The organism is Celeribacter halophilus, from assembly GCF_900114135.1.
Classification (GTDB): domain Bacteria; phylum Pseudomonadota; class Alphaproteobacteria; order Rhodobacterales; family Rhodobacteraceae; genus Celeribacter; species Celeribacter halophilus.
Genome location: NZ_FORY01000007.1, coordinates 186286 through 228368, shown reverse-complemented (window position 1 = coordinate 228368; position 42083 = coordinate 186286). Strand labels below are relative to the sequence as shown.

General features: G+C 57.6%; 46 protein-coding genes (1 of these 46 running past the window's edge). 23 read left to right on the top strand and 23 right to left on the bottom strand.

Translation table 11 applies throughout. The features are described 5' to 3' along the window. The coding region (locus BM152_RS09715; protein ID WP_139222490.1) for an integrase core domain-containing protein at nt 1-283 on the top strand (283 nt) is incomplete at its 5' end. A gap of 116 nt (nt 284-399) precedes the next feature. On the opposite strand, the gene BM152_RS09710 is transcribed toward BM152_RS09715, so the two are convergent. The 4 genes from BM152_RS09710 to BM152_RS09695 are packed head-to-tail and all read right to left on the bottom strand — an operon-like array spanning nt 400 to nt 3419. Beyond that, complete coding sequence (locus tag BM152_RS09710) at nt 400-1242, bottom strand: amidohydrolase family protein (protein WP_066604099.1); 843 nt, start codon at nt 1240-1242, stop codon at nt 400-402. Then, complete coding sequence (locus tag BM152_RS09705; protein ID WP_066604102.1) at nt 1239-1670, bottom strand: RbsD/FucU family protein; 432 nt, start codon at nt 1668-1670, stop codon at nt 1239-1241. Before BM152_RS09705 ends, BM152_RS09710 begins: the two co-directional genes overlap by 4 nt. Further along, nucleotides 1660-2709 carry an aldo/keto reductase gene (locus BM152_RS09700; protein WP_066604105.1) on the bottom strand — a complete coding sequence of 350 codons (1050 nt, stop codon included), beginning with the start codon at nt 2707-2709 and terminating at the stop codon, nt 1660-1662. The genes BM152_RS09705 and BM152_RS09700 overlap by 11 nt, the downstream gene beginning before the upstream one ends. 11 nt (nt 2710-2720) lie before the next feature. Next, a complete protein-coding gene (locus tag BM152_RS09695; RefSeq protein WP_066604108.1) occupies nt 2721-3419 on the bottom strand; it encodes a GntR family transcriptional regulator in 699 nt (232 codons plus the stop codon). 98 nt (nt 3420-3517) lie between these two features. Here BM152_RS09695 and BM152_RS09690 point away from each other — a divergent pair, with 98 nt between their 5' ends. From BM152_RS09690 to BM152_RS09665, 6 genes are all read left to right on the top strand, one after another. Next, on the top strand, nt 3518-5041 hold the full coding sequence (locus tag BM152_RS09690; RefSeq protein ID WP_066604110.1) for a UxaA family hydrolase: 1524 nt from the start codon (nt 3518-3520) through the stop codon (nt 5039-5041). 14 nt (nt 5042-5055) lie between these two features. After that, nucleotides 5056-5802 carry an SDR family oxidoreductase gene (locus tag BM152_RS09685; RefSeq protein WP_066604112.1) on the top strand — a complete coding sequence of 249 codons (747 nt, stop codon included), beginning with the start codon at nt 5056-5058 and terminating at the stop codon, nt 5800-5802. Nucleotides 5803-5832: 30 nt separating this feature from the next. Beyond that, a complete protein-coding gene (locus BM152_RS09680) occupies nt 5833-7359 on the top strand; it encodes a sugar ABC transporter ATP-binding protein (RefSeq protein WP_066604114.1) in 1527 nt (508 codons plus the stop codon). Then, complete coding sequence (locus BM152_RS09675; RefSeq protein ID WP_066604122.1) at nt 7356-8363, top strand: ABC transporter permease; 1008 nt, start codon at nt 7356-7358, stop codon at nt 8361-8363. Before BM152_RS09680 ends, BM152_RS09675 begins: the two co-directional genes overlap by 4 nt. A 76-nt stretch (nt 8364-8439) precedes the next feature. Next, nucleotides 8440-9387, top strand: a complete 948-nt coding sequence (locus BM152_RS09670) for an ABC transporter substrate-binding protein (RefSeq protein WP_066604124.1) — start codon at nt 8440-8442, stop codon at nt 9385-9387. 75 nt (nt 9388-9462) lie between these two features. Next, nucleotides 9463-10320, top strand: a complete 858-nt coding sequence (locus BM152_RS09665) for a fumarylacetoacetate hydrolase family protein (RefSeq protein ID WP_066604126.1) — start codon at nt 9463-9465, stop codon at nt 10318-10320. A gap of 152 nt (nt 10321-10472) precedes the next feature. Here the strand turns inward: BM152_RS09665 and BM152_RS09660 are convergent, their stop codons facing one another. After that, nucleotides 10473-11039: a LuxR C-terminal-related transcriptional regulator gene (locus tag BM152_RS09660; RefSeq protein ID WP_066604129.1), complete on the bottom strand. Its 567-nt coding sequence runs from the start codon at nt 11037-11039 to the stop codon at nt 10473-10475. Nucleotides 11040-11154: 115 nt separating this feature from the next. On the opposite strand from BM152_RS09660, the gene BM152_RS09655 reads away from it, so the two are divergent. The 6 genes from BM152_RS09655 (at nt 11155) to BM152_RS09630 (ending at nt 17750) form a co-directional block, all read left to right on the top strand. Continuing rightward, the gene (locus BM152_RS09655) at nt 11155-12330 is read left to right on the top strand and encodes a thiolase domain-containing protein (RefSeq protein WP_066604132.1); all 1176 of its coding nucleotides are present in this window, start codon (nt 11155-11157) and stop codon (nt 12328-12330) included. 28 nt (nt 12331-12358) lie between these two features. Beyond that, the gene (locus BM152_RS09650) at nt 12359-13870 is read left to right on the top strand and encodes a class I adenylate-forming enzyme family protein (protein ID WP_066604139.1); all 1512 of its coding nucleotides are present in this window, start codon (nt 12359-12361) and stop codon (nt 13868-13870) included. Nucleotides 13871-13928: 58 nt separating this feature from the next. Continuing rightward, entirely contained in the window at nt 13929-15014 is a 1086-nt protein-coding gene (locus tag BM152_RS09645; RefSeq protein WP_066604142.1) for a C4-dicarboxylate TRAP transporter substrate-binding protein, read from the top strand. A 3-nt stretch (nt 15015-15017) separates the two neighbouring features. Then, entirely contained in the window at nt 15018-15545 is a 528-nt protein-coding gene (locus BM152_RS09640) for a TRAP transporter small permease (RefSeq protein ID WP_066604146.1), read from the top strand. Nucleotides 15546-15629: 84 nt separating this feature from the next. Next, complete coding sequence (locus BM152_RS09635) at nt 15630-16946, top strand: TRAP transporter large permease (RefSeq protein WP_066604148.1); 1317 nt, start codon at nt 15630-15632, stop codon at nt 16944-16946. Between the two features lie 21 nt (nt 16947-16967). Beyond that, on the top strand, nt 16968-17750 hold the full coding sequence (locus tag BM152_RS09630; RefSeq protein WP_066604151.1) for an SDR family NAD(P)-dependent oxidoreductase: 783 nt from the start codon (nt 16968-16970) through the stop codon (nt 17748-17750). A 59-nt stretch (nt 17751-17809) separates the two neighbouring features. Here BM152_RS09630 and BM152_RS09625 read toward each other — a convergent pair whose 3' ends face one another. From BM152_RS09625 to BM152_RS09590, 8 genes are all read right to left on the bottom strand, one after another. Continuing rightward, complete coding sequence (locus BM152_RS09625) at nt 17810-18325, bottom strand: copper chaperone PCu(A)C (protein WP_066604155.1); 516 nt, start codon at nt 18323-18325, stop codon at nt 17810-17812. Between the two features lie 52 nt (nt 18326-18377). Beyond that, on the bottom strand, nt 18378-19220 hold the full coding sequence (locus tag BM152_RS09620) for a copper uptake system-associated protein (protein WP_066604157.1): 843 nt from the start codon (nt 19218-19220) through the stop codon (nt 18378-18380). Then, the gene (locus tag BM152_RS09615) at nt 19217-20395 is read right to left on the bottom strand and encodes a methanobactin export MATE transporter MbnM (RefSeq protein WP_066604159.1); all 1179 of its coding nucleotides are present in this window, start codon (nt 20393-20395) and stop codon (nt 19217-19219) included. The genes BM152_RS09620 and BM152_RS09615 overlap by 4 nt, the downstream gene beginning before the upstream one ends. Before the next feature lie 3 nt (nt 20396-20398). Beyond that, a complete protein-coding gene (locus BM152_RS09610; protein ID WP_066604162.1) occupies nt 20399-21238 on the bottom strand; it encodes an MbnP family copper-binding protein in 840 nt (279 codons plus the stop codon). A gap of 40 nt (nt 21239-21278) precedes the next feature. Further along, nucleotides 21279-22217 carry a PepSY-associated TM helix domain-containing protein gene (locus BM152_RS09605; protein ID WP_158527948.1) on the bottom strand — a complete coding sequence of 313 codons (939 nt, stop codon included), beginning with the start codon at nt 22215-22217 and terminating at the stop codon, nt 21279-21281. A gap of 253 nt (nt 22218-22470) precedes the next feature. Next, nucleotides 22471-22836, bottom strand: a complete 366-nt coding sequence (locus tag BM152_RS09600) for a hypothetical protein (RefSeq protein ID WP_066604167.1) — start codon at nt 22834-22836, stop codon at nt 22471-22473. 298 nt (nt 22837-23134) lie between these two features. Then, nucleotides 23135-23950, bottom strand: a complete 816-nt coding sequence (locus tag BM152_RS09595; RefSeq protein WP_066604170.1) for a hypothetical protein — start codon at nt 23948-23950, stop codon at nt 23135-23137. Nucleotides 23951-23962: 12 nt separating this feature from the next. Then, nucleotides 23963-24439 (bottom strand): hypothetical protein, encoded by a 477-nt coding sequence (locus tag BM152_RS09590; RefSeq protein ID WP_066604173.1) that lies wholly within the window; start codon nt 24437-24439, stop codon nt 23963-23965. Between the two features lie 266 nt (nt 24440-24705). Here BM152_RS09590 and BM152_RS09585 point away from each other — a divergent pair, with 266 nt between their 5' ends. The 3 genes from BM152_RS09585 (at nt 24706) to BM152_RS09575 (ending at nt 28015) form a co-directional block, all read left to right on the top strand. Further along, nucleotides 24706-25908, top strand: a complete 1203-nt coding sequence (locus tag BM152_RS09585; protein WP_066604175.1) for an acylneuraminate cytidylyltransferase — start codon at nt 24706-24708, stop codon at nt 25906-25908. 92 nt (nt 25909-26000) lie between these two features. Continuing rightward, nucleotides 26001-26735 (top strand): phospholipase D-like domain-containing protein, encoded by a 735-nt coding sequence (locus BM152_RS09580; protein ID WP_158527949.1) that lies wholly within the window; start codon nt 26001-26003, stop codon nt 26733-26735. A gap of 110 nt (nt 26736-26845) precedes the next feature. Continuing rightward, nucleotides 26846-28015 (top strand): AGE family epimerase/isomerase, encoded by a 1170-nt coding sequence (locus BM152_RS09575; protein WP_074914140.1) that lies wholly within the window; start codon nt 26846-26848, stop codon nt 28013-28015. Here the strand turns inward: BM152_RS09575 and BM152_RS09570 are convergent. From BM152_RS09570 to BM152_RS09550, 5 genes are all read right to left on the bottom strand, one after another. Next, nucleotides 27919-28767, bottom strand: coding sequence for a glycosyltransferase family 2 protein (locus BM152_RS09570; RefSeq protein ID WP_066604178.1), 849 nt, complete (start codon nt 28765-28767; stop codon nt 27919-27921). The genes BM152_RS09575 and BM152_RS09570 overlap by 97 nt on opposite strands. Next, nucleotides 28722-29465, bottom strand: a complete 744-nt coding sequence (locus BM152_RS09565; RefSeq protein WP_066604180.1) for a glycosyltransferase family 2 protein — start codon at nt 29463-29465, stop codon at nt 28722-28724. Before BM152_RS09565 ends, BM152_RS09570 begins: the two co-directional genes overlap by 46 nt. A gap of 89 nt (nt 29466-29554) precedes the next feature. Then, on the bottom strand, nt 29555-30460 hold the full coding sequence (gene trhO / locus BM152_RS09560) for an oxygen-dependent tRNA uridine(34) hydroxylase TrhO (RefSeq protein ID WP_066604181.1): 906 nt from the start codon (nt 30458-30460) through the stop codon (nt 29555-29557). Nucleotides 30461-30577: 117 nt separating this feature from the next. Continuing rightward, on the bottom strand, nt 30578-31276 hold the full coding sequence (locus BM152_RS09555) for a winged helix-turn-helix domain-containing protein (RefSeq protein WP_066604182.1): 699 nt from the start codon (nt 31274-31276) through the stop codon (nt 30578-30580). Further along, a complete protein-coding gene (locus BM152_RS09550; protein WP_066604183.1) occupies nt 31248-31535 on the bottom strand; it encodes a hypothetical protein in 288 nt (95 codons plus the stop codon). The genes BM152_RS09555 and BM152_RS09550 overlap by 29 nt, the downstream gene beginning before the upstream one ends. A gap of 171 nt (nt 31536-31706) precedes the next feature. Between BM152_RS09550 and BM152_RS09545 the strand changes: the two genes are divergently transcribed. From BM152_RS09545 to BM152_RS09535, 3 genes are all read left to right on the top strand, one after another. After that, the gene (locus tag BM152_RS09545; protein ID WP_066604185.1) at nt 31707-32144 is read left to right on the top strand and encodes a hypothetical protein; all 438 of its coding nucleotides are present in this window, start codon (nt 31707-31709) and stop codon (nt 32142-32144) included. Between the two features lie 130 nt (nt 32145-32274). Continuing rightward, complete coding sequence (locus BM152_RS09540; RefSeq protein ID WP_066604695.1) at nt 32275-32913, top strand: ribonuclease HII; 639 nt, start codon at nt 32275-32277, stop codon at nt 32911-32913. A gap of 115 nt (nt 32914-33028) precedes the next feature. After that, entirely contained in the window at nt 33029-34129 is a 1101-nt protein-coding gene (locus BM152_RS09535) for a site-specific DNA-methyltransferase (protein WP_066604698.1), read from the top strand. A 186-nt stretch (nt 34130-34315) separates the two neighbouring features. Here the strand turns inward: BM152_RS09535 and BM152_RS09530 are convergent, their stop codons facing one another. After that, nucleotides 34316-35455: an alkane 1-monooxygenase gene (locus BM152_RS09530; protein ID WP_111481356.1), complete on the bottom strand. Its 1140-nt coding sequence runs from the start codon at nt 35453-35455 to the stop codon at nt 34316-34318. A gap of 36 nt (nt 35456-35491) precedes the next feature. Continuing rightward, complete coding sequence (mutY, locus tag BM152_RS09525; protein ID WP_066604190.1) at nt 35492-36541, bottom strand: A/G-specific adenine glycosylase; 1050 nt, start codon at nt 36539-36541, stop codon at nt 35492-35494. A 102-nt stretch (nt 36542-36643) separates the two neighbouring features. On the opposite strand from mutY, the gene BM152_RS09520 reads away from it, so the two are divergent. After that, complete coding sequence (locus BM152_RS09520; RefSeq protein ID WP_066604192.1) at nt 36644-37171, top strand: DUF721 domain-containing protein; 528 nt, start codon at nt 36644-36646, stop codon at nt 37169-37171. Continuing rightward, the gene (locus tag BM152_RS09515) at nt 37171-37833 is read left to right on the top strand and encodes a DsbA family protein (RefSeq protein ID WP_066604194.1); all 663 of its coding nucleotides are present in this window, start codon (nt 37171-37173) and stop codon (nt 37831-37833) included. The genes BM152_RS09520 and BM152_RS09515 overlap by 1 nt, the downstream gene beginning before the upstream one ends. Nucleotides 37834-37836: 3 nt before the next feature. Here BM152_RS09515 and lpxK read toward each other — a convergent pair whose 3' ends face one another. From lpxK to BM152_RS09500, 3 genes are read right to left on the bottom strand one after another with little or no spacing between them, the layout of a single operon-like run. Further along, nucleotides 37837-38829 carry a tetraacyldisaccharide 4'-kinase gene (gene lpxK, locus BM152_RS09510; RefSeq protein WP_066604199.1) on the bottom strand — a complete coding sequence of 331 codons (993 nt, stop codon included), beginning with the start codon at nt 38827-38829 and terminating at the stop codon, nt 37837-37839. Continuing rightward, nucleotides 38826-40115, bottom strand: coding sequence for a 3-deoxy-D-manno-octulosonic acid transferase (locus BM152_RS09505; RefSeq protein ID WP_066604202.1), 1290 nt, complete (start codon nt 40113-40115; stop codon nt 38826-38828). The genes lpxK and BM152_RS09505 overlap by 4 nt, the downstream gene beginning before the upstream one ends. A gap of 12 nt (nt 40116-40127) precedes the next feature. After that, the gene (locus tag BM152_RS09500) at nt 40128-40373 is read right to left on the bottom strand and encodes a DUF4170 domain-containing protein (protein ID WP_066604203.1); all 246 of its coding nucleotides are present in this window, start codon (nt 40371-40373) and stop codon (nt 40128-40130) included. A 159-nt stretch (nt 40374-40532) separates the two neighbouring features. On the opposite strand from BM152_RS09500, the gene BM152_RS09495 reads away from it, so the two are divergent. Further along, the gene (locus tag BM152_RS09495; protein ID WP_066604205.1) at nt 40533-41345 is read left to right on the top strand and encodes an HAD-IIB family hydrolase; all 813 of its coding nucleotides are present in this window, start codon (nt 40533-40535) and stop codon (nt 41343-41345) included. Between the two features lie 3 nt (nt 41346-41348). Beyond that, nucleotides 41349-42083: the 5' portion of a glycosyltransferase family protein gene (locus tag BM152_RS09490; protein WP_066604207.1), read on the top strand. It continues 486 nt past the right edge of the window; only the first 735 of its 1221 coding nucleotides appear in the window; it begins with the start codon at nt 41349-41351; its stop codon lies off the right edge, out of view.

Genomic DNA, 42083 nt, shown 5'->3' with positions numbered 1-42083 from the left:
CGACCGGCTCCGCCGATCCGGCGTGCGTATCTCAATGGATGGGAAGGGCCGCTACCTGGACAATATCTTCATTGAGAGGCTCTGGCGAACCCTGAAATACGAGTGTGTCTACCTGCATGCTTGGGAGACCGGATCAGAAGCGAAGGCAGGCATCCGGAAATGGATGACCTTTTACAACAACCAACGCCCACACTCAGCCCTTGGCGGCAGGCCGCCAGCCGTGGTCTATTGGCTGAGAAATGACAGAACACAACCCGATCAGCAGGAGCAGAGAGTAGCTTAATTTACGCCAGATCCTGTCCAACAAATGGGGAGTAGCTCAATTGGGCCGTCCGATCACGCGTCTCGACATGTTGAGCACCAAGGTTTGTGATGCTTCCCCAGTGTTATACACCGTATTCAGGAAGTAGTGAGTTGTCGCTCGGAAAGCCTATACAGATCGAAGGCGCTTGAGCTGAAAATGGCACTTTTGGCACGTTCACTTGGTATGAGGTCACAGGTCAATTCACGCCAAGTGTCATAATTTGAGGCAAGGGTCAGGACTGGCCAGTCGCTTCCCCAAAGTAGTCTTTCCGGCCCGAAATGTTCCAGAAGATGCGTAACGTAGATGTCCACATCGGTTGTCTTCCAGTCTTTGCCTGCTTCAGTCAAAAGGCCGGAAAGCTTGCAAAAAGCTCCTGTTTCCTTTGCGACAGTGGCGATGTCATGTGCCCAATCGTCAAACAATGCGTCTGCAATTCGGGGTTTTGCGGCATGGTCGATCACGGTGCGCAGTTTCGGGTGGCGTGACAGAAGTTCGCGAAGCTGCGAAAGATGTTGTGGTCGCACGAGTGCATCAAAGGTGAGGTTGGCTTGGATCATCGCCTCAAAGGCCGGTGTGAGATCATTGCGCAGCATCCAGTTGTCGTCGGCGATGTCCTGGATCATCGGTCGCAGGCCCACGAGTTTTGGGTGTTTGGCAAGTTCTGCAATATCATCAGCTGCCGAGGGTGCCGTAAAGTCGGCCCAGCCAACCACGCCCAAAACGAAAGGTGTGTTGTCGGCGATTTCTAGCAGAAATTTTGTTTCCTCAGATGTCGGGGCCGCCTGAACCAGAATTGTTCCGTCAACACAGTTTCGTTGCAGGTGCGGCCTCAAATCTTCTGGCATGAAGTCGCGGTAGAGTGGGGCAAGCCCTGGCGTCAACCAGTCGTAATCGCCACGCGCAAGTTGCCAAAAGTGTTGATGTGCATCGATAATCATGCGCCAATTACACCTTTCTTCAGAATGATATTGCCATAGAGCCGTGTCTCGCCGGTTTGGACGATGGCAAAGGCAGTCTTGGCGCGATCATAGAATGCGAAACGTTCCAATTTACCCAAAACGGCCGGGTTATCTGCTGATGTGTTTATGATGTTCTGAAACGTAGCAACGATGGGTGGCACAGCATCGGGATCGTCTACGTTTTCCATGACCAACGCCGGGTTAGGCACATAGCTGTCTACCGGCATGACGCACAGCACTGCTTCCAAAACATCTGTGGCGCTAACCCCGTCAAGTCGGTGACAGCGCGCGCCGAGTGCTGTGGCCGGAAAGTTGGCGTCGGCTATGACAATCTCATCGCCATGGCCCATTGCGCGCAGGATGTGAAGCAAGTCGGGGGAGAGAAGCGGAGGAATATTATGCAGCATGATTAGGCTCCTTGGGCGTTGGTGCATCGGGGCGAATGAGGCCTTCGCCCTTGAGATCAGACCAAAGCGCCTGTGGTATTGGCGTCTCGAAAATTGCGACGTTCTGGCGCACCTCATCAGGCGTGGAGGCACCGGGAATGACGGTTTTCACGGCCTTATGGCCCAGCGGGAATTGCAATGCTGCGGCAATTAGCGGCGTGTCATGGGCGGCGCAGACCTCGCCAAGTTGGCGAACGCGCGAAAGGATATGTTCGGGCGCGGGGGCGTAATCGTAGCGCGCGCCCTCGATGGCTCCGGTCGCCAGAATGCCCGAATTATACGGCCCGCCCAAAATGATTCCGACATCACGTTTGATGCACAGCGACAGAAAACTGTCGAGCGGGTCTTGTTCCAGCAAGGTATAGCGTCCAGCCAAAAGGAAACCGTCGAATTCTGCCTCCCCCAGCAACCGTTCACAGATTTGCCAAGTATTCACACCCGCGCCGATGGCTAAAATCTTACCAGCTGCACGCAGCTCCGAGAGGGCACGATAGCCACCCTGAGAGAACAGTTGGCGCAGATTATTGTCCTCAAACGCCTGACCGTTGGTTCCGGCATCGATGTCATGCAGGAACAGCATGTCGATCTGATCCGACCCGAGCCTTTGGATGCTATCTTCATAGCTGCGCATGATGCCTTCATAGGTGAAATCAAAGACGATCCGTTTTTGCGGCACATCAACAAAGGCTTCGGGCGTGACGTCCTCAATGGCGCAATCTTCCAACACGCGGCCCACCTTTGTCGAAAGCGTGAGGGCGTCAGTGTCAAACCGGCGAAGGGCTTCGGAAAACCGTATTTCAGAGCGCCCCAAGCCATATTGTGGTGCCGTGTCGAAATACCGGATGCCAGCGTCCCAAGCGGCATCAAGGGTGGCCTGTGCCTCGTCATCTTTGATCTTGCGATAGAGATTACCCAAGGGCGCGCCGCCAAACCCCAGTTGGGTCAGCGCAACGGGAGATGCGGTGCGGTGGTTTAATGGGGTTTTTGTGGCCAGTTTCATGGTCCCTCAATTCAGGTTGTGCGGAAGTAATCCGGATATTCGCGTTCAAGCGGCGCGATGCGTTTTGTCAGCTGACGAAGGTGGCGTGTCATCGTGGTGCGGGCTGCATCGGGATCTTTGGCGGTGATTGCCTTAAGAATGTTTTGGTGTTCTGCCACGGCTTGAGCAGGTCGGCCTGGATCGGGAAGCATCAATTTGCGTGCGCGGCGCAGTTGAAGGGTCATTTCTTCGGCGACCAGATTGACCTTGGGAAAACCGGTAAAGCTCAGGATCAGTTCGTGAAACTCCAGATCAGCTTCAAAGAAACCCTGAAAGTCCTCGTCTTCCACAAGCAAGGCCTGAAAGCGCAGGTTGCGGGACAGTCTCGTGAGTTGATCGTCAGTGTGATCGCTGGCGACGCGCGCTACTGCTGCGACTTCCACAGCTTCGCGTAGAAAGTTCTCCTCCAAAAGCTCCGCTAAAGAAAAGCGCGACACGCGGGTCGCGGATTGTGGGATGATATCAACAAGCCCGTCTGAAGACAGCCGCCCCAATGCTTCGGCGATAGGAGACCGCGAGACGCCCAATTTGTCGCACAGAGCGCCTTTGCGCAGAATCTCCCCCGGTTTCAGCGCCATTTCCAAGATGTTGGTGCGCAGCACTGTATAGACGCGTTGCCCGAGGGGGCCGTCTAAGCTGTTAATATCTAAGATGTGATCCGGTAATGGCATTCTGTATTCCTCTAACTGACATGTTAGTTGACACATGTCGCAAGTCAAGCTAGTTTAGATTAACGGACATGCCCACTGCGGGCCAGAGGAATACGAACATGACAGAACGGCCCCGCATGCTGACGCTGAACCCGCAAGACAATGTTGCTATTGCGCTGGATGACATCGCGGCAGGGGATCTGGGTGCGCCGGAAGGGGTAACTCTTTTGCAATCCGTCACACGCGGCCATAAGGTTGCGATAGCGCCCATAAAAGCGGGTGAGAACGTCCTGCGTTACGGCCAGATTATCGGTCAGGCGACATGTGACATTGCGGTTGGCGAACACGTCCATGTGCAAAATCTGGGCATGGGCGACCATTCCCAAGATTACGCCCACGCAAGTGAGGCTGTGGCGCTTGAAGCGATCCCTGAGGTCCGCACCTTCGACGGCTACCATCGGGCGGATGGTCAGGTCGGTACACGAAACTACCTTGGTATTCTGACCTCGGTGAACTGTTCCGGCTCGGTTGCAAAATTCATAGCAGAGGCGGCTGAGAAGTCCGGACTCCTGGACGACTTCCCAAATGTCGACGGCATTGTTCCGATCACGCACGGCACCGGATGTGGCATGTCGGGCGAAAACGAAGGCTATGACACGTTGTTTCGCACACTGTCTGGTTATGCCCAGCACCCCAACTTTGGCGGGATTTTGTTGATCGGGCTTGGTTGTGAGGTCATGCAAGTGTCCGCGCTTGTCGGAGGCCGTCCGATCCGCGCCGATGGGGCGCTGCGCTATATGACGATCCAGCATGAGGGCGGCACGCGTAAGACGATTGAAAAAGGTCTCGTGGAATTGCGCGGCATTGCCGAGCAGGCGAACATGGCGACACGCGAATCTGCGCCGATCTCTCATCTCATGGTTGGGATGCAATGCGGCGGCTCTGACGGTTATTCCGGCATCACGGCCAATCCGGCCCTTGGTGTTGCGTCGGACCTGATGGTGCGTCATGGTGCAACAACGATCCTGTCGGAAACTTCTGAAATTTACGGCGCCGAACACCTTTTGACCCGCCGTGCGGCGACGGTTGAGGTGGGTGAAAAACTGATTGATCGCGTGCGCTGGTGGGAAGATTACACCGCCCGCAACAAAGGCGAGATGGACAACAATCCAAGCCCCGGCAACAAACGTGGGGGCCTGACGACGATCCTTGAAAAGTCGCTCGGAGCTGTGGCGAAAAGTGGCAGTGCCCCCCTGACGGATGTTTATCTGTTTGGCGAAAAGATCGATAAGAAAGGCTTTGTCTTTATGGACAGCCCCGGTTTTGATCCGTGCTCTGTGACTGGCCAAATCGCCTCTGGCGCAAACCTGATTGTGTTTACGACCGGTCGTGGGTCGGTGTCGGGGTATATGCCTACGCCCTGCATAAAGATCGCTACCAATTCTGAAATGTACGCCCGAATGTCCGAAGATATGGACATCAATTGCGGTGACATCGTCAGCGAAGGGGTCAGCTTGCAGGACAAGGGTCGCGAAATTTTCGAGATGTTCATTCGTGTGGCATCTGGAGAGCAGACAAAGAGTGAAGACCTCGGCTTTGGTGGGGTCGAATTCGTGCCATGGCAAATCGGCGCGGTAATGTGATCATGGGAGGCAATATGACACTCAGGGGTAAAACAATTCTGGTTACTGCGGCGGGCCAAGGCATTGGTGCAGCGAGTGCGCTGGCCTGTGCAAAAGCGGGCGCTAAGGTTTATGCAACGGATGTGAACGCCGACCTGTTGACCAAAATGTCCGGCGTAGAGGGTATTGAAACCCGTGTGCTGGATGTGACGGATGTCGCCGCCATTGATGCGCTGGCTGCCGAGCTTCCCGATCTTGACGGCTTGTTCAACTGTGCGGGTGTGGTTCATCACGGGACCATTTTGGAACTTGATGACGCCGCTTGGGAGTTTTCGCTCAACCTCAACATTACATCTATGGTGCGCATGTGTCGCGCTTTTGTGCCCGGCCTGTTGCGCCGCGCTGAAAGCGAAGGCAGCGCCTCTATCCTGAACATGTCGTCGATGGCATCGTCCGAGAAAGGCTTTGTCCAGCGTACCGCATATGGCGCGACGAAAGCTGCTGTGATCGGGTTGACCAAAGCCATTGCCGCCGATTTTGTAGCCCAAAACCTGCGCTGCAATGCTCTCTGCCCCGGCACAGTCGACACCCCTGCTTTGCAGGGTCGCATCCAAGCTGCACCGGATCCAGTTCAGGCCGAAAAAGACTTTATCGCGCGTCAACCGATGGGCCGTTTGGCTACAGTGGATGATCTCACGCCGACCGTTGTGCATCTCTTGTCCGATGGAAGCAGTTTCATCACCGGACAAAGTGTTTTGGTCGATGGTGGTTGCACGATCTAGCAAAAACGTCGGCTTGGGAGGGCACGCGACATGACATTTCTGGTGGAGATGAGGGGGATCGAAAAACGCTTTCCGGGCGTGCATGCGCTCAAAGCGGTGCAATTCGATCTGAAACCCGGAGAAGTTCATGCGCTCATGGGGGAGAATGGCGCAGGAAAATCGACATTGATGAAAATCATGTCCGGTATTTATGCGCCGGACGGGGGAGAGATGTTTGTCGATGGCAAACCCGTTTCCCCCGATGGTCCGCGTGCAGCACAGGATCTTGGTATAGGGATCATTCATCAGGAACTGAGCCTGATGAATGACCTGACCGCGGCTCAAAATGTTCTGATCGGACGCGAGCCGCGCCGCAGCTTTGGACGTTTGGACGAACATGCGCTCAATGCCAGAACGGCAGAGATTTTCGCCTCGCTCAATCTGGATATGGACCCGCGCACTAAGGTCGGCACTCAAACGATTGCACGCCAGCAATTGATCGAAATTGCCAAAGCCCTGTCCTACAATCCGCGCGTATTGATCATGGACGAGCCGACGGCGGCGTTGAACGACACGGAAATTTCGGAGCTGTTCAACGTCATCGCAAAGCTCAAGGCGGATGGTGTTGGCATCGTCTACATCAGCCACCGCATGGACGAGATCAAACGCATCGCCGACCGCGTAACCATTCTGCGCGACGGGGCCTATATCGACACGGTCGAGGCCGCCGACACGCCACTGAAAACAATCATTCATCTGATGGTTGGTCGCGAAGTCAGCCAAAATGGACCGATCATTCCCGATTTGTCACAAAGCCCGATTGCCTTGGACGTTCGCAACCTGTCGCGCGGACACGAAGTCCGTGATGTCAGCTTTGATGTCCGCAAGGGCGAGATATTGGGCTTTGCCGGTCTCATGGGCGCGGGCCGCACAGAGGTGGCAAGGATCATCTTTGGCGCCGACCCGCGCGACGCGGGCGAGATTCTGGTTGCGGGTCAACCGGTGAACATTCGCACGCCTCATGCCGCTGTCGAGGCGGGGATCGGGTATCTTTCGGAGGACCGAAAACACTTTGGTCTTGCTGTCGATATGACCGTGCGCGCCAACATTGCGATGGCTAATCTGGGACAATTCACCAGCAAAACCGGCGTGTTGGATGAGTGTGCGATGAAAGACGTCGCGGTCAAATATATCGAGCAATTGGGCATCCGCACACCTTCGGACATGCAAGACGTGCGCTTGCTTTCGGGCGGCAACCAGCAAAAGGTCGTTATTGCCAAATGGCTGTTGCGCGATTGCGATGTTTTGATCTTTGACGAACCCACGCGAGGCATCGACATCGGTGCGAAATCCGAAATTTATGCGCTGCTCGAAGACCTTGCGGCACAGGGGCGCGCGATCATCGTGATTTCGTCGGAGTTGCCCGAGGTCATGCGCCTGAGCCACCGCATTGCCGTTATGTGCGAAGGGCGCCTGACCGGCATCTTGCCCGGCGGTGAAGACACCACACAAGAACAGATCATGGAATTGGCCACTCAACGCGACAGTGCGTTGAATGGCGCGGAGGAGTTAGTATGACCACCACAACAGTAGATGCGCCAAAGTCCGTCCTGTCCCGGATCGTTGCTGCGGGCACCCACCAACGGGTTTTGGCCTTTGCCAGCTTGGTCGTGCTTTTGATCGGGTTTGCCATCGCATCCCCGAACTTTATGCAAACCTCTAACATGTTGGCGATTTTGCAGGCCACATCGGTGAACGGCGTCTTGGCGATCGCGGTCACTTTGGTGATCATCACTGGCGGAATAGATCTGTCCGTTGGGACCATGATGACCTTCTGCGCGGTGATCACCGGTGTTGTTTTGACCTACGCCGGCTTGCCTTTGCCCTTTGGCGTGCTGGCTGCCGTTCTGACGGGTGCGGTTTGTGGCGCATGTTCCGGCACATTCGTGGCCAAAATGGCTATCCCGCCTTTCATTGCAACCCTTGGTATGATGTTGATCCTCAAGGGGTTGAGCCTTGTGATCTCTGGCACCCGTCCGATCTATTTCAACGACACTCCGGGGTTTAGCGAAATCTCTCGCGGCTCGTTGATTGGCGATGTGATCCCGTCCTTGCCGATCCCCAACGGTGTGTTGATCCTGTTCATCGTGGCGGGCGTCACCGCCTACATTCTGAACCGCACCGTGTTGGGCCGCTACTGCTTTGCCCTTGGATCGAATGAAGAATCCGTCCGCTTGTCCGGTGTGAACACCCAGCGTTGGAAGATCGCGATCTATGCGCTCGCGGGCTCCATCGTGGGCATTGCAGGGCTGTTGATTGCCTCGCGTTTGAACTCTGCACAGCCTGCGCTGGGGCTAGGATACGAACTTGAAGCCATTGCGGCCGTGGTCATTGGCGGCACATCGCTGTCGGGTGGCCGTGGCTCCATCCTTGGTTCGCTGATCGGTGCGCTGATTATGGCGGTGCTGACCAACGGTCTGCGCGTCCTCTCGGTGGCCCAAGAATGGCAAACCGTCGTCACAGGCGCGATTATCATCTTGGCGGTTTATGCCGACATGATGCGCCGAAAGAACGCGAAGTAATATCGCGAATACCAAACCAAGACTTTGCTGTCCGGGAGGAGAACCGGGCTTGATCGACAACTCAGGAGGAACCATCATGTTGTCACGTCGCTCCCTTATCGCCGCACTCAGTGCGTCAATTGCCATTGCATCTGCGCCCGCCGCATTTGCGCAAGATGAAATCTACATCCCGTTGATTTCGAAAGGCTTCCAGCACCAGTTCTGGCAGGCTGTGAAAGCCGGTGCTGATCAAGCCGCCGACGAATTTGGCGTGCGCATCACGTTTGAGGGGCCGGACAATGAAACCATGGTGGATCGTCAGATCGACATGTTGGCCGCCGCTTTGGCCAACAATCCCGGTGCCATCGGTTTTGCAGCACTCGACAGTCAGGCAGCCATCCCGCTGCTGCGCCAAGCTCACGACGCAGGCATCCCTGTCATTGCATTTGATAGCGGTGTGGACAGTGACATTCCGGTTGCCACAGCTACGACAGACAACGTTGCTGCCGCTGCTTTGGCCGCTGACAAAATGGCCGAATTTCTTGGCGGGGAAGGCAAGGTCGCCGTTGTCGCTCATGACCAAACCAGCCGCACTGGTATTGACCGTCGCGATGGCTTCTTGAACCAGATCGAAGCCAGCTACCCGAACATTGAAGTGGTCAGTGTTCAGTATGGTGCGGGCGATCAGCTGCAATCTACCGAAGTTGCCAAAGCCATCCTGACCGCCAATCCTGATCTGGCTGGTATGTTCGGGACCAACGAAGGCTCCGCGATTGGTATCGTGAACGCTGTGCGCGAAATGAACTCCGAGGATGTTGTCATCATCGGGTACGACTCCGGTAAAGCGCAGACGGATGCGATCCGTGCGGGCCTGATGGCGGGGGCGATCACCCAAAATCCGGTTGGAATTGGCTATGAGACTGTCAAGGCTGCGATTGCTGCAATGAATGGTGAAGAGATGCCGGAAATCATTGATACGGGCTTTTACTACTATGATCAGTCCAACATCGATAATCCTGAAATTCAGGCCGTTCTTTACGATTGATCTAACTTCTGTCGCGGCTCATGTATAAATGGGCCGCGACGCTTTTCTTTTTGCAAACCAACGTCTGAGGACATCATGAAATTATTGCGCTACGGCCCCGCAGGCCAGGAAAAACCCGGCTGTTTGGACGCGGAGGGTCGTGTCCGCGACCTCTCAGGCCATGTCTCGGATATCGCGGGGACGGCGCTGCTGCCTGACACCATTGCGCGTTTGAAAGCGCTCGACGTTGCAACGCTGCCTGTTGTGGAGGGCACCCCGCAAAGCGATCTGCGTCTTGGGCCGTGCGTTGGCCAAACCGGAAAGTTTGTCTGCATCGGGTTGAACTATGCCGATCACGCCGCTGAAAGCGGGATGGATGTGCCGCCTGAGCCTGTGATCTTTAACAAATGGACTTCGGCCATCATCGGTCCTGATGACGATGTGATCATTCCGCGCGGGTCCAAGAAAACGGATTGGGAAGTTGAACTGGGTGTCGTGATTGGCAAAGGCGGAAGTTATATTGATGATGCCAATGCGATGGATCACGTCGCGGGCTTTTGCGTCATCAATGACGTTTCCGAGCGCGAATATCAGATTGAGCGCGCTGGCACATGGGACAAGGGCAAAGGCTGTGACACGTTTGGCCCAACGGGTCCGTGGTTGGTGACGCCTGATGAAGTTGGCGATTTTGACAATCTCGCGATGTGGTTGGAAGTTGACGGTGTGCGCCATCAGAACGGTTCGACCGCTACGATGGTTTATAAAGTCCCGCACCTGATCGCTTATTGCTCACAATTCATGAGCCTGCAGCCGGGTGATATCATTTCGACCGGAACTCCGCCGGGCGTGGGCATGGGTTTGAAACCACCAACCTACCTCAAGGGCGGGGAAATCATGCGTCTTGGAATTGAGGGCCTTGGTGTTCAAACACAGACTGTGCGGAACGCCAAATAACATGTTGTGATCTCTGAAAGTGCCATCGCTTGAGGTTGGGGCTTTCTATCACATCAACACATTACGCTGCGCTTCCCGAGAACCTGTGATGCAGGTTTTCGCGTAAAGCTTTAAGCAGGGCGACCAAGATTAAATACTTGGTCGCCTTCCACCTAACTCTGCACAATCATTTTAGCGACGAGTTCGGCGGCGTTCTGCACCCCGAGCTTTTTCATGACCGAGCTACGATGCACCTCAACTGTGCGCGGTGAAATACCCATGGCCTGCCCCGTTTCTTTGCTGGTGTAGCCGTTTACGATATATCGCGCGACTTCGCGTTCACGCGGGGTCAATGTCGCGGAGGTGGCCGGTTTGTTTTCCAGATGTTCAAACGTCCAGACCATGAGGCGGAAGGGGTCTGTCGGAGTCAGGGTTCGCCCTGCTGCACGGGTCCAGATGATTTCCCCGCTGCGACATTGCATGAAGCGTTCGTCCGCATAGCGTGGACGCCCCTTGAGCCATCGTTGCCACTTGGCACCGGTTTTTTCGTAGTCGACACTCGACGGATAGAGAATTCGGATGGATTGTCCTTCAAGCTCGTCACGGGTCCAGCCAAAGATGCGCTCTATCTCCGTGTTCACGCGTTGAATGACTCGATTTGAAAGGACCATGAGGCCGATCGGGGCATCCATGAAACCGGTAAGGTCAAGGTCGGCACCGGAGATTTGATCGTATTTCATCAGTCCTGCCCTTTGCTGCATATGCATCTACGTAGTTGATACGTAGATTTATACGTAATTCTACGAATTGCTGCTATGCGATTTTTGCATGACCCTATGTGCAGGAGGAATTTTCATGACCACAGACATCTTTATTACCGGATCCGGTCACACGCGCTTTGGTCGTTTGGAGGAAAGTCTCGAAGCGTTGATTGTCGAAGCTGCCCGTGAAGCGATTGAGGAAGCACAGATTCCTCCAGCGGAGATTGATGCTGTATTCTTGGGGCATTTCAATTCCGGTTTGGTGCCGGACGGTTTTGCGTCTTCGCTGATTTTGCAGGCCCATCCTGATTTGCGGTTCAAACCGGCGTCACGTTGTGAAAATGCCTGCGCATCCGGGGCTGCGGCAATTCACGCGGGCATGAATGCCATTCGTGCCGGACGGGCACGAAATGTCTTGGTCGTAGGGGCAGAAAAGATGACCCATCGCTCGACGCCTGATGTGACGACAGCACTGGCGGGGGCGGGCTATCAGAATGATACGGCAGAAGCAGGGCTGAGCTTTCCGCAGGTCTTTGCCGTGGCAGCCCAGCAATATGCAGAACGCTACGGCGATCCGATGGATACCTTTGCGCGGATTGCCGCAAAGAACCATGAGAACGCAATGAAAAACCCGTTGGCGCATATGCATAAGGCATTGCCTTACGAGTTCTGCCGCGAAGTGAGCGAGAGAAATCCGCTGATCGCGCCGCCGCTTCGTTTGAGCGACTGTTCCTTGGTCACAGATGGAGCTGCTGCCATTGTTCTGAGTTCGAGCGAGGCCCATGCCGCAGATGCCTCTGCGCGGGTTTTGATGGCCGCAGCAGAACACGTCTCCGACTTTCTACCGATGAGCCGCCGTGATTTCGTCGCTTTCGAGGGGCCGGAGCGGGCGATTCAAATGGCTTATGAGGCGGCGGGGATCACCGTGTCCGATCTTGATTTCGCCGAGGTTCATGATTGTTTCACCCCTGCTGAATTGCTGGTCTACGAAGCTATGGGGCTTGCGCCCAAAGGGCAGGGCGCGCGCGCGCTGAGCGAGGGCACTGTCTATGCGGATGGTCGCACGCCCGTGAACCTTTCAGGCGGCCTCAAAGCCAAAGGACATCCGGTCGGTGCAACAGGTGTGTCCATGCATGCTTTGGGGTTCCGGCAATTGACCGGTCGCGCAGGGGATATCCAGCGCGCAGGCGCCGAATGGGGGCTTGCCTTCAACATGGGCGGGGCGGCTGTCGCCAACTATGCAACGATTTTGAAGGCCGACCGCGCCTAATCCAGATGATCCAAGGACTGAAAAGACGATGAATATCGCAAATTGGCTGTATCAGACGGCGCTCTCATGGCCGAACCGACCAGCTCTCTACGAGGGCGACGTGTTGCGGCAGACCTATGCCGAGCTTTTGCAAGCGACGTGCAACCGCGCGGCGTGGTTGCGGGAAGAATATGGCATTCTGGCGGGAGATCGTGTGGCGGTGTTCGCAAAGAATGCTCCCGAGTATATCGAACTACTCCACGCCTGTTGGTGGATTGGTGCCGTGGTGGTGCCGATCAACTGTAAACTGCACCCGCGTGAAGCCGAATGGATCATTCGGGACGCGGAGGCGGCGCTTGTATTTACAGAAAGTGGCGCACTCTTTTCGGACAAAGCCGACATTCAGGAAGTGGCGCTTTGTGCGGATGCCGCGCAGGACCAAAAAATCTCTGCTCCTGTGCCGGTCGAAGATCAGGATCTGGCATGGCTGTTTTACACGTCCGGCACCACGGGAACGCCCAAAGGGGTTATGCTGAGTCATGACAATGTGCGTCAGATGACTCTGTGCTACGCTTTGGATGTCGATTGCGCCCAAGCCGAAGACCACATGCTCTATGCAGCGCCGATGTCTCATGGAGCGGGGCTGTATATGTTTGCGCATATCCGCGCGGGCGGGGCGCATCTGATTCCGGCTTCGCACGGGTTTGACAGTGACGAGATCATCGGATTGGCCAAGACGCGCGGGAATTTGGTGTTCTTTGCTGCGCCGACCATGGTCAAACGGTTGATTGCGGCTTCGAAGGCACAGGGTTTTACCGGCGATGGTATTCGGACAATCATCTATGGCGGGGGGCCGATGTATGCCAATGACATCAACGAAGCCCTTGCCTGTTACGGTCCTCGTTTTGTTCAGATTTACGGACAGGGGGAAACTCCAATGACGATTTCCGTTCTGGGGCGTGACTTGGTCGCAGACCAGTCGCATCCGCGTTGGCAGGCCCGCCGTGCCTCTGTAGGAATTGCCCAAGGCGCGGTGACGCTTGCTGTGCTGGGGAGTGACGGAACACCTTTGCCCGCGGGAGCGACGGGAGAAATCTGCGTCAAAGGGCCGACTGTCATGAGGGGGTACTGGAAAAATGCCCAAGCCAGCGAGCAGGCTCTGGCCGGAGGTTGGCTGCATACAGGTGACCTCGGGCACCTGGATGAGGACGGCTTTCTCTATCTCACAGATCGTTCAAAGGATGTGATTATCTCGGGGGGGACGAACATCTACCCCCGCGAAGTCGAAGAAGCTCTCTTATGTCATCCGTCCGTGTTTGAGGTTGCCGTGATCGGTGTGCCCGAACCGGACTGGGGCGAACAAGTGGTCGCCTATGTGGTGTTCGAGCAAGGTAAAAGCGCCAGCGTGCCGGAGCTTGACAGCTGGTGCAGACAACATATCGCGGCATTCAAACGCCCGAAACATTACGAATTCGTCAAGGACCTGCCCAAAAACAGCTACGGAAAGGTTCTGAAAACGGAACTGCGCAGCAGGGCTTGTTCCAAGACGGCATCGGCCTAGGCCGTACAACAAGGCAACCGGGCAGGAGGAGCTCGGTCTCATTGGAGGAGAAAACACCATGAAAAGACGTGACTTTCTGAAAACCTGGGGCGCTCTCGCGGGCGCGGGTCTGATCTCGGGCTTGCCCGGTCTGGCACAGGCGGCGACATCGCTGAAATTCGACAGCTATGTGAGCGAAACTGCCGGACCATCCTGGGTGGACCGCTGGTTCTTTGAAGAGCTGGAAAAGCGGACAAACGGCGAAATTGGTATGAAATACTACTGGGCCGGTAGTCTCAACAAGGTGGGAGAGCATCTCGGAGCGGTTCGGGATGGCACAAGTGAGACGACACTGATTGCGCCGGGGTATTATCAGGCCGAACTTCCTGTCACTCGCGGGCTTGAGTGGTATTTCCGGATGGAGCGTGCCGACGAACTGCAACTGGTGTGCCGTGATGTCTATGAAAACTTCGCGCCACTGCGTCAGGAATGGGAAGAGCGTCACCGCTCAAAAGTGCTCTACTGGACCAACTGGAACTACGCGCCTCTGATCTTGCGCGAACCGATCACCTCTCTTGCCGATCTCAAGGGCAAGAAAATTCGTGCCTATGGCGTGGCCACAGATGTCATTGAAGGGTTCGGCGGCATTGCGGTGCCAATGGCGGCCGGTGAAGTTTACCAAGCGCTTGAGCGCGGCGTGCTGGATGGGGTCTATGGTTTCGACTTCGTCACTGCTGTGGCTTATAAATTGCACGAGATCGCACCGAATTTCCACGACATCGGGGATGGCCCGCATGCGCCTGCCGTGACGGTGATGAACCGCCGTGTCTGGGAAGGTCTGCCTGCCGAGCATCAACAAGTTTGCACCGATTTGGCCGATGAGCTTTACGGCGGTAAATTCGCTGAAATCTACAACTCGGTTCTGGCTGAATATGTGCAAAAGGCCCTCGCTGAAGGTGTCAGCTTCACATCCCTGTCCGACGCGGAAAAGGCAGAGGCCAAAGCGACGGTCCAACCTGCTCAGGTCGAGAAGTGGGTTGAAACAGTCGCCAAGCCGAATGGAATTGACGGTGCGGCCATGCAGGCGGTTGTCGAAGAGGCCATTGCACGCCACGCGGGCACCGGAACGATGAAGCGTCCGGTCGAAATCGCTGCGGGTCTATAAGCCATGCTGGCGCGTTTGAACCGCCTGCTTGACGGGATTGCCCGGATCACATCATGGGTGGCATTGAGCTTTCTTGCCTTCATGATGGTGGCCATCACATTGGATGTGGTGGCCCGCGCCCTCTTTGGTCGCGCTGTGCCGGGGCTTTTCGAAATGACGGAAATGTCCATGGTGATGGTGGTCTTCATGGGGCTGGGGGCAACCTTGCTTGATGACGGGCATATTCGTGTCACGATGATGACCGATGTCTTGCCCGGTCCTTGGTCTCGTGGCTGCACCGCTCTGGCGTGGCTCTTCGCGGGGCTGACCTTTGTCATGCTGGCATGGCCCGCGACACAGGAAGCGATCTATTCCTTCTCGATCCGTGAATTCCGCTGGGGCTATTTTCAGGTGCCGATCTGGTGGGCCAAAATCGCGGTGGCGGTCGGGCTATGGTTTGCGGCGCTTCAGGCGGTTGTGCATGCCCTGCGTATCGCGCTGAAGCAGGTGGCCTTGCCAGAACTGGACCGTATTCCGTCCGATCTGCACTGATTTCGGGAACGGCTCTTTGACCGCCCCAGTGCGCGCCGCTGCTCTAAAACCGGTGACGCGCCTTACAACAACAGGACTTCGACAATGGATGTGACACTCATCACGGCGCTTGCCGTCGGGCTAATCTTTTTCCTCATGGCACTTGGGACGCCGGTCTTTGCCGCCTTGGCTCTGTCCGGAGCTTTCGGCATTGTGATGGTTGAGAACCTGGCCTTTTTGCTGGCCCGCTTGAAATCCTTTTCGTTTGCCCACACCGCGAATTATGCGCTCACGGTGATCCCGCTCTTCATCCTGATGGGGGCCTTCGCGCATCATGCGCAAGTCGGAAAGCGGCTTTTCCATGTGGCAAATAAATGGGTCGGTCATTTGCCCGGTGGTCTGGCGATGGCGAGTATCCTGACGTCGGCAGGATTTGCGGCAACCTCAGGGTCCTCTGTTGCGACTGCGGCGACGGTGGGGGCTGTGGCGATCCCCGAGATGAAGGCAAAGGGCTATGACCGCCGTTTGGCCGCTGGGGCTGTGGCTGCGGGCGGTGTTTTGGGCGTGTTGATCCCGCCATCGGTTCTGTTGATTTTCTACGCGGCTCTCACAGAAGTCTCCGCAGGTAAAATGTTGATTGCCGGATTCGTTCCCGGTCTCATCACAACAGTTGCCTTTATGCTTGGCGTGGCGCTGATCGGTCACAGAGTACAAGATAGCTCCACCCGTGCGCCGAGAGCTTCATGGGGAGAGCGGCTTTCGACCACGACGCAGGCGTGGCAGGTTCTTGTTCTCTTCACAATCGTTCTTGGCGGAATTTACCTCGGACTGGTCACCCCCACAGAGGCCGGTGCTATCGGCGCACTCGCAGCATTTATTATGCTGTTATGTGCGAAGTCAGCACGCGGAAATCTCGGGAGAAATCTTTCCGAAAGCTTCCGGTCCACTGCGACAACCACAGTCATGATCCTCTTTACCATGATCGGGGCAGGTATATTCAGCTATTTCCTGACCCTCGTTCAGGTCCCGCAAATGATTGCAGGCGCTATCACAGAAAGCGGGGTTCCGCCCCACGTCATCGTTGCGGTCCTGTTGTTGCTCTATATCCCGCTGGGGATGTTTCTTGACGCATTCTCGATGATGGTGATTACGCTTCCCATTGTGTTCCCGACTGTTTCCGGCCTCGGCTTTGATCCGATCTGGTTTGGTATTCTCTGCGTCAAAATGTGTGAAATCGGTTTGATTACCCCGCCGGTCGGGCTGAATTGCTTCGTCATTGCGGGGATTGATCGGGACACGCCGTTGCCGGATGTTTTCAAAGGGGCGCTCTGGTTTGTTGCAATCGAAATGGTGACCATCGTTCTGCTTTTTTGCTTTCCGCAAATTGTGACGTGGCTACCTGACACGATGATGGCGCGCTGAAGCGTGAGAAGGGAGAGACCTATGACAAATAGAACGACATATGGAACTGCATTTATCACAGGTGGCGGATCGGGCATCGGGCGGGCCAGTGCGCTGCGCCTCGCGCAATCGGGTGCGCAGGTGGCCGTCAGTGACTTGAATATCGATGCGGCCCGCGCGGTAGCGCATGAAATCAAAACTGCAGGTGGAGAGGCCACTGCCGTAGCGCTTGACGTGACAGACGCGCAGGGATTGCCTGCGGCGGTTTCCGATGCTGAAGATCAATTCGGCCCCATCGATATTCTGGTCAATAGCGCTGGGCTGATTTTGGTCGAGCCGTTGCTGGAATTTTCGCAAGCCTCATGGCGTCAGGTTATGGAGGTGAATGTCACGGGGACTTTCCAGGTCAGCCAGTATGTCGCACAGGGCATGGCTCACCGTGGCTATGGCCGAATTATTAATATTTCTTCTATTTCGGGCCTGCGAGCAGGGGTCGGGCGGGTCGCCTATGGCACATCGAAAGCCGCTATATTGGGGCTGACACGGCAATTCGCCCTCGAACTGGGGCCGCGAGGCGTCACCACCAATGCCATCGCTCCGGGCGTGGTCGAGACCCCCATGACATTGAACGCTTACAGCGAGGAAACGTGGTCGCGTGTCCTCGACATGGTGCCCGCCCGTCGGCGAGGTCAACCGGAAGATATCGCTGAGGCTGTGGCCTATCTGGCCAGCCCCGCTGCATCCTATGTCAACGGCGAGGTGCTTACTGTTGATGGTGGTTATATGGCGACGGGAATGACGCAGACAGGCAATTTGGAAGCTTGAGATGTCGCAGATGACATGCCCCAGTGGTCTCTCGTTTATAGTGAGAGGCTACGGGTTTGTTATTCGGGTGCGTGTGTGTCCGTTTCCTGCAATCCCGGATGCTTGCGTGCATTGAGTGCCAGAACATCAAACGGCACGGTGACTTCGCCGACATTTTCAAACTTCAGGGTCAGGTCGTATGATTGCCCCTCTACCAACTGGGCGCTCAGGCCCATGATCATCAGGTGGTTGCCCGCAGGTTGCAATGACACCGTTTCTCCGGCGGGAACGGGTAGCCCGTCAGGCAAGGCGCGCATTGTCATGACGTCGTTTTCAATCGTCATTTCATGGATATCCGTGCGTTCTCCGATTGGGGCTGTGACGGAAAGCAACCGGTCGTCTGTTATGCCGTGGTTCGCAATGGTCATATAGCCGCCGGCGACGGGCGCGTGTGGCAGGGTGGCGCGGATGAATGCGCCGGTGACGGACAATTCCGCGACCTGCACTTCGTCTGCGGATGGCGTATGATCCTCCGCGACAGCAGACGTAGCGAAAGGCGTTGCGCCCGTCAGGACGGCGATAAGCAAGAGTTTCATGGTCTATCCTTTGGTGTCAGGGCTGTTCGGTGTTTCTGGAAAACATGGGGCGCTATGGCTGTGAGTGTGTCGGGTAGGCGGTTCCCGGAAAGGCATCGAAACGGCGCGAATAGGCGGGGCCGAGTGCTGCTTCTTGCGCCCGCATTTCGGCGCGTAGCGGGTCGCCCTGACGGCGTGAAACGCCGAGGCTTGTCAGGGTCGCGGGCTGAAGCAGGCTGGCGTTTGACCAGAGCTCGACATTCCAGCCGTCGGCGCCTCGCCGCAAAAATGCGCGCGCACCAATGTTGCCGAGCGACCAGCCTGCAATTGCAATGTTTTCGGAGAGCACGACCGGCGCGATGACCGCATCAGGCGATCCAAGCGCGTGGCGAAGGCTGGCTGCAATGTCTGAAACGGCAGCCGCGCGGTCGATTGGCGGGGCCGCGCGTTGGATCTCGGACACAGGATCATGTTCGGTTTCTGTTTCGACGGGATCAATCATGAAGAACATGTCGAACCGCCCGCGTTTTTCAAAAATCATCGTGCCCGTGAGTTCGCCGCCCTCCATGAGCGGACGGTTCACATTCGCCAGACTGCCGCGAAGCTCGCCGCGGGCAAGCAACACGATCTCGCCCGCCGGAATGTCGATCCATGCTCGTTCTTGCATTCGGATGTTGCCTTCGGCATCGGTGACGGGTTGCACAAAACGCACCATGCCAAAGGGGGTTTCAATGCCCAGCAGGCGTTCGTCCTGATCGCCCTCATTGGACAGCGCCATATAAACGGCTGCGGAATTGGCATTGACGGGGGTGGCGGGCAGCGAAGGATGGATGATCTGCAAGCCGCTCAGGAAGAATTCATGTGCCGTTGCGGGCATGGCGGCGCAAAGCGCGAGGATCAGGGCAAGGAACCTCATGGCATCATCCTGTTGACTGTGGCCGGATGGTCGTCAGGCCAGGGATCACGATAGGCGGGATTGGTCAGGAATCCTTCATCGGTGAGGCTTTCGAGGAAGGCAATGATATCCGCAATCTCTTGCTCGCTGGCCTTGAAGCCTACAACCATGCCGTCTTTATGCGGATTGCGGGCACCATCACCGGCATAAGGGCCATCCTCGATCAGGCGACCCGCGCGTTGATAATGGGCGAGAACATCTTCGAGTGTTTCGGCCGATCCATCGTGGAAATAGGGCGCGGTTACAGCGACATTGCGCAGGCTCGGAGTGCGAAACCGCCCCATGTCCGCAGGATCGCCGGTGAACTCGTAGAACCCTGTTGCATGAGGAGGATAGGCCCCCTTCCCGTCGATGTTGTAGAGGCCGGTATTGTGGCTTCCTGTCTCGGGCATCGCGCTACGCGTGGTTTGCAGGTTGTCGGTAAAAAGCACGCCGACATGGCAGTGGTAACATTCAAAGCGATGATCAAAGAACAATTGTTCGCCGCGTTTTGCCGCATCTGACAATGCATCTTCCTCGCCCCAGTATTTGAAACGGTCATAGGGGCTGTCGAGAGAGATCAGGCTGCGTTGAAACGCGCTGAGTGCGCGGGTTACGGTAAAGAGATCAACCTGAGGCCGCTCGGGAAAGCTCTCGGCGAAGGCGTGCCTGTAGTAGGGATCGTCCGCGAGGCGGGCAAATATCTCGACCTCGCGCCCGTTGCCGCCCATCTCGTCAGGATTGTCGCCAAACATCGGGATGAGCGATTGGAATTCCAGCGAGGTCATATGCGGGTTTCCCCAAGTGAGCAGGGGGAAGTAGCCGACATTGGCCAGCGGAGGAGCGTTGCGAATACCGACAGTGCCCTCAATGCCTATGGCCAGTGCGCGTCCGTCGGTAAAGGCGCGGGCCTGATCGTGGCAGGACGCACAGGCAACAGTACCATCCCGCGACAGGCGCGCATCGTAAAACAGACGCCGGCCAAGCTCGACTTTGGCCGACGTCATCGGGTTGTCCTCGGGCACGGGTGGCGGCGCCATCCATGCCGGAATTGGCCACACAAAGGGAGCGTCTTCCGGCAAGAACATGCTCTGTTCCCCGCGGGCATGGGCCACGGTGAAGACCAGAATTGCGAGCGCCGCGAATGCCCTGCGCATGGCTTAACGGACCGAAACGAGTTGTTGGGGGCCTGCGGGAATATCCTCGTAAGCCATGCCAAGTTTTTCCATCACCGTTACGCAATCCGCATCGCCGGGGAAGGACATGCAGCCGGGGGATGTGTCCGCTGCGTTGATGCGCAGGTCTGCTTCGGCCACCACTGGCGCAGGGTCGATCACGACCAGATTGCTGACGGGATCAAACTCGGCAAAGGTCACAGACAGATTGTTGGGGTTGGCACAGGCGCTCGGTGCCTCCGTTTTGGACGCGGCCTTGCACATGGTCGAGCCGAGATGGAGGAACCAGCCCTTCGGCCCGTTTTCTGCTTTGTCTGTCGGCACCATGTCGATGCGCACGAAGCGGTAGCCGCCGCGCCAGTTCCAGAACATGCCAGTTGCGTTCAGCGGGGCGGGGGCAAGCGTCGGGTCGCCGTGGTTCTTCTCGAAGGGCACAGCGATGTTGAAGGCGAGGCCTTGGTATTCGCCTTCGGGAACAGTGCCGCGCAGGCTGGTGTTCATGTCGGCATTGCCTGTGCCGTTGCAGCCGGCAGTGCCATCTTCGAAGTCCAGCAGGGCGGTGTCGTCAACCTGCCATTTGCCGTCTTGCTCCAGGGCAATGGGCTGAAGCGTGCCATCGGTGCGGATGAGCGCCGGCGCCGATACGAACATGCGGTAGTCTGTGCCTTTAACGCTGGCGTCGGTGCTGCCCAGATTGTCGTAAGTCTCTGTGCAGGAAAACGCCTTGCCGTCAATTTCGGCGGCGAAGTTGATGGTGACGGGTTGTTCCGCGAACGCCGGTAACGCAAGCGTCGTGGCAGCACAGAGTGCGAGAATATGTTTCATGTTTTGAAGCTCCTTTAGAAGAGTTGGGATCGGTTGAAAGTTATCGGGGGACGTTCCGGAAGGCCGCGAGGGACGCGGCAGGGCGGCGGCGACGGAACCATATGATCAAGCCGGTCAGGATCAGGCCTGTGGTCAGGATGGACACGATAAGGTTCATTGCCAGCCCGAGAGGGATCGACCAGAGGCCTTCGTGAATGGCGCGGGGCAGGTTTCTGGGCACCGCTACGATCTCGTCGGGGGTCACAAAATAGCCCTGAAACCGGTCGCCTTGGGCATAACGCATCATGACGCGTGGTCCGGCGGGACGTATCCAGGCCATTGCCGATAAGTCTTGTTGGGCCTCAACCGCCTGCACGGCCTGCACCATTGACATAGGTTCACTGAGCCGGCCCATCGTCATCGGGGAGGCTCCTCCGCCGCCCATGGTGACGCCGAAACTCATTAACACTCCGGTAACCGTTGTGATCGCCAGCAGCGGCATCCCGATCCACGCGCCGACACGGTGCCAGCCGGAGACCGTGTTCGCCCGACGCGGCCAGCCCATCAGCAAACCAAGGACAATCAGCACGCCCATTGCCACAGTGGAGATCAGGACAAGCCAGTTCAAATCGCCGACAAATGCTTTGTGGATTTGCCGCGAAAGGATGAAGGTTCTGGCGATTATGCCGTGCCGCGTAACCTCGCCTGTCTCGATATCCAGAACCATCGGGCGCAGTCCGGGGCCTGCGACTTCCAGAGTTCCGTCATAGCCGCGATGCGTCACTGTTTTGGCTTTCCCTTGCGGGTCAACCGATTGCAGCAATTCGATGCTACGCGCTGCGGTGAGGTTGTCGGTTCCGCGAGACATGCTGTTTAGCAACGGCTCGAAACTGAGGAGAAATCCGGTCAGGGCCAGAATGAGAAGGGGGAGGGAGAAAGCTAGCGCGATCCAGCGGTGAAGCTGTCGAATGCGGCGGCGCAATCTGGGTGACAAGGGCACGTCGGGTATCCTTTGGAATGGTGTTCGAGTGATTGGTGCGGTTGGGGGCGAACCTGTGTGTCGCCAAGGCCCAAGGGGGCGCCTTCAACCAATCAGTCCAAATCCGGCTGCGGTGCCACGGCCATGACGCGTGTCGGAGATGACACGGTTTGGGTGATGCCAAGAACCGTCAGGAGCCGCAGAAAATGCGAATTCGATCAGGTCTTGCGCATGTGGCGCGACGATGGGTTGGAGTGAGCGGTATAAAGGCGGATCAGGCCAGCGGCGGCGCTCTTACGCCGCGCGCAGGGTCCAGAACTGCGCGTATGGCGCGGCGTTCCTGTGGCGCGATTACCGTTGCGACAAAGATGTAATCCGCTTCGACTCTGCTCGGCAGGTGATCGGGAAGAAGGACAGAGCCGATAATGTGGCAGGCCTGACAATCGCTGTGGGTTGTCTGGCCGCCTGACCCCGAACCACCACAGAGGTCTGATATATCACCGCCCGCGATGACATATGCTTCGATCGCGAGGTCGGAGGGGCTTGGGAGACGATGGGCAAACGCCGTCGCGACAAGCGCAACGGTCAACAGAGCAACAACTGCGACCCTGTGAATGTTATGCGATACCCGTTTAAACATGAAATTCGACTATTTACTTCCCCCACAACGCCAACATACGGAGCCTTCCCGGAATGCGACTGAATGCGCGATCCGTGATGCTCGTATCGAAGGGCCTCCCGTTTCGATGACGTTTATTCCTCTGCCAGATCTTATCAACGACTTTCTATATTCAAAACATAAATTTTTCGTTGCGTTTTTGAGGGGAGTTTGAACCTCTTTTGCAAACACATGCGTTTCAAAGATGGCAAACGGTCCGTGCAGAACGGCCCGCTTTGTGTCCCGCGCAGGATGTTAGGCAAGTCGCCGAACCGCCCCTCTATTCTCCGCGTTCGAGGAAGGCTCCATCGACCCAACCTGTCGCGCAAGGACCGTCATAAGGGGCGTAGAGTTGATCGGCGCTGATCTCGCAGGTGTCAACACCATTGGTCGGGATCGCCACGGCGAGGAAGTCCCCTTCAAACGCTATGACATCCACCGTGTCCCCCTCGAAAAGCTGCCACCACACCGGTGTCGCGGCGTTGGGAGTGGCGGAGGCGTAGACCGGTAGTCCAGCTGCGGAAGGCTGGGAAGTTACGCGGGCCACGTCGATTGCACCAGGCTCCGGCACGATGACATCTTGGGAGAAGAACAGCCCGACAGGCCCGCGCTCGCCAAGCGCCGACCAGAGCGCTTCGGTGTCGGCATAGACCGTCTTGGACAGGCAAAATGTCTGGTTCACCTCTTGTTGCCAATGCGGGGATTGCAGCCACATTTCCGCCTCCCCGTCCATAGCAACAGCCTCTTCCATATCGTTCCACGGAAGGCGGGCGTGGAGTGTCACAGGCTCGCCCAGATCAACGCTCCAGAACCCCAACTCGATGCTCAGATCATCGCCCTCTTGCCAGTCGAACCATGTGGTCGAGGCTTGCGCAACCAACGGCGTGTCATAATAAAGCGCGCCGGTTTCGAGCGCATGGCGCACCAGATGATAGCTTTCGTCCTGTGCGCAAACCGTGATCTGCTCGCGGAAATCGGCATCATCAGTCGCGCATTGAAAGACCACCTCGCCCTCGCACACGGCTTGGGCAAGGGCACTCTGTGTCATGCCAATCACCGCACAGATGAAGGCCAGTTTCAGGTTAAACTGCTGCATCCTTTGGCCTCTTTACGGAGAGACTTGGGCCAGATCGATCATATCGATCAGCGTGCCAAGGTCGCTGGTGACAGAGCCGGTGTCGCAGGTGAGGGTCGCGATCACTTCATTGTCCTTGATGACATTGATGCCGCCGTCAAGTTCCGCACCTTCCGCGCGCTCTCCACCGGACCAGACCTCGTAAGAATAGCTCTCATCCGCGTCGAACCGCACGGATTCGCTCACATAATTCCCCATGCCATTCCAAGGGGTTGCGAGCATCGTGACCTTTTCCTGCAGGATCTCTTTTTCGACATCGCCGTTGGATTTGAAAAACCCGTAGGAGGCCATGTCGCCATCTTCCCAGACCGCGTCGCACAGTTCGACCGCCTTTGTGCCGCCGTTAAATGTGCAAGTGAACATCTCTGTCCCGTCGAGCAGGCAGTATTCGCCAGCTTGCGCCATGCCTGCGCCAAGGATCAGCGCGGCGGAGAGGTAAGTTTGTTTCATCATTTTTCCTTTTGAGTGTCAGGTGGCTCCGTGCCTGATCGGCGAAATTAACAATTCGTTAGTACATTTGGCTTATTTTCTTTGTGACGGGGAAAACCTCCATAGTGCTCCCGATAAGAGTAAAAGGTCGGCATTTCAGACACATAGGATTTGCCAACAAGACGATAGAAAGATGCAAGGATGCTTTACGTCACGCCATTCGGAATAGGAAATTACCAAACATGCGTCGAGTTTTCTGTATTTAAAATTTTCAATACGAGGCGCTCGTGACACATTCTGACACCTCGCCTGCCGCCCTTGTGAAAACGGCCTGTATTATTCTGGCGCGAGGCGGCTCCAAAGGTGTGCCGCGCAAGAACCTGCGGCCTGTGGGCGGGATTTCCCTTGTCGGGCGTTCTGTCTTGGCGGGTAAATCCGCGCAGGGCGTGGATCATGTCGTGGTCTCCACCGATGATGAGGAGATCGCGCGGGAGGCCCGACGCTATGGCGGAGATGTTCTTTGGCGGCCGGAGGAGCTTGCCGGTGATACCGCGAGTTCCGAGGTCGGCTGGCTTCATGCCTATCACGCATTGAAACGTAAACATCCCGCGTTGAACCGTTTGGTCTTTCTGCAATGCACGTCGCCCTTCACAACGGGGGCGGACATAGACGGCTGTCTGGCCGAAATGGCGCAAAAGGGGGCCGATTGTGCGCTGTCCGTCCTGCCGGATCATTCCTTTTTGTGGGGGTATGACGCGGCGGGTTTCGGTGTCGGTCTGAACCACAATGAACGGACACAGCGCAAGCGGCGTCAGGACTTGCCACCGAGCTTTCGGGAAAGCGGCGCGATCTATTGTGTTGATGCGGAGGCTTTCGCACGCACTGGCCAGAGGTTTTGCGGCACTGTCGCGCTCTATCCTGTCGATCACCCGCCGGTTGAAATCGACACGCTCGCCGATTTCGACCTGTGCTCCATGATCGCAAATACGGGCAAGCAGCCGATGATCGGGACCGCGCGCCTCTCTGCGGTGAAGGCACTGATCATGGATTTTGACGGGGTTCACACGGACAACAAGGTGATTGTGGACGAGACGGGTCGCGAATCTGTCGTGACTTCGCGCGGGGATGGCATGGGCCTGTCCATGCTGCGCACGAGCGGGCGCTACAGGCTCTTGATCCTTTCCAAGGAACGCAATCCGGTTGTCCTGCGTCGCGCCGAAAAGCTCGGAATTGATGTGTTTCATGCGGTGGATGACAAGGTGGCGGCACTGGATACATGGCTGTCCGAGAACGATTTGAACTGGGAGGATGTGCTTTACGTTGGCAATGATGTGAATGATCTCGGGCCGATCCGGAAGGCAGGGCTTTCTGCGGGGCCGTCGGATTCCCACCCTGATGTGCTTCGGGCAATCGACTGGGTTTTGCCTCATCCGGGCGGCAACGGCGCCTTGCGCAGTCTGTGCGACAGCCTTCTGGCATGCAAGTCCTGAGCCCCGATATGACTGTGGTCGTTGCGGGAAACGGACCGTCGATCAAAGACGTCACCCCCGGTCAAGTCCTTGCCACTGATCGGATCATACGGATGAACAATTTTTATTTTGAGCCGGAGACATGGCTGGGCAATCGCGTCGACCTGTTTCTGGCCGCCGGTGATCCGCGCGTGGCTCCGTTTTCCTTGTCCACGTTGAAGACCTGTCTGGACGAGTATGACATCCGAGGGTGGAGCAGTTTCAATCCGCGTATTGTGCGTTCGGGACGGAAAATCCTGCCGGTTCCCTATTTCGACATGCCGCTTTACCCCGATTACGGTTTCGCGGCACAGGCACAGGCCGTGATGGCGCGTTTTGATGTCAAGCCGATGACCGGAACGCTCGCTCTTCTGATCGCTTACGCTGCGGGCGCGCGCAGGTTTGTGGTTGCGGGCATTGATCTCTATTCCAGCACGCAACGCTATATGTATGACCCCGGTCCCCACCAGCGCGCGCTCATGGGACACGACCTTGCGGAGCGGGGCGTGGATGTCAGGTTGCACAATCATATTTTGGATCTGGAGCTGATCCGGTTGCTCGCCCGACAACCCGATGTGGAGATTCACCACGCGAATTGCGCTGGCAGCCTGGCGGATCATTTGCCCGTTGCCCCCGTGAGAGAGGGTGACATTCCCCACCGCCGAAGGCGTCAGCCCCCCTCGGACTGGGTGCCGTTCAGCGGGGCCTATCCGATCTACATTTTGCGCCTCCTCCGCAGGATTCGAAGCACGCAAATGCGTCTTTCCGACAAGGTGCGCACAGGGGCGCTTAAACCGTTTCGTAACTAATTTGGGGCACCATCCGGATGTGGCCCCTTCGGATCAATGCGTTGCACGTTATTTGCCGCCGTGATGCAGCGCAGGGTTTTCGCAAAACATTTGAGTAAAAGAGGTTGAGAATGCTCTGGCAGGATTGGGTAGAAAACTGGCTTTACAACACCTCCGCTGACCTTTGGCGGGCAACAGGTATGGATCCGAAAAGCGGCCTGTCGTGGGAGGCGCTATCGATTCACGGGGACCCTTTGCCGAATCTACAGCGCCGCATCCGCGTCCAGTTCCGACAATCCTATTGTTTCGCGCGGCTCGCAAAGCAAAGGAGTGATCCGACACTTCTGACTGCCGCTTATGACCTGTTTCAGACCGCTCTGACGCGGGGCGTGTGCGCGCAGACCGGTCATCTGGTCGCCACGCTCAATCCGGACCTCTCAATCGCGCAGGTCAAACACGATCTGTATGATCTGGCCTTTGTCCTGTTGGCTGTTTCGGCGCTGATCGACTCGGGGCGGGATATGTCTACGGAATTGGCGTGGGTGGAGCGGCAGCTTGCGTCCTTGAAGGCGGATCAGGGGTGGCACGAGGCGGCGGACCACCCGCTACCGCGCCGCCAAAACCCGCATATGCACCTGTTCGAGGCGGCAACCGAAACCTACCGCGTCACGCAAGAACTGCGTTTTCTGAAAATGGCGCAGGAGTGTCTGTCCCTGTTCCAGACGCATTTCCTGACTTCCGAGGGCGATGTTTTGGAGTTCTTCGCGGCGGACTGGACGCCATATCGCGATGGTGCGCAGCAGATCGAGCCGGGGCATGGGGCCGAATGGATCTATCTTCTGGACCACTATGAAACAGTGACCGGCCAGCCCCACGGTGTTGATCTGGAGAAAATGTTCTTGCGGGCGGCGGGGACATGCGACCAGCGCGGGTTCCTGCCGGACACCTGCGTGCCGATGTCTGACACCCGTCGCTTGTGGCCGCAAACCGAACTGCTCAAAGCGGCTTTGGTCCTGTCGCGCAAAGGCTATGCCTTGCCCGAGACATTCACCCCTGACGATATTCTGGCGCGGTTTATTGCGGATTACCTGTCTCCCCCGATGAACGGCGGGTGGTATGACACATTGCGGATGCATACAGGAGATGTGGTCTCAAATCACATGCCGGCGTCGAGCTATTATCACATCGTGGTTGCGCTGGAGGCCTATCTGCACTCTTCCGACCTGTCGTGGGAGGTCGTCGGTCCCAGCTTGTCACAGCAAAAGGCGAAAGCTGCGTCGGGGCCGCTGAACTTGCGGTAGTGGCGCAGGGCATAGGCACAGGCGATCAGCGGCGCGCGAGGGCCGAAGACGCGCGACAACACGGCGCGGCGTGCGTGCACGAGCGTCGCATCCTGCCAGATCTGGCCAGTGCTGTCGCCGATATGATGGCCTGTTTTGATCGGAAAGGACTGTGCTTTCAGCCCGCGTTTTAAAAGGTCGGTGACAAAAATATAATCTTCCCCCGTCGGCTGCGGTGCGCCGACTCCGAAACCGGTGTCAAAGTGCAGATTGCTCTGCTTGACCTTGTCCACCCGCACCATGAATTCCGGCGCACAGACGCGGCCGGAATTGAACAGTGTTAACGCATGTCGCTGCTTGCTCCGGCGGTAGGCATGAAACGCCGTATCGCGCCAACCGGCGGCGAGGGCGAGCTCCGTGTCCTGTTCCAAATGGACAGCAAGCGCGGAAATGCCCTTCGGGTTCAAATCCATATCATCATCGGCAAAGAGCAGAAACGGCGTCTCGCACAGGTCAATCGCCGCATTGCGACTGTGGGAGAGACCGACAGAGGGCAGCGTCTCCACCCGCACATCCGCCCGTTTCACCTCGGGCGTTGCGATCTGCGACGGGGGCTGTTGCACGAGGATCAGATAGGTGAGACCTGCACGGGCTTCGGGCAGGCGCAGCCGCTCAATTCCGGTCCCGATGGTCGAAATGGCCACGGTGATGTCTGCGTTGGACCAGATCATCCCCGCAACACGCGCCGCAGGCTGCTTTCTCCCAAAAGCCATGTGGCTTTGGGTGCCCCGATCCTTTCGACATCCCGATAAAACCGCCAGTTGGCGGCGAGGGCTTTCCATTTGTTCGATGACAGAGACCCCGCGCGCGCATGATAGGTGGCCACCGGCTCGGTCACGCCCACGGCAAAACCGGTTTCTTTGAGAATGTCGAGCCAGAGCGCCCAATCCTGTCTCAGCGCCATATCCGGAAAATAGCGCCGCCCCAGTTGCGCCCGATCATACATCGCCGTCAGACAGCCAATCGCATTGCCGCGCAAAAGCTGCGCCCTGTCGAGGCGGGGCGGCGGTTTGACCAGCCGCTTGCGCGCGCCCCGATCCCGCCAGAACGCCCCGTAGCACAGGGCCGCGCCGGTTTCCCTGACCAAGGCAAGTTGTTGCGCCAGCTTGTCCGGCAACCAGCTGTCGTCACTGTCGAGAAAGGCGATGTAGCGCCCCTGCGCCGCGTCGATCCCCGTATTGCGCGCCGCTGCCGCGCCCCGGTTCTGCGCATGGGAGAGGGCGTGGATGCGGGGGTCTTGGGTTTGATACTGTGAGGCGAGGGCGCGGGTGTCGTCCTCGGAGGCGTCGTCGATGATCAAAGCTTCCCAATCGGCCATGCTCTGAGCCTGCACCGAGTGCACCGCGCGGGCAAGAAACTCCGCCGCATTATGTGCCGGAATGATGACGGACACCAAAGGAGGTTGTCGCATATGTCTCTGGCCCCACCGCTAAAACGTTCGGGGCCCATTAAAGACGAATTTGGTTAACAAAACCTTGAGACATCCCCGAAACGCGCAGATCAGCCGCCGATATGCCGCTCTCCGCGTGCGCGGGCCAGTGTGATCTGTTTCTGGCGCTCGCGGAACCGCTCTTTGCGATCCTCGTCGGTCTCGTGGAAACACTGGTGACAGGACACGCCTTCTTCATATTCGGGGCGTTTTTTGTCTTCGGGAAGAATCGGGCGGCGGCAGGCGTGGCACAGTTCATGCGGCCCTTCGGCCAACCCGTGTCCGATTGACACCCGCTGGTCGAAGACGAAACAGTCCCCTTCCCAAAGGCTCTTTTCCTCGGGCACCTCTTCGAGATATTTCAGGATGCCGCCCTTGAGGTGATAGACCTCGTCGATCCCTTGGCCCAACAGGTAATTCGTCGATTTCTCGCAGCGGATGCCGCCGGTGCAGAACATGGCGATCCGTTTGTTGTGGAACCGGTCCTTGTTCTCTTCCCACCATTGCGGGAATTCGCGAAAGGTCTTGGTCTGCGGGTCGATAGCGTCCTTGAACGTGCCGATCTGGACCTCGTAATCGTTGCGCGTGTCGATCACGGCCACATCATCCGAGGAGATCAGTTCGTTCCATTCTTCGGGGGTGCAATAATGTCCGACCCGTGCTTTCGGGTCGACATCCGGTTGCCCCATGGTGACGATCTCTTTCTTGAGTCGCACTTTCATCCGCAGGAACGGCTGGTCCTGCGCGGTCGAGAGTTTGTATTCGAAGTCGGCACATCCCGGCAGCGTGCGGATATGCGCCACCAGCCGGTCAATCGCGGCGGGCGTCGGACCGGCCACGGTGCCGTTGATCCCCTCTTTCGCCAAAAGCAGCGATCCGGTGATCCCTTCGGACAGACAAAGATCCAACAGACCCTCGCGCAGAGCAGCGGGGTCTTCGAAGCGGGTGAAGTGATAGAGAGCGCAGACTGTAAACATGCCGTGTTCGATACGCCTGTGTGCGAGATCAGGCAAGCCCCGAGAGCGCGAAAGCCGGTCGCAATGACCTTGTGTCGCAAAGGGAGAGACACAGGGGGATTGCGCCAGACCCGCGTCTCAGACCATCTTGATAACGTCCCGCGGGCAGGAGAGCATATAGCCCTTGCGCGCGATGTTTTTCACCAGAAGCTCGCTCACCATCTGGTTGCCCAGCGTGTCGCGCAGGCGTTTGATGCGGGTGGCCCCTGCGGCCTCGTCGCAATCCGATTCCTTGCGACCGGAAATCACCGCCTCAATCTCCGCGCCTGAAAGCACATCATCATCAAGCCGTGCCTCCGCGAGCACCGAAAGCGTCTCGATGGCGGCAGGGGTCAGTTTGAATTCCATGTTGTTCAGATAGACGGTGTTCTCCGCTCTGGAAATCAACAGAGACGACACTTCGATCCCGCGTTTCTCGATCTCGCTCATCCGGCGGCTCAACGCGACGATCATCACAAGAAACACCAGCGCCGCAATCAGCAGAGCCGTGGAGAAGATCAGCAGCACGAAAATCACCATCCGATATGAGGTGAGCACATCGGAAAAGGAGGTGCCCGACTGGGCGAGAATCTCCAGAAGTTTGATCTCCGCCCGCGTCCTTAAATCGTTTTCGACAAAGATCCGCTCGACCCGCGCATTGAAGGCGTTGGCATCCGGCAGGTTCAAAAACAGCAAAACGGCGGCCACCAGCAGGATCGCGACAATCGCCACAATCCCGTAGATCGCTACCCGTGATACCTTGCGGCTGTCAGTATCGGAGGAAATAGTCGCCAGCATCAGCTTTAACCTCGCCCAGTTTGTCTTTCGGGATCATCGCGACGATGGACAAAAGATGCCAGCCCGCTTTTTCGAGACGGGGGGAAAGCGCCTTTGCCGCGGCGGCTTTCGTGCATTGGCTGTCACTCACTTCGGCCACACCGAAATGCAGTTTCAGCGGATTGTCACGTTTGGCTTTGTAGCTTGCGTAACAGGCCGCATCGGCCAGACCCGGAAGGGTGGCAAGCGCAAAGATCAGGGGGAGAACGAGTTTTTTCATGAACGCGATCTTGTGAGTTTCAAAGATGTTATTCAATAGCAAAGCCGGTTTTCGCGGTTGTTATCCGATGACATTTAGCTGTTATTGAGCGATTTTCGCGATACAGGCCATCACAGTCCCATCACCTCATCGCCCGCAACAACCGGGCTACAGGATTCGAAAGGACGACCGATGAAACTGACCAGATTTACCGCAGGGCTTCTCGCGCTCTCCATCGCCACCGCAGGCTTCGCCGCCGCTCCGGCCCGCGCAGGGGAAAAGGAGACTGCTCTGGTGCTGGGCGGGCTTTTGACTCTCTTTGTGATCGGCAAGGCGCTGGACGACAAAAACGACTCGAAAGTGACCGTCTCCAATCCGCATCCCGGCAAACGGCCCGCGCCTGTGCGCCACAGTGTTCAAATCCCGAACCAATGCGTGATGAGCGCAGGCAATGGTGGCAAGCATCGTCTGGTGGCGATGGAAAATTGTTTGAAGAGCCAGAAAGGCCACAAGGTCAAAACCTCGCAGCTGCCGCGTGCCTGTGAGACCCGCGTCAATACACGTCAGGGCAAGAAAGACGCCTATGATGTCGGGTGCCTGAGCAATTTCGGCTACAGCGTCCGCCACTAAGCGGACAGCCTGAATATCAAATCGAGCAGATACGCGATTTCGTGTCCCCATGTGTCGCGTCACCTTGCGGGAGGGCTGGTCCCTCCCGCTTTTTTCTTGCGCAACGGGGCGTGATGGGCTTCACAAGGGCATGGTAAAAACAGTCCCCGATTACAGTTTCGAAGAAGCCGCCGCGCGGCGTGGTTACACCCGTATCGTCGGCGTGGACGAGGTTGGCCGTGGTCCCTTGGCCGGTCCCGTGGTGGCGGCGGCAGTCTGGCTTGATCCTGACGACATTCCCGCAGGTCTCAATGATTCCAAGGCTCTGAGTGCCAAACGGCGTGAAGGGCTTTATGACGAGATTTGCGCCAGAGCCGATGTTTCCATTGCTTCCTGCTCGGTCGAGGAAATTGACGAGATCAATATTCTTCAGGCGAGTCTGCGCGCGATGGAACGTGCCGTGGCAGGGCTCAAGGGGGGCGCAGATTATGTGCTGGTCGATGGCAATAAGGTGCCCCCTGCGTTCGGGCTGGATGCCGAGGCGATTGTCAAAGGCGATGCCCGTTCGGTGTCGATTTCGGCTGCTTCGATTGTTGCGAAAATCTGGCGTGATCGGCTGATGGTGGATTTGGCGCAACAGTATCCGGGATATGGTTGGGAGAAAAACGCAGGTTACGGCACCAAACTGCATCTGGAGGGACTCCGAGATTTTGGTGTGACCCCACACCATAGACGTTCCTTCAAACCTATACACAACATCTTGTATCAAGATAAAAAGTTAAGTGACTGATTCGAAAAAGAAATTGACTGGGAATCAGCAATGACTCATCTTTAGAGCCATAAATGACGTCAAAAATGACGCGTTAAAACGACGTCCCACAAGGGGCGCGATTATGAGGCAGAAGATGAAGACAACGATCCGCAAGGGAGCGAATTCGCTCCCGATCAATGAGATATTGGCTGGCGATTGCATCGAGGTGATGAACGCTCTTCCCGAAGAGTCGGTTGACCTGATTTTCGCTGATCCGCCCTATAACCTGCAACTGCGGGGGGATTTGCACCGTCCGGACAATTCCAAAGTGGATGCGGTGGATGATGCTTGGGACCAATTCGACAGTTTCAAGGTTTATGACAATTTCACCCGCGAATGGCTCAAAGCCGCGCGTCGGATTCTCAAGCCGAATGGCGCGATCTGGGTGATCGGCTCCTATCACAACGTCTTCCGCCTCGGCGCGGAGCTTCAGAATCAGGGTTACTGGATTTTGAACGATGTTGTGTGGCGCAAGTCCAACCCGATGCCGAACTTCCGTGGCAAACGCCTGACCAACGCGCATGAGACTCTGATCTGGGCGTCGAAGAACGAAGCGGCGAAATACACGTTCAACTACGAAGCGATGAAGGCCCTCAACGAAGGCATCCAGATGCGTTCCGATTGGGTTCTGCCGATCTGCAACGGCGGCGAGCGCCTCAAGGATGATAACGGCGACAAGGCCCACCCGACGCAAAAGCCGGAGAGCCTGTTGCACCGTGTCATCGTCGGCACGACGAATCCGGGTGATGTGATTCTCGACCCGTTCTTCGGCACGGGCACCACGGGCGCGGTTGCCAAGATGCTGGGCCGCGAGTTCATCGGGATCGAACGCGAAGAGAAATATCGCAAGGTGGCCGAAAAACGCATCGCTTCCGTGCGCAAGTTCGACAAGGACGCGCTGCGTGTCTCGACCTCGAAACGTGCCGAGCCGCGTGTGCCGTTCGGTCAGCTCGTGGAGCGCGGGATGCTGCGTCCGGGCGAAGAGCTGGTCTCCATGAACGGTCGCAGCACCGCCAAAGTGCGCGCTGACGGGACATTGGTCTCCAATGATGTGAAAGGCTCGATCCATCAGGTCGGCGCCCATCTCGAAGGCGCACCGTCTTGCAACGGCTGGACCTACTGGACCTTCAAGCGCGATGGCAAACACGTTCCGATCGACGTGCTGCGTCAGCAAATCCGCGCGGAGATGCAATAACGGGTCATAGGGCCCGAGCGGGCAAGTGCCAGACAGATGTCCGACACTTGTCCGACGCATTTCCGACGGCAGATATTACACAAAATACAAAGTTACCGCCTGGTGCCTGCGACCTGACTACGCGGCACCACCTTGGCCCCGCTGTTTCATCAGCGGGGCTCTTTTTTGGCCTTAAAGACTTGGCTCTTAAAGACGGGGAAGCGGGTTGGTGCCGTTCTTGTAAGGTTCCCAATCCTCAAAGGTGGCAAGGTCGGGATAATGCTGTTTGCGCCATGCCTTGACCCTCGGATTCATCATCCGCCGCCACACCGGAGGGATCATCGCAGCCACCCCCATGAGCGTATAGCCATAGGGCAGTTGCGGCGCTTCGGATTCGTCATAATTCTGCAAAAGCGGAAAGCGCCGGTCGGGTTTGTAGTGGTGGTCGGAATGGCGTTGCAGATTGATCAGCAACCAGTTCGTCGCCATATGCGCCGCATTCCAGCTATGGTGCGGTTTGACGTGTTCGTATTTGCCATTGCCCAGATGCCGGCGGGTCAGGCCGTAGTGCTCGACATAGTTGGTCAGTTCCAGTTGCCAGATGGCAACGATGGCCTGCCACATAAAGAGCAACAGCCCCGGCACACCGCCAAGCAGCGTGGCGAGAATGAGCATCAGGATTTGCAGGGTCCAGTAGCGGAAATGCGGGTTGCGCGGGTTCCACGGCGATAGCCCCTTGCGCGCCAGCATGGCCTTTTCCGCCTCCCATGCCGAACGGGGACATTCGCGCAGGACGCGGAGGAAATAGTGGTGGAATCCTTCGTTATAGAGCGCCGTCACCGCATCGCGCCGCGTGCCGACATGTTTGTGATGCACCAACAGATGTTCGGTGCGAAAATGCGAGTAAAGCACGGAGGCCAAAAGCAAATCCCCCAGCCAGCGCTCCATGTTGTTGCGCTGGTGGCAAAGCTCGTGGGCATAGACCATGCCCGTGGTGCCGGAGGACACGCCCAGCCCGAAAAACACCACGATGGTTTCCAGTGTGGACAGGTGATCTGTGTGGGTCACGAACCAGATCAGGCCGAAGATGTTCACAAACTGCACCGGAAACCAGATGATCGTGATCGCCCGATACCAGAACAGCTCGCGCTCCTCAGTATTCGGGTCCGGATTGTCGGTGTTGAGCCCCAGAATACCGTCGAGGAAGCCGAACATATACCACGCGTAAAGCGGCACGATGATCACCGTCCATCCCCCGACAATGGCACCGAGCCAGATAAAGGGAACAACCGTGAGCGACAGCCAGAAGGGCATCGCGTTTCGAAAACTGATTTGGGCCATATTCATTGGATCAAACTCCCGCAGAGGCCTGCGCGTTTCGGATTAAATTTCCAGCTTTGCATGGGCAAGGTCAAATGCCTTTCGCATGACTGTAGGCAAATCAGAGGGCCGAAATGCGTTCTCTTCGCGCAATGTGTAGTGATCGGGCGGATTTGTCACACCTTCCGCGACATGGACCGTCAGCACGAGGTGGAAATGCGTGAAGGTATGGCGCACGTCGCCAAGTTCGTCCCATTCGGCGTTGAACGGGGCTTCGGTGGCATGTTCTTGCGCCCAATGCGTGCCGGGCCAGCCCAACATACCGCCCAAAAGCCCCTTGTCGGGACGTTTCTCCAGCACCCATTCCCCGCGTGTCGTGCGGGCGACATAGGCATGGCCGTGGCGGGTGGGTTTCGGTTTCTTCGGTGTCTTGTGCGGAAAACGGGCCGCATCCCCGACCACATGAGCCGCGCAGCTATCGGTCAGGGGGCATGGGGCGCAATCCGGTGATTTCGGGGTGCAAATGGTCGCCCCCAAATCCATCATCGCCTGCGCATAATCGCCCGCGCGATCCTGTGGCGTGAGCGTTTCGGCCAGTTTCGTGAGTTCCGGCTTGGCACCGGGCAGCGGGGTTTCGATGCGAAACAGGCGGGACACGACCCGCTCGACATTGCCATCCACCACGGTTTCGGGCTGGTTGAACGCAATGGAAGCAATCGCGGCGGAGGTATATGGCCCGATCCCCGGCAGGCTCTGTAGTTCGGCGCGGGTTTGCGGGAAGTGACCGTCATAGCTGTCCCGAATGACCCGCGCACATTTCAGAAGGTTCCGTGCACGCGCATAATATCCAAGCCCCGCCCATTCCCCCATGACCTCGTCATCCTCGGCATTGGCCAGATCCGTTACACAGGGCCAGAGCGCGGTGAACCGTTCGAAATAGGATTTCACGGCGGCCACAGTGGTTTGTTGCAGCATGATCTCGGACATCCAGACCCGATAGGGATCGGGCATCACACCTGCGGCGCGCTCTGCGGGCGAGACACGCCACGGCAGAACCCGCGCATGTGCGTCATACCACCTCAAAAGCGGCGCTGCGATGTCACTGTGTTTCATTCCGTCACGCAATCTTTAGGTCCTGTCATCTGCTTTCTTCTGGCGTGTTGCGCCTGTCTCTTTAGAATAGGGGGCAGATGAAGATAGACCAGACGGGAAATCATGGCTGAGATACAATCCGGTGTGAAAAGGCGCAAGCGGGGGTTCGAGAGAACGTCCAGTCTTTTGAATCGGCGGATTCAGGCGGCCTCCGAGGCGCGCGGGTTTTCGCAGTCAAAGCTTTTGACCCATTGGGAAGAAAGCGTTGGCCCCGAGATCGCAGCCATGTGTCGCCCTGTGAAAGTGTCTTATGGCAAAGGCGGGTTCGGTGCCACGCTGACGCTTCTGACCACCGGTGCCTATGCGCCGATGTTGCAGGCGGAATTGCCGAAAATTCGGGATCGCGTGAATGCCGTCTACGGTCACAACGCGATCAGCCATATTCGTATCACGCAAACCGCTCCGATGGGGTTTGCGGAAGGGCGCGCGGTTTTCGAGACCGACAAACCCAAGCCCAAACCGGAACTGACGCCGGAAACCCGTTCATGCGCCAAAGCCCTCGCCGAAGGTGTTCAGGATGATGGTCTGCGTCAAGCACTTGAAAAATTTGCCGGGTCGTTCCTGACCCGACAGAAAACAAAGGAAAACTGATGAATCGCCGCACATTCATGATCACGACCGCCTTGGCTACGCTTGGTGGCACGCTTTTGCTGAACCCCTCTGCTGTCACGAGTTTCGTGGTCACGCCCGCCTTCGCGCAAGACGCCACCGATGTGGACACTTCGGACATCCCCGATCTGGTGTTGGGTGATGCGGATGCGCCGATCGAATTGATTGAATATGCCTCCTACACCTGCCCGCATTGTGCGAACTTCCACAGCGCCGTCTTCGAGCCACTCAAGAAAGACTATATCGACACGGGCAAGGTGCGTTTCGTCTACCGTGAAGTCTATTTTGACAAATTCGGCCTCTGGGCCTCTATGGTGGCGCGTTGTGGCGGCGATATGCGTTACTTCGGCATTCAGAAGATGCTCTATGAAGAGCAATCCGAATGGCTCGCAGGCGGCAAGGACACGATGGAAATCGTCGAGAACCTGCGCAAGATCGGCAAACGTGCGGGTCTGACCGACGAGAACCTTGATGCATGTCTGAATGACGGTGATATGGCGGAGAAACTCTACGCGAAATTCACCAAAGAAGTCGAAGAATATGACATCAACGCCACGCCGAGCCTTGTGATCGACGGAGAAAAGCACTCGAACATGAGCTATGCCGATCTCAAGGAAATTCTCGACGCGAAACTGGCCGAATAAAGGCTAGTTTAGTCCCAAACGGCCTAGATGTGCGTCAACGGGCGTCCAGTCCGACACGTTCAGGCGCACAGGCAAAGTGACCACTTTCATGCGAAAGGCGCGGGGCAAACGCACCGCGTCTTTTTCCGTTGTGACCATCTGTGCCCCAAGCGCCATAGCCTCGATTTCGAGGCGTTTCATCAGCGCGACAGACAGGGGCTGGTGATCCTTGAGCGCCTCCGAGCGCAGAAGGTCCGCGCCCAGCTCCCGCAGGGTTTGAAAGAATTTCTCGGGATGCCCGATTCCGGCAAAGGCCATGACCTTCAGCCCGTCCCAGTCCAATCCGGTCGGCAGAGGTTCCAGCACGGCGCGGACACGCGGAATTGTCACGCTGTCGGACCAACTCGCGGAAAACCTGTCCTGAGCCGCATCATCTCCGATAGAAATCAGAACATCCCCGCGCGCCATGCCAACCGCGACCGGTTCGCGCAGAGGGCCACCGGGCAGGACGCGCCCGTTGCCGAACCCGCGATGGGCATCGACGATGATGAGGGTGAGATCTTTTTCGACCGCAGGGTTCTGCATCCCATCATCAAGCACAATGACATCCGCCCCCGCCGCCTCGGCCGCCCGCACGCCTGCGGCACGATCCTTTGCGACCCAGACCGGTGTGAAAGCTGCGAGCAGCAAAGGCTCATCGCCCGTTTCATCCGCGCTGTGCTGGCGCTCGTTCACGCGCACCGGCCCTTCGAGCGTTCCGCCGTAGCCGCGCGAGACAACATGCGGAGTATGTCCGCCAGCGATCAGTCTCTGGACAAGGGCGATGGTGGTCGGAGTCTTGCCCGTGCCGCCCGCGTTGATATTGCCGACGCAGATCACGGGCACCGAGGCGCGGTAGCCCTGACGTGTCAGACGGCGGGCCGTGGCCTTGGCATAGAGCGCAGAAAGCGGCGAGAGAGCCCGCGCCTGCCATCCGGGGGCTTCGGCAGGATTGGACCAGAACAGCGGTTGCTTCATGCCTCCGTCCTTTCGCGCAGGTCGAGAAAATCCTGCACCAGATTGGCCACGCGATCCGTGACCTCGGTGCCGGTGGAGGCCACCTCCCACGCCGCACCAGCCATCAAGGCGGCCTGATCCGGTGACATCAGACGCCCCACTTCTTCGCCCAATGCGTAGCCGTCATGCACTGCGCAGGCGGCTTTGGCCGCGGCCAGTCGGGCATAGGCCATGGTGTAGTCCGACACGTTTTGCCCGTGTAAAATGGCTGATCCCATCGCAGTGGCCGGATAGGGATCAATCCCGCCGAAGGGGCCGAAAGACCGGCCCATAAAGCTGATCGGAGAAATCCGGTGCCAGAGCCCGTTGCCGTCTGCTTGCGGCACGATGACAACCTGTGCTGATTCCGGTATCGGCGTGCTTTGGTCGAGGGCAACGGCGGTCATTCCGGCGTTCTGGAATTGGGTCAGAACGCTGTCTGTCGCCGCGTGATTGGACAGGGAGACCGTTAGCAAAAGCCGGTGTGCGCGTCGCAAGGCCCGTTTGTGCGCGCGGATGATTTCCCCGACTTCCGATCTTTCAAGCTGTGAGGCAAACCAGCTCGGGCGTGTGCCGATCTCGGCCATGCGGCGGGCAAGGGTCTCCTCGTCGAGACCGGGGGCGCGACCGCCTTCTTCGAGATGTCCCAAAGCTTCGATCTTCGCGCCGACAATGCCTGCGCGTCGCCACGGGAGGGTGGCCTCAGTTGTGGCGGCGAACACATGGTCGAAACAGCCCAGAACATGTTTGCGCAGTCCCGGAATGGAAAGCGGAATGTCGAGGCTGGCCGCGCTGTTGGGGGCATCTATGGCAATGGCGGGAATGTTGCAGTCCCGTGTGATGCGCAACAGGTTGGGGCGGAACCGACCGCCAACCCAGACAAGGCTGTCCGGCGTCCAGTGGGCCAGAAACCGGCGGACGGTCGTGGAGTCATCTTCCGGAAGCCGCGAGAAATACAGGCTCTCGTCCTCCGCTCCGGCGGGCGGTGTCATGTCGGGGGCTATGGTGATGAGACCGGACAGGTCGGGCCGGTCCTCGCAGATCCGGTGAAACAGTTCCATCGCCGGACGCAGCGCATAGGGCGTGGCGGCATGGAGCCAGAGCAACTCGCCCTTCGGTCTTTTCGGCTGGTTCCGGACAAGCCTCTGGTCATAGGCGGCTTGCGTCACGGCACCGGACGCCACCAGCCGGTCAAGCTGGTCGACGTGGTGCCGCTCCGATTTCCGGCTCAGCGCCGAATAAAGCAGATAGGGGAAGGGCTTGGCCATCTGGCCCAGTCCTCACGCTCCGAGTTCTTCGGTGGGCGATGCGTTTTGCTCTTCATCGCGCAGACGGTGCAGATGGGCGATGAAATAGCGCATATGGGCATTGTCCACAGTGCGCTGGGCCTGTGCTTTCCACGCGTTATGTGCGGATTCATAATCGGGGAAAATGCCAACGATATGAATGTCATCGACATTGCGGAACACGGTTTTGGAGGGATCGACCAGTTCGCCGCCGAACACGAGGTGCAGTCTTTGTGCCATGATAACTCTCCGGGATGTTATGGGCGCACCCTAGTCCAATCGGCGGAGGGGTCAAGCAGCCTCCGCTTCGTGCTTAAATCTTAGGCGATATATTGCAGTTTTTCATCTTTTTTGCGATCGCCTGTTTTCCTTGGCGGGCGCGAGCGGCATCATGACCCTATGACAACGGACCCCAAGACCGCGCCACGCCTGATCGTGTTTTCCGATCTCGACGGGACTTTGCTGGATCATGACAGCTATTCATGGGCGGCTGCCAAGCCTGCTCTGGCAGAGATGAAACGTCTTGGTCTGCCTCTGATTCTGGCCAGTTCCAAAACCGCAGCCGAGATCGCAGCGTTGCGTCATGATCTGGGTTTCGATCATGCGCCTGCGATTGTTGAGAACGGCGCGGGGATTCTGGCTCCGGGGGCGGAGACCTTGGCAGACCGGACAGATCATGAGGCCATTCTAGCGGCGCTGGCGGATCTGCCCACTGATCTGCGTGCGCCGTTTACAGGGTTTTCCGACTGGAGTGTTGCGGAGGTGGCCGAGAATACCGGACTTCCCGTGGCGCAGGCGGCTTTGGCGGCGAAGCGGCAATTCTCCGAGCCGGGGCTCTGGCATGGCACGGAGGAGGCGCTTGTGCAATTTGAGGCGGCTTTGCGGGAAAAGGGCATCACGGCGCGTCAGGGCGGGCGCTATCTGACCCTGTCTTTCGGGGCGACAAAAGCCGACCGTATGACCGAGATCATAGCGCAATATCATCCGCGCCCGCAGACAATGGGCTTGGGCGATGCGCCGAATGATGTGGAAATGATCTGCGCGGCGGATCATGGTGTCATCGTGAGAAATACACACGGGCCGGGTCTTCCGGTCTTGCCCGGAGAAGCGGCGGGCCGGATCACGCGGACGCATGCGCCGGGGCCGGAAGGCTGGAACATAGCGGTGCTTGAACGCATCGCACAGGACGTTCAAAGAACCGAGAAAGGCTAAGAAATGGCGGATTTTCATCAGGGCGGTCATGTCGCGACGCTGCATAACCTTCGCATCAATTCCGAAGAGGACCTGAAACGAGAACTCAACGCCTTCGCGACCAGCCGCAAGATCACGCTGATCCTGCCATCGCTGTTTTCCGAACTGGAGGGCGAGGCGCTTCCCAATATCATCGACGAGTTGAACAAGGTGGATTTCATCCATCGCATCGTCATCGGTCTCGACCGCGCCACCGAAGACCAATACCGCTACGCGCTTAAGTTCTTTTCGCGCCTCAAGGCCGATCATGTGGTGCTGTGGAACGATGGCCCGAGGCTCTCGGCGGTGGACGCGCGTCTCAAGGCGCTGGACCTGTCTCCCTCCGAACCGGGCAAGGGGCGCAATGTCTGGTTCTGCATGGGCTACACCATCTCGCGCGCCGACAGCGCCGTGGTGGCCGTGCATGATTGCGATGTTGTGACCTATTCCGCCGAGATGCTGGCGCGTCTGGTCTATCCGGTCGCCAACCCGACCTTCCCCTATCAGATGTCCAAAGGGTTTTATCCCCGAGTCGCGGACGGCAAACTCAACGGGCGCGTGACGCGACTTCTGGTGTCACCGATGATTCAGGCGCTGGCCAAGGTCTTGGGGCCACGGGACTACCTCGATTTTCTGGCCGACTTCCGCTATCCGCTGGCCGGTGAATTCGCCATGCGCACCTCGATTCTGCCGGACATGCGTATCCCCTCGGATTGGGGG

Coding starts and splice junctions, on each gene's coding strand:
- BM152_RS09565 (WP_066604180.1), bottom strand. CDS start 29,465: ATGCGACAACCTCCTTTGGTGTCCGTCATCATTCCGGCACATAATGCG.
- BM152_RS09670 (WP_066604124.1), top strand. CDS start 8,440: ATGTTGTCACGTCGCTCCCTTATCGCCGCACTCAGTGCGTCAATTGCC.
- BM152_RS09495 (WP_066604205.1), top strand. CDS start 40,533: ATGACAACGGACCCCAAGACCGCGCCACGCCTGATCGTGTTTTCCGAT.
- BM152_RS09685 (WP_066604112.1), top strand. CDS start 5,056: ATGACACTCAGGGGTAAAACAATTCTGGTTACTGCGGCGGGCCAAGGC.
- BM152_RS09610 (WP_066604162.1), bottom strand. CDS start 21,238: ATGAAACATATTCTCGCACTCTGTGCTGCCACGACGCTTGCGTTACCG.
- BM152_RS09630 (WP_066604151.1), top strand. CDS start 16,968: ATGACAAATAGAACGACATATGGAACTGCATTTATCACAGGTGGCGGA.
- BM152_RS09690 (WP_066604110.1), top strand. CDS start 3,518: ATGACAGAACGGCCCCGCATGCTGACGCTGAACCCGCAAGACAATGTT.
- BM152_RS09620 (WP_066604157.1), bottom strand. CDS start 19,220: ATGAGGTTCCTTGCCCTGATCCTCGCGCTTTGCGCCGCCATGCCCGCA.
- BM152_RS09550 (WP_066604183.1), bottom strand. CDS start 31,535: ATGAAAAAACTCGTTCTCCCCCTGATCTTTGCGCTTGCCACCCTTCCG.
- BM152_RS09580 (WP_158527949.1), top strand. CDS start 26,001: ATGAACAATTTTTATTTTGAGCCGGAGACATGGCTGGGCAATCGCGTC.
- BM152_RS09680 (WP_066604114.1), top strand. CDS start 5,833: ATGACATTTCTGGTGGAGATGAGGGGGATCGAAAAACGCTTTCCGGGC.
- BM152_RS09665 (WP_066604126.1), top strand. CDS start 9,463: ATGAAATTATTGCGCTACGGCCCCGCAGGCCAGGAAAAACCCGGCTGT.
- BM152_RS09645 (WP_066604142.1), top strand. CDS start 13,929: ATGAAAAGACGTGACTTTCTGAAAACCTGGGGCGCTCTCGCGGGCGCG.
- BM152_RS09635 (WP_066604148.1), top strand. CDS start 15,630: ATGGATGTGACACTCATCACGGCGCTTGCCGTCGGGCTAATCTTTTTC.
- BM152_RS09535 (WP_066604698.1), top strand. CDS start 33,029: ATGAAGACAACGATCCGCAAGGGAGCGAATTCGCTCCCGATCAATGAG.
- BM152_RS09595 (WP_066604170.1), bottom strand. CDS start 23,950: ATGCAGCAGTTTAACCTGAAACTGGCCTTCATCTGTGCGGTGATTGGC.
- BM152_RS09515 (WP_066604194.1), top strand. CDS start 37,171: ATGAATCGCCGCACATTCATGATCACGACCGCCTTGGCTACGCTTGGT.
- BM152_RS09675 (WP_066604122.1), top strand. CDS start 7,356: ATGACCACCACAACAGTAGATGCGCCAAAGTCCGTCCTGTCCCGGATC.
- BM152_RS09575 (WP_074914140.1), top strand. CDS start 26,846: ATGCTCTGGCAGGATTGGGTAGAAAACTGGCTTTACAACACCTCCGCT.
- BM152_RS09520 (WP_066604192.1), top strand. CDS start 36,644: ATGGCTGAGATACAATCCGGTGTGAAAAGGCGCAAGCGGGGGTTCGAG.
- BM152_RS09695 (WP_066604108.1), bottom strand. CDS start 3,419: ATGCCATTACCGGATCACATCTTAGATATTAACAGCTTAGACGGCCCC.
- mutY (WP_066604190.1), bottom strand. CDS start 36,541: ATGAAACACAGTGACATCGCAGCGCCGCTTTTGAGGTGGTATGACGCA.
- trhO (WP_066604181.1), bottom strand. CDS start 30,460: ATGTTTACAGTCTGCGCTCTCTATCACTTCACCCGCTTCGAAGACCCC.
- BM152_RS09555 (WP_066604182.1), bottom strand. CDS start 31,276: ATGCTGGCGACTATTTCCTCCGATACTGACAGCCGCAAGGTATCACGG.
- BM152_RS09590 (WP_066604173.1), bottom strand. CDS start 24,439: ATGAAACAAACTTACCTCTCCGCCGCGCTGATCCTTGGCGCAGGCATG.
- BM152_RS09640 (WP_066604146.1), top strand. CDS start 15,018: ATGCTGGCGCGTTTGAACCGCCTGCTTGACGGGATTGCCCGGATCACA.
- BM152_RS09660 (WP_066604129.1), bottom strand. CDS start 11,039: ATGAAATACGATCAAATCTCCGGTGCCGACCTTGACCTTACCGGTTTC.
- BM152_RS09530 (WP_111481356.1), bottom strand. CDS start 35,455: ATGAATATGGCCCAAATCAGTTTTCGAAACGCGATGCCCTTCTGGCTG.
- BM152_RS09500 (WP_066604203.1), bottom strand. CDS start 40,373: ATGGCACAAAGACTGCACCTCGTGTTCGGCGGCGAACTGGTCGATCCC.
- BM152_RS09615 (WP_066604159.1), bottom strand. CDS start 20,395: ATGCGCAGGGCATTCGCGGCGCTCGCAATTCTGGTCTTCACCGTGGCC.
- BM152_RS09700 (WP_066604105.1), bottom strand. CDS start 2,709: ATGAAACTGGCCACAAAAACCCCATTAAACCACCGCACCGCATCTCCC.
- BM152_RS09650 (WP_066604139.1), top strand. CDS start 12,359: ATGAATATCGCAAATTGGCTGTATCAGACGGCGCTCTCATGGCCGAAC.
- BM152_RS09600 (WP_066604167.1), bottom strand. CDS start 22,836: ATGTTTAAACGGGTATCGCATAACATTCACAGGGTCGCAGTTGTTGCT.
- BM152_RS09540 (WP_066604695.1), top strand. CDS start 32,275: ATGGTAAAAACAGTCCCCGATTACAGTTTCGAAGAAGCCGCCGCGCGG.
- BM152_RS09570 (WP_066604178.1), bottom strand. CDS start 28,767: ATGGCTTTTGGGAGAAAGCAGCCTGCGGCGCGTGTTGCGGGGATGATC.
- BM152_RS09625 (WP_066604155.1), bottom strand. CDS start 18,325: ATGAAACTCTTGCTTATCGCCGTCCTGACGGGCGCAACGCCTTTCGCT.
- BM152_RS09655 (WP_066604132.1), top strand. CDS start 11,155: ATGACCACAGACATCTTTATTACCGGATCCGGTCACACGCGCTTTGGT.
- BM152_RS09545 (WP_066604185.1), top strand. CDS start 31,707: ATGAAACTGACCAGATTTACCGCAGGGCTTCTCGCGCTCTCCATCGCC.
- lpxK (WP_066604199.1), bottom strand. CDS start 38,829: ATGAAGCAACCGCTGTTCTGGTCCAATCCTGCCGAAGCCCCCGGATGG.
- BM152_RS09705 (WP_066604102.1), bottom strand. CDS start 1,670: ATGCTGCATAATATTCCTCCGCTTCTCTCCCCCGACTTGCTTCACATC.
- BM152_RS09710 (WP_066604099.1), bottom strand. CDS start 1,242: ATGATTATCGATGCACATCAACACTTTTGGCAACTTGCGCGTGGCGAT.
- BM152_RS09505 (WP_066604202.1), bottom strand. CDS start 40,115: ATGGCCAAGCCCTTCCCCTATCTGCTTTATTCGGCGCTGAGCCGGAAA.